The organism is Nocardia sp. NPDC005998 (genome assembly GCF_040614395.1).
Lineage (GTDB): Bacteria > Actinomycetota > Actinomycetes > Mycobacteriales > Mycobacteriaceae > Nocardia.
Genome location: NZ_JBEXUI010000048.1, coordinates 1 through 57,671, shown reverse-complemented (window position 1 = coordinate 57,671; position 57,671 = coordinate 1). Strand labels below are relative to the sequence as shown.

The window sequence follows — 57,671 nt, the reverse complement described above, 5'->3', positions numbered from 1 at the left end:
GCCGACGAGCATCCGCGGCACCACACCCCAGTCCGCGAACGCCTCGACATTGCGCCGCTGGGTCAGCTCGTCACCGGCACCGCCCGCGATATAGGAGTGCAGCGATGCGGGCAGCGCGGCGGCGGCCTTCGCCTCGAGCGTCGCGTAGTCCATCGGGAAATCCGGGGCGTGCCCGCCGAGTGCGGCGAAGTAGATCTCGTTCTGGTAATCGGCGAACGCCACTGTCCTGCCCTTCGGTAGGGGTCGATCGGAGGGGTGGTCTCCGGTTGCCCGAATATTAGACGCTAATGTCCATGATCGAGTCCGGACGAACCGCGAAACATTCGACCACGGCACAGCGAAGGAGTCTGTGCGATGTGCGTCACATGCCGGGGTGGTTCGTACCGGATGACCTGCGCATCGGGTCCGACGGCCGTACCTGCTGTAGCGCGAGCAACCGCTGTAGCGACGGGTAATCCGGAACAATTGACAGATTGCGAGAACCGCGCCGTGAATCTCGACTACCTGCCCAGATCAAGTGACCACGACCTGCTGCTCGCGGATCAGATCATGAGTAGTCCACTAAGCCGCCTCTTACATCTGGCGCTCGGCCTGTCCACGGAGTCCATGGACCTGCTCACGGCACTGACCGACCGACTACGGACCGCCGAGGGCGCGCTACCGGATCCCGCGACCTCCGGTGAGTTCTAGTCCTTCCGTACCTCCGGCACCGCCTCGACAATCGAATACGGCCCGGCCGTCGCCACCACCCGACGCAGCCGGAAGTCGCCGCGCGCGATCAGGTCGCGGTATTCGGCGGCACGTTCCCGGCGCCGATGGACAGCAGCACCTGCAGATCGAGCCAGAGGCTGAAGTGCGCCCGGTTGCCCGGCGGGCCGCGCAGGAGACGACTTATGCTGTCCTGCACCGGAATTCCTGCCAGACGGTGAACACCCTACTGGCCGCTGGCGACCGGATACGCAGGCGCCAACGTAGCCGATGCGGCGGTACTCGCCGTCGACGGTCTGTCGGACCGCAATTTCGTCCGCGCCACAGTCACTGGATAGGCCGTGCGCCAGCGCGCCAGAGCCAGCGCCAGCGCGGCAACTCCGCGATCACCGTGAGCACCGCGAGCACTTGGACGAGCACGGCGATCCAGGTCGGCAAGAGCACCCAGGTGCTCATGACGGCCGCGACCACCTGCAGCACGACCAGGGCGATCGTGACCCACCCCGGCACCGGGACCAGAATCTGGTTCTTGTCCCCCGGCGTGGCGAACACCGTGGGCAGACCGATCAGCACCACCACCGAGAGCACCGCGAGCAACGCCGAATGCCCGGCCAGCGCCCATGGTGTCGCGATCCAGGCGATGAGTTCGACCGCAAAGCGCAGGCCCGACGCGACTCTGCCCTGCCCGGTCCGATTCGGCGATTCCAACATGCATGCAGCGTGCCATGCGATGGATACGGACGCAGAGCGAAGCGAAGCCCCGGACCGAAGGGGATGGTCCGGGGCTTCATGAGATGTATCGCGCGCAGCGGCCGCCGAGTTAACAGCGTGCAATGACGGTCACATGCGGACGATATCGCGGCGACGGTGTGTCCACCAACCGATTCGGTCCGGTATCGGGCTGACGCGTAATGCCGCACTAGTGGCCGTGCGTGGGCGCGACCAAACCGTGTTGGTGTGCGTAGACGACCGCGTGAATGCGATCGCGCACACCGAGCTTCGCGAGTATCCGGGATACATGCGTTTTCACCGTTTCCTCGCCGACCCCGAGGGCCGCCGCAATCTCGGCATTGCTGCGCGCATCGGCCAAGAGCAGCAACACTTCTCGCTCTCGCGCGGTGAGTTGTTCGACCTCCGGCGGGGTGCGCGGCGGTGCGAGGCTGCCAGCGAAGCGCGATATCAGGCGTCGCGTCATCGACGGATCGATCAGGGCGTCGCCGCGGGCCGCGATGCGAATGGCAGTCACCAGTTCTTCCGGCGGCAGACTTTTCAGCAGGAATCCGCTGGCCCCCGCCTGGAGTGCGCGATAGAGGTTGGCCTCGCTGTCGTAGGTGGTGAGCACCAGGACGCGGGTGCCGCCCGCCGCGACAATGGCCGCGGTGGCCGCGAGCCCGTCCAACTTCGGCATCCGCACATCCAGAATTGCGACATCCGGTCGCAGCCGGGCGGTTTCGGCGATCGCATCGCGGCCGTCGCCGACCTCGGCGACACATTCGAGATCGGCCTGACTGTCGACCACGGCGCGCAGTCCGGAGCGAAACATGCTGTGGTCGTCGGCGATCAGCACGCGCACCGGTGCGTTCACGCTCCTCCGATCGGTAGGTAGACCCGGGTATGCCACCGGATTTGGGCCTGGTCCGGGCCGAATTCCAGTTCGCCGCCGAATAATTCGGCGCGCTGACGGATTCCGCCGAGGCCGCGGTGCGCGGTCGCGTCATCGACGTCGGCGGTCGCGGCGAGTGGGTTGACCGTCTCCAGCACCACTCGGTTCGGCTGGTAGTCGACGAGTAGTTCCGCATGTGCGCCGTCGCCGTGGCGCAGGGCGTTGGTGAGCATCTCCTGCACGATGCGGTACAGCGTGAGGTTCAGCGAATCCGGCAGCTCGACCGCGACACCGCGCACGGTGTATTCGACAGCCAACCCGGCCGCACGCACCCGTTCCAGCAGGTCATCGATATCGGCGAGGCCGGGCTGACGCTGACCGTCCTCCTCGCGCCCGTGCAGCAGGTCGAGTTGGCGGCGCAGGTCGACCATGGCCGCGCGGCTGCTCGATTCCACCGCGGTCAGCGAGCGGGTAGCGGCGGCATTGCCGGTGTCGGCCATGGCGATTCGGGCCGCACCGGCATGGATGCCGATGGCGCTGACGTGATGGGAGATCACATCGTGCAGATCCCGGGCAATGGCGGCGCGTTCCTCGGTGAGCGCCCGGGCGAGCGCGGTCCGCTGCTCCTGCTCGCGCAGTTTGGCCTGCTGTTCGAGATCGGCGATGTACGCACCGCGTGCCGCCGTATACCGCCCGACCAACCACGGCACCACACCGGCCGACACCGTCGACGCCAGCAGGAGTCGCCAATCGTGCGAGGTATTGCTACCGACCAGCAGATGTGCGGCCGCACAGCCGGTAGACATGGTGATGACGGTCGCCACCGATTTCGGGCCGGTCATCCACGCTCCGGCCCGATATCCGGCCACCAGAAATCCGACATCGGCGAAGCGGGCGGCGAAACCGTGCCGGTGCAGCAGCACGGCCTCGGCCAGCCGCAGCGCCACCTGGACAATGGCAACCACACCGGCAGTGCGCGGCGGCGCGGCCAGCGCGAGATCCGCCGCGACGATGCCGATCAGCACGGCACTCGCCTGCCACGGTGCCACCGAGAAGATCCCGTTGAGCACCAGCATCGAAGCATCGATGGCCGCGGCCACCACCGCGACCACGAGCGACTGACGCGCCAGCGACCTGCTCACATCCAATAGTTCGCCACCACCTTCGCACCATCCCAGAAGTCCGGTTTCGAGCCATCCGCGGGCGATCCTACCCAGCATTCACCCGACCGCTCCGGACCGACTCTGCCCGCATGCGCGGCCCGGCACATCCCCCGCGCGAGGGACGGCCGATCCCTCGTCAGCGCGATGTTTGCGCAGGCCAGCGGCCGTAACGTGGCGGTGAGCACAGAGCGGAGGAGACATAGTGATCAGTGGGCAGTTATTCATCTACGCCATACCCGCGTTCGCGGTACTCATGTTCGTGGAGTGGATCGGCTATCGCCGCGATCCGGATCGCCCGGCCAATGGCCACTCCGGGCGGGATATGGCCGCCAATATCACCACCTATCTGCTCGGCCGATTCCTGAAGCCGGTGACGCAGTATCTGATTCCGTTCTCGGCGGTGGTGCTGGCCGCCGCGATCACGCCGCTGCATCTTTCGCCGCACAGCTGGTGGGTGTGGGTGCTCGGGCTGGTCGTCACCGATTTCTGCTACTACTGGGCGCATCGCGCCGACCATCGGGTCCGGCTGCTGTGGACCTCGCACAGCGTCCACCATTCCAGCGAGTACTTCAATCTCTCCACCGCCATCCGCCTGCCGTGGGTGCATCCGGTGGCCGCCATTCTGCGCGGATTCGCCTGGGTGCCAGCGGCTTTGATCGGTCTGCCGCCGTGGATGATCTTCCTGCTGCAGACCATCGGGCTGCTCTATCAGTTCCCCATCCACACCCAGCGCATCGATACCCTGCCGCGCCCGATCGAGTTCCTGTTCAATACCCCGGCCCACCACCGGATCCACCACGGTTCGAATCAGCCCTATATCGACAAGAACTACGGCGGCGTCTTCATTATCTGGGACCGCATGTTCGGCAGTTTCGCCGCGCGGAGCGAACCCATTCGCTACGGCCTCACCAAGAACATCGGCACCGATAACCCGCTGAAGATCAACTATCACGAACTCGGCGCACTGATCAGCGATGTGCGGCACGCGAATACGTGGAAGGGCCGTCTCGGCTACATCTTCGGGCCGCCCGGATGGTCCGAGAACACGCAGCCCGACATTGCGCCCGCGCTGCCCACCGAGTCAGCTACCCAGGGATCGTTCGCCGCCTAGCGTCGTGACCAGTAGCGGCCGCAGCAGCTGCGCGCCCTTGCGGGTCAGCCAGGTGCGCAGGCTCATCAGGCCCGCAGCCAGGTAAGACGCGGTCTCAGCCCGAGTGGGTGAAGATGCGGATCGCGGTGATGCGCCGGGTATCGGTGGCGAATTCGACGAAGGCGACGCCGTTGGCCGAATCGAGCCGGACGCTGGCACTCACCGTTCGACCGGCGGCGATCAGCTTGTCCCACTGCATATTTCGGGTGCGGTTGGTGAACTCCTCCAGTGAGATCCTGGTGCCCGCGGGCAGTTCGATGACGGTACGGTCGCTGAGCAGTCGCCGCACCCGCGCGATATCGGTTGCCGCCGCAGCCGAGAACACCTCGGCCGCAGTGCGTTTGCCCGCGCGCCCGACCCCGCGCAACGCCCGCATCATGCCGAGCATGCCGCCGAAGCCCTGGTTGGCGATCAGCTGTGGGCCCAGCTTCAGTGCCGCACCCAGTCCGGGCAGGCCGGTGCGCAGCAACTGCACGATCATCGCGGCCAATTCCCAGTGCGCGGCCAGCCGGACGATCTTCCAGACGCCGTCTTCCTCGATGAGGTCGTAGCGCAGATGCATCGGGACGGCCACGGTGGCGCCGGTCGACATGGTGGTGCGGATCAGCAGGTCGCGAACCACCGTCGACGGGCCGACGAAGTCGTGGTCGATCTGGAATGCGATGGTATTCGGGCCGATGAAGGTGTCGTAGAACCGTTCGATCGCGACACGGCCGATATGCGGGCTCGATCCGACCGGATCGTTGACGGTCGCGTCGGCGGCGAACAGGCCGACCCAGGCCGCCTTATCGTGTGCCGCCACCGCGCGCGGCGACGCCTGGACGGCCGCGAGCAGGTCCTTGGCGGTGGAATCCAGCGGCATGACAGTTCCTCCTAGTTGCTGCGTCACATGGTAGAACATGTTCTAATTTCGGCGCCGCGGGTTCGGCAGAACTGCCCGGCGTCCCGCTCGACAAGGACTCCCATGGACTGGTACACCGGCAATACCGCCTACGACACCGTGCTGACGATCGCCTTCGCCTTCGCCGCATTCGTGCTGATCGGCGGCCTTTTCGCGCAGAGTCCCTATGGCCGCTTCGGCACCACCGAGCTCGGCTTCAACCTCAACCCGAAGCTCGGCTGGTGGTTGATGGAGATTCCGGCGACGGTGGTCTTCGCGGTGTTCTATCTGACCGGCCCGGACCGGTTCGAACCGACCGCACTGGTGCTGGCCGCGATCTGGGTGCTGCACTACGGCAACCGCGGCTGGTTCTTCCCGCTGTCCATCCGCCAGGTCCCCGGCAAGCGCAGCAGCTTCAATGTATCGGTGATCGCCGCGGGCATGTTCGTCACCGCGCTGCACGGCTACCTCAACGGCGCCCTCTTCAGCCACGACTACCTGCACCAGTACGACACCGACTGGCTGACCGATCCGCGCTTCCTGATCGGTCTGGTCGTCTACCTCGGCGGCTTCGCGCTGCTGGTCCGCTCCGAGTCGATCGTGCGCAATCTGCGCGATAAGGACAATCCGGGCGCGACCGAGTACCGGATTCCGCACGGCGCGGGCTTCCGGTTCGTCACCAGCCCGGCCTATCTCGCCGAACTGATCGCCTGGGCCGGATTCGCACTGCTCACCTGGTCGCTGGCGGGTGTGGTCATCTTCTTGATCACCGCGGGCAATCTGGTCCCCCGGGCCTTCGCCACCCACAAGTGGTACCGGGAGAAGTTCCCCGACTATCCCGCCGATCGAAAGGCATTGATCCCCTTCGTCCTGTGAGGAGTCATACAGTGGCGTAATGGCGATCATCGATGCTTGGGCCCAGCATCCGACGGTGCGGCTGCTACAGCACGAAATGCTGGACTCACTGCGCCGCTGGACCGGTGACACCATCCCGACCCAGCCGCCGCCGGTCTCGACGACGCTGGCGGCCATGGACGCGGGCGGCGTCGACACCGCCTTGATCAGCGCCTGGTACGGCCCGGAGGGCGTGCTCATCTCCAATGACGAGGTGGCCGGTTTCGTCGCCGAATCCAACGGCAGACTGGTCGGCGTAGCCTCGGTCGACCTCCGCAAGCCGATGGTCGCGGTCCGCGAACTGCGCCGCGCGGTAACCGAATTGGGTATGAAGGCATTGCGCATCGTGCCATGGCTCTGGGGTCTGCCCCCGAACGACCGCCGCTACTACCCGCTCTACGCCGAATGCGTAGAACTCGGCATCCCGTTCTGCACCCAAGTCGGCCACACCGGCCCGCTACGCACCTCCGAAACCGGCCGCCCCATCCCCTACCTCGACGACGTCGCCCTGGACTTCCCCGAACTGGTCATCGTAGGTGGCCACATCGGCTACCCCTGGACCACCGAAATGATCGCGGTAGCAACAAAATACGAGAACGTCTACATAGACACCTCCGCCTACACGATCCGCAGATACCCACCAGAACTGGTGGCCTACATGAAGTCCCACGGCCGCACCAAGGTCCTCTTCGGCACCAACTACCCCATGATCGCGCCCGAACAGGCACTGGTAGGCCTCGACGACCTCGCCCTGAACGCCGAATGCAGCGACCTGTTCCTCGCCACCAACGCCACCCGCATCTTCAACCTGACCAGTCCCCCGAACAACACCCGTAGCTGAGCCCACCAGAGCGGTCACGGTGGTGCAGGTAAATGTCGAGTGCTGACCGGCACCAGCGCATTTCCGCGGGGTGGGCTTTACTGGGTGCCCCATACGGCGTGGGCGCCGGAGTCGCCGACTCGGTAGGTCTGTACCAGGGCTGCACTGCCTGCGAGGATCGCTAGTGCGGCGACGAGGGCGGTGAGCGTGCGGCCTACCGGTTTTCCGCGTTCGTCGCGCAGGTGGACGATGATCAATAGGGCCGTGACCAGTAGGAGACCGACTGCGAAGTAGATCATCGTGTTGCCGAGGTTTGCGTGCTTATCGATTGCGGGGGAGCCGCCCAGTTTGTGTTGTAGCCACTCGCCGGCGTCGGTTGTGATGGGGGTCAGTGCGACGGTGGTCGCGGCCAGGGCGGTGATCAGCCAGATCAGGCGGCGGCGCGCGGCGGGCCAGAGGGCGGACATGATCAGTAGGACCGCGGTCAGCGGGACGAAGACGACAATGATGTGGACCAGCAGCACATGGGCGGGTAGACCGTTGATCGTCGACATGAGGCGCACTCCTGGAGTTCTCGACCACCTGGGCAGATCCGGCCCAGGTATCTCCCTCACCTCACGGTTTACCGCGCCGACAGGTTCATTTCACGAATGTTCGGCCGCCCTTGGTCGGCCGCACCGGATCGGGCATCGGAATGCGAGCGGTCAGGCGGTGCCGGTATCGCTCAGAGGCAGGTGCAACCGGACCTCCGCGCCGCCCTCGGCCCGGTTGACCGCCTCGGCCCGCCCGTCGTGCAGTGCGACAATCGAGTGCACCAGCGCGAGCCCGAGTCCGTGGCCCTGTCCGTGGCCACGCGCGAAGCGTCGGAAGACGTGCGGCAATACGGCGGGATCGAATCCGGGCCCGTCATCGGTGACCGTCACCACGACCTCCTTGCCGTAGGTCGCGACGCCGACCCGCACATGGGTGGCGCGGGCGATGGCATTGCGCACGACGTTGTCGATGGCCTGGCGCAGCAGAATATCGTCGCCGTCGACGACCGCCGGGCGGGCGTTGGTCAGCTCGACCGCGGCGCCGCCGGCCGCGGCGGTCGCGACGATCTCCTCGGTGAGCAGGTCGACCCGCAGCGGCATCCGGACCGGTTCGACCGTGCCCGCGTCGAGCCGGGCGAGGTCGAGCAGCTGCACGACACTCTCCCCCGCGCGTTCGGTGGCCGCGCGGATTTCGGTCAGCGTGCGCACATACTCCTCGGCTTCGCGCGGCCGGGACAGGGCCTGACTCGCCGTCGCGCGAATGACCGCGATCGGCGTGCGCAGCTCATGGGCGGCATCGGCGAGGAAGTCACGCTGGAACTGCTGGGCGCGCACCGCCGGTGCCAGCATGCGCCCGGCGAGCAGCCAGGTCAGCCCGGTCAGGAGGGCGGTCACGCCGACCGCGACCAGCGCGACATACCAACGCTGCCTGGCGATTTCGGCGTCGGTATCGTCCAGCGGGGTCGCGGTCACCACCACTTGGCCGTCGGGCCGCAGCCGGGCCGCGCCGAAGTAGTGCTCATCGTCGCTCCACAGCTCACGCAATGCCGAACCGGCACCCCAGTCCGGATCGCGCGCCTGCTCGGCCAGATCCTGTACCGGCGCACCGACATAGACGTCGCCGAGCGGGGTGGTCACGCCTGCCGCGTCGACCACCCAGGCATTCTCGCGCAACCAGTCGGGGGCCTTCGCCGGATCGGGCTGGGCCGCGATATCCGCGACCTGTTCGGTCGCAACCACCCGCGCCTCGGCCTGGCTGCGGTCGGCGAGCACAGCCGCCAGATAGACCGCACCGGCACCGACCAGCAACAGCGCCGATAGCGCGGTGGCGAGGGTGAGTCGGATGCGAAATCGCCTGAGATACATCGTCATTCCTCGGCGTACAGGTGGAAGCCGACACCGCGCACGGTATCCAGGCGGGTCCGCGCGGTCGGCAGATCCAGCTTGCGGCGCAGCGTCGAGACGTAGACATCGACCACATTCGAGGTGCCCTCGTAGTGCAGATCCCAGACCTGCTCCAGCAATTCGGTACGGCTGACCGTCTGCCCCGACTGCTGCATCAGATACTGCACTACCGCGAATTCCTTGGCGGTCAATGGAATCAGCACCTCGGCCCGCCATACCCGATGGGTTGCCATATCCAGTTTCAGATCGCCGACCCGCAGTAGCGAACCGCCCTGTGTCACCGGCCTGCGCAGCACCGCGCGCACCCGGGCGGCGAGCTCACCGAAGTCGAAGGGTTTGGTGACATAGTCGTCCGCACCGGTATCCAGACCGGTCACGCGATCGGTGGCACTGCCGCGCGCGGTCAGCACGAGTACCCGGGTGCGGCCGTCGGCCTTGAGCTGGCGGCACAGGCTCAGCCCGTCACCGTCGGGGAGGCCGAGATCGAGGACGACCAGCGCGTAGTCGTTATAGGAGCACAGATCGTCGGCCTCGGCCAGGGTCGGGGCGTGGTCGACCGCATGCCCCTCCTCGCGCAGGCCGCGCACCAGCACCCTGGCCAGCCCCGCGTCATCCTCGACCACCAGCAACCGCACCGACACAGTCGATCACATCACCGGTCGACAATGATGCCGGGGACGGGTTTCGGACGGCCCGGCAGGACCAGTTCGGCCGGGACGGTGAACCAGCCCTCGGCAATGGTCGCGTAGAACTCGGACATATCGACGGTGGCCTTCAGGTTGTCGTCACGATCGAGGGTGCGCAGTGACGGCTGCTCGCCATGGCCACCCGGGCGGACCGGACCGAATAGCAGTGCGGTCGACGCGGCGCCGTGATCGAGGCCGCCGGAGTCGTTATCGGGAACGCGACGGCCGAATTCGCTCAGCGTCGCGATGAGTACGCGAGAGCCTAGGCCGCGGCGGTCCAAATCGGCGCGGAAGGCGCCGATGGCGGCGTCGAATTGCCGCATGATGCTCGCGTATCGGGTCAGGTGGTCGGTGTGGGTGTCGAAGTCGTCGGCCATCGGTACGTGCACGATGCGGATGCCGTGCTGATCGTCGGCGAGAACTCTTGCCGCCAAGGACAATTGGGAACCGAGATGGCTGTCCGGGTAGCCGTCCGTCGCGGCGGGCAGTGCGGCCGCGACAGCACCGAAGCGCAGTGCGGTGCGCGCGCTGTCGCGGGCGGTCGAGAGCAATGCGCCAGCACCCCGATCCGGATGATTCATTGCGTGCTGGGCCGCGAGCCAGGCCGCCGCCAGGGCCGGATCGTCGGGCATCGGAAAGGCGCCACCGGTATCGGGATCCATCGACAGCGTGGTGCACCGTTCGGCGCTCAGCGCGGGCGAGGGCCCGCCGCCGAGCGATACCCCAACGGCGGGCGCGGCCGGATCGCCCACGACATCGCAGAGTCGACCGAGGAAGCCGGTGGTCGGCCGTAGCGTGCCCGCGGGATCCCCGGTCCACCAGCGCTGCAGCATTTCGAAGTGCGAGAGATCGGGCGCGGCGGTGCCGACACCGGCGAGGACCGCAGCGCCACCGAGCGCCACCTGTTCGAGTTCGGGGTGCAGGCCGAGCCGATCGTCGATCCGGTGTACACGCGATGCCTCGATGGCGGTATTGCGGCGCAGCGCGTAGTAGCGGTCGTCGGTGTAGGGAACGACCATCGACAGTCCGTCATTGCCGCCCGCCATTTCGATGATGACGAGCTTGCGCTGGTCGGGTGGGGCGGCCACCGGCGGCGTCGGCGCACGCAGCGGCGTGGGCGCCGGTGCGAATTCCGTGCCGAGCTGCCATGCCGCGTAGCCACCGACGGCGGCGAAAGTACCTGCGGCAGTGAGACCCAGAAACCTGCGGCGGTCGAGGCTGATCATGACAGGGTGAACTCCGGTGACGAGACGACGCAGGCCAGAATTGCCGCGGCGCGGGCGCGCGGGTCGAGGCCGGGGGTGGCGGCCAGGGCCGTCACCGCATCGCGAGTGGTGGGTGTCGGGTCGTAGATGGCCGCGCGTTCGAAGGCTGCGGTGACCGGATCGGCGGCAGCGGCCAGCTGCGCCAGCGGTGGCGCCTCGATCGCCAGCGCCGCACGGGCCATGGTGTGGCTCGGCGACAACCAGCGCGAACCGCTGGGCCATCCCGCCACATTGGGCGGTTCGAACGGCACCTGGCCGAGCCGCTCGACCGCCTCCCGGCGCGCGGCGATGTCATCGAATCCGAAGACCGCGCTGGCAGCGGTCACCCATTCGATCGGATAGCGCGGTCGAGCCGAACGCGAGCCGAGAAATTCTGCACTGTAGAGGATTTCGGTCACCAGCGGCCGAATCTCCAAGCCGCTGTTGACAAAAATGTCCGCCAGCCGACCCAACGTCGCAGGCTCCGGATCCGCGCCGCACAGGAACCGGAACAGCTCGGTCACCAGGAACGGCGCACAGGCAGGCTGATCGCAGACCGCATCGATCACATCATGCGCTCCGAATACCTTCCGGCCGAACAACTCTCGCGGCTCACCATTGACCGCATCAGAATCGATGACCACATCCCCGTCGTCATCGATATCCATGCCCGCCAATGCGATCGCGGCTGCGCGCACATCGCCCTGGGTGTAATTGCCGCGCCCCAGCGCGAACAACTCGAGCAGCTCGCGCCCGAAGTTCTCATTCGGGGCATCCGCGCGCGAGCCTGCGCCGTCGAGATAGACCAGCATGGCCGGATCCCTGGTGATCTCGTGCAGCAACGTCCGGAAATTGCCGAGGGCATGCCTGCGCAGCAGCAGATGCTGGCGCCACAGCAACCGCCACTGCCCGACCTTGTCGTAACTGGTGGTCAGATGCCCGTGCCAGAACCACACCAGCTTCTCGTGCAGCCCCGCTGCCGGGTCGGCCAGCACCGTCAACCAGCGTTCGATGGGCCCATTGCCCGCATCCGCGTCGTCATCGGACAACTCCGGCGTGCCCGGCGCCATCGGCTGTGCGGTGAGCACGGCCTCGACCACCGCGCCGATATCCCGGCCGACCCACTGTTCGGTCTGTCCGGGAAACGGCCCGAAGGTGGTGCGCCGCAGCACATGCGCAATCAGCGCCCGCTCATCGTCCACGACACTGCTTGCCATGCGCCCACGGTCGCACTGGGCGCATTAAGGGATCGTGAAATTCAGTCCGCCTCGACGACCTCCACCGCCTCGGCCACCGGATAGAAGCGGTGCACCGTGAGCGCCGCGGCGAGCAGCCGGGAGCCATTGGGTTCACTCGGATCGATGCCGGTGAGTTCGGCTATGCGCTTGAGCCGGTAGCTGAAGGTATTGGGGTGCACGTGGACCTCGGCGGCGGCCGCCTTGCGATCGGATCCGTGCCGCAGGTGCGCATCCAGGGCCTCGAATAGGTGCTGGCGCAATAGCAGTGGCGCGATGCGGTCGGCCAGGCGATCCCGGGCCGGACCAGGGCGGGTGAGTTGATACTCGAGCAGCAGATCGTCGAGGTCGTACAGCCCGCTCGGCCGGTTGAGCAGCCGGGCAAGTTCGGCCAGATCGGATGCCTCCTGGACCGCATGCGGAAGCAGATCCCGTTCCACCGCGCGGCGTTCGGCGAGGAACACATCGACACCGAACTGTTCGGTGAGGTCGGCGGCCAGCCGCTGGTACTCCGCGGAGTCGGATCCGCTCGGCAGCAGGGCGATTCCGGTCGTGCCGTCGAAGGTGCTCAGTGCCTTGGTTCCGGCGATCCCGTCCAATGCCCGCTGCAGCACCCGGATGCGGCGGCGGGTGAGCAGATCGGCTACCACGATCGGATGGTCGTCCGGGCGGATGTGGATGGCGAGCACCGTATAGCGTTCCGCGAGCACGACATCCGCGCGTGCGGCCAGTTCCTCGGCGGGCTGGCCGCGCAACAGGGCCGAACACAGTGCCCGGCGCGCCTCGCGTTCGGCGTGATAGATCGACTGCTCGACATCGGTATACGCCTCGACCACCGCGACATTGATATCCCGCAGCAGGTCGAGCAGTCGACCACCGAAGGCGATCAGATCGTTCATATCCTCGGGTGCGGCCACCGCCGCCGCCTCCTGGAGGATCGCCTGACCCGAGCCGTGCACCGCATGCATCAGCAGTCCGAGCGGGATGCGGTCCTCGGCATGCCGCTCGGCCACCGGGCCGACGAACTCGACCACCTCGGCCCCGGTGAACGTGCGTTGCTCCTGCAGCGCGCGCAGGAAGGCGCGGCCGCATCCGGCGATCGCGGGCAGCACCTCATCGGTGAAATGCCCGTCCGGCAGATCGGCGGCCGGTGGCGTCGATCCGAGGCCCGCAGCCAGCATGCGTTCGGCGATTTCGGGTAACCGACGGACCAGTCGGGCGATTATCGGGGCGTCTCCGGACAACGGGGGTAGGGCAACGGGCATGACTTGCACGGTACCCAACGATGCCATTTATCAATAAATCTCGTAACCACCGGCCAGTTGTCTTCGAACACAAACTTTCCGCGGATTCTTCTCGCCCGGGTGCAGTGACAACATGGCTCGAATGACCGTGCTCACCAGGGCGTTCCGCGTGCTACCTGGTGACGCCGGTCACCGTCAACACCGTCCACCGGAGAAAAAGACCCGACTCAATTGTGTTTCGGGACAATTAATTTCCGCCACCGCCGTTGCTACCTTGATAACCAGGATTCCGGCGTCATTTCAAATAAACACCGTGCCGGTGTGCCGTTCGAAAGGATGTACAGGAATGACCGTGCCTGCCGACACCGAGATGGGCCCGGCGCGTCCGGTTGTCGAAATATTCCCATCGGAGCGGGCACTGCCGCCGGAACTGGATCGGTTCTATCACCCGCCCGCCGGATTCGCACGCTTCGCCCCCGGCACCGTGCTGCGCACCCGCAGGGTCGAACTGGCACTGTTCGGGCGTGTGCCACAAAAGGTTTCGGCCTGGCAGCTGCTCTACCGGACCAGCAACCTGCACGGCGGTGCGGAGACGGCCGCAACGACGGTCCTGCTGCCGTGGGGCGCCGATCCGCATCAGCCGCGGCCGCTGGTCTCGTTCCAGTGCGCCATCGACGGCGTCAGTTCCAAGTGCCTTCCCTCCTACGCACTGCGCCGCGGCGCACGGGCGCTCGGCTCGATTCCGCAGGTCGAACTGCCGGTCATCGCGTACGCACTGGCTCAGGGCTGGGCGGTATCGGTTCCGGATCACGGCGGGATGGCCGGACATTTCGGGGTGCCGCGCGAACCCGGCTATCGGTCCCTCGACGCGATCCGGGCGAGTCTGACTTTCGCCCCGCTCGGATTGACCGATTCGACTCCCATTGCGCTGTGGGGTTATTCGGGCGGCGGACTCGCCACCGCCTGGACGGCGGAGTTGGCCGCCGAATACGCACCGGAGCTCGATATCGTCGGTGCGGTCGCCGGTTCGCCGGTCGGCGATCTCGGCTCGGCCTTCGCGCGATTGAACGGCACCTTCTTCGCGGCCTTCTCGACGATGGCCGTGGCAGGGCTGCGGCGGGCCTACACCGATCTGGATCGCATCTTGCGCACACATCTCCAATCCGAATTCCTGGAGATACTCGCGGATGCCGAATCGCGCACCACATTGCATTTGCTGTTCCGGTTGATGGGCAAGAACATCGACAACTACAGCCACCGCACGTTCGCCGAACTACTCGCCGAACCCGACCTGCAGCAGATCCTGGACGATATCCGGCCCGGTGTGCAGGCACCCGCCATGCCGCTGCTCGTCATCCAGGGTGTCAATGACGAACTCATCGCGGTCGCCGATGTCGACCAGCACGTGGCCCGATATGCGATCCGCGGTGCGCACGTACGCTACCTGCGCGACCGCCTGAGCCTGCATATGCCGCTGCTGTTCATCGGCGCACCCGCCACCATGAACTGGCTGGCGGATCGATTCGACCAGCGCCCACTGCCCGCGGCGGGCACCGAAACCGTGTGGTCGGTCGCATTCACGAAACGAGAGGCGTTGGGCCACTTACGTTTCGCCGGATTGCTGGCACGCATGCTCACCAGCAGGCCGATCCGGCAGTTCCGCCGCTCCGCCTGAGCCCGGTCGCACAGCACTCAGCGAAGTCGTCGCGGGGCATGACAGTTGTCATGCCCGAACCGTGATGGTTGGCAGATTCGCCGCCCCGCGCCGGTCCGTAGCGTCATTTCTCGTAGTGCACAGCCGAATACACCAGGAGCACCCGAGATGACGACCACCGCACCAGCGGCCGAGCCGACCGATACGGTTCGGACCCCGGCGCCGCGCTTCAGCCCGATTCGCGTGCTCGGCCCGATCGCGCGCGATATCGCGGTGCCCATCGGCGCCTACTTCCTGCTGACCGGCCTCGGTTACAGCGACTTCGCCGGACTGCTCGCCGGAACCCTGTTCTCGGGTGCGGTCCTGATCATCGAGACCGTCCGGTCGCGCCGCCTCGAACCCTTCGCCGCGATCATGCTCGGCGTCTTCGTTTTCGGCTTGGTGGGCTCGCTGATCAGCGGCGACCCCCGGATGATGATCGTCAAGGATTCCGCGGGCACCGCGATCGTCGGCATCGCCTTCCTGATCAGCACGGTGGTCGGCAAACCACTGACCTATCTGTCCGCACGCAAGGCGATCTCGGCCGCTGGACCGGCCAAGCTCGCCGAATTCGAAGAGTCCTACAACGCTGATCCGGCCAAGCGCCGCGGCTTCACCATCCTGGCCGCGGCCTGGGGCTTCGGCCTGCTGTCCGAGGCCATCGTCCGAATACTGCTCGCCTACCAGCTCCCGGTCCACACCATGGCCTGGCTGTCGGCGGTCCTGTCGATCATCTTCTTCGCCCCGCTGATCGCCCTGAGCGTCCGCTTCGTCAAGCGCGCCCGCCGCGTCTGAGCGTCCTATCCGCGCCGCCGGTCCCGATATTCGGGGTCGGCGGCGAGGTCTTCCCAGAACTCGACGTAGGCCTGCTCGTGCAGGATGCCGAGCCGTATGATGCGGGCGCGGGAAACCGCGCGGACCTGATCGGCCGGGTCGATATCGGCTTGCAGTGCTCGATACAGCTCGAGCAGCCGACGGTGTTCCGCGGCTTGACCGTTCGCCAATGCGACCACATCCTCCGGTGCGCCGAGATCGGCGAAGAAGAGTTTCAGCTGTGCCGGATCGCGGGTCTCGGCGCGCGGGTTCCGCGGGTCGGCGAGCCAGCGCCGCAGTTCGGTCCGACCCTTTTCGGTCAGGTGGAAGAGTCTGCGTCGTCGCCCACCCTGTTCGGCCTCCTCGTCGAGCAAACCGCGCTCGGCCAAGCGCACCGGAATCCGATAGAGCTGCGCATGCGGCACCGGCCAGAAGTAGTCGACGCTCTCTTCGAGTCTGGTCTTCAACTCATAGGGCGTGAGCGGCCCGTGCCTGGCGATCAACCCCAGCACGATGTGGTCCTGCGGCCCGAGATCCGGCATGCCTCCTCCATCGCATTGACACCGTCTCACTGAGACTATATGTTAGTGCCATCGAGACCGTATCAATGAGACTATTGAGGAGTGACAATGCGCGATTTCGGCATCACCCTGTTCGATGAGTGGACCGCGATGTGGAACGGCGATCTGACGCTCGCGGAGCGAATCATGGCCCCCGAATTCACCCTCCGCTACGCCCAGCCGAACGCCGGCGCGTACGACGACATCCACGATCCACAGGCCCTCGCCGCCCAGATCGCCGAATTTCGTGAGCAGCGTCCCGGCATCCGATTCGCACCCCAAGGTGAGCCGGTCGTCGAAATGGATGACACCCGAACCGGATTCATCGCACGCCCGTACGGTGCGGAGTCGACCGGTCCCGATGGCGCGGCCATTGCCATCAGCGGCACCGATATTCTGCGCACCGTCGCGGGAGTCATCACCGAGGTCTGGTCGGTTTCCGGTGGCCCCGCCGGACGCAGTTTCTACTGAGCGAGGGTCATCGGGGGCAGGTAGTCGCCGACCAGCGTGCGGTGCCACCACGTTCGCTCGTGGCGCAGTTCGGCGGGAGTCGCGAAGCGGTACAGGTAGATTCGCGCTCGCACGTAGGTCGGTGGTGCGTCGGGGAAGGGACAGCGGCGCAGCAGCCGCAGCGTCGCCGGATCATTGCGCAGCAGCCGCTCGACGAAGCCGAGCAGCCAGCCGCGGGCGTAGGCCGGGGAGATCGCGGCGAACCACATCAACCAGTCGAGCCGCAAATGGTAAGGGGCCCATTGCCGTGGCAGTCGGTGCGGATCCCCCGGCTTACCTTTGAATTCGTACTCCCGCCAGTGTGTTCGCTCGGTGATCTCCGCGTCATCGGTGCCTTCGAACACCACCTCCTCACGGGTCCGGCCGATACTTCCGAACGCACCATAGGTATTGACCAGGTGCAATGGGTTGAAGGACGCGTTCATTCGCTGCTGCCGGGATATCAGATTGCGCACCGGCCAGTAGCTCAGGATCACCACCGCGACGGTGCACGCGATCACCAGGCCCGCGAACCACGGCGGTGCGGCCGCCAACGACGGCGGCTCCGGCACCGGCAAAACCGCGGCGGCCGAGGATCCGTCGATCACGGTGGTGGCCAATAGGATCGTCACCCAGTTCAACCAGGCGAAGTTCCCGGAGAGCACGAGCCAGAGCTGGGTGACGATAATGAGCGACGCGGCCACACTCGCCACCGGCTGCGGCGTGAAGAGCCCCCACGGCACGACCAGTTGGGCAAAGTGGTTGGCCGCCACCTCCACCCGATGCAGCGGTTTCGGCAGGCGGTGGAAGAACCAGCTCAGCGGACCGGGCATCGGCTGGGTCTCGTGGTGGTAGTACAGGCAGGTCAGATCCCGCCAACAGGAGTCCCCGCGCATCTTGATCAACCCGGCGCCGAACTCCACCCGGAACAGCAGCCAGCGCATCAGCCACAACACCAGCACCGGCGGCGCCACCCGATCGTTGCCGAGGAAGATAGCCAGGAATCCGGCCTCCAGCAGCAGCGACTCCCACCCGAACGAGTACCACGCCTGTCCGACATTGACGATCGACAGATACAGCACCCACAGCACCGCCCACATCAGCATCGCCCCCCACAGCGGCACCAGATGCAGCGCCCCGCCCACTATCGCGGCGGACAGCGCCGCGCCGGACCAGGCGACGGCGGCGAAGTAGCGGTCCGAGTAGTGCAACTGGAAGATGCTCGGCGCGCGGCGGAAGGAAACCCGCCGGACGTACTGCGGCACCGGCAACATCCCGCGTGCACCGATGAGTGCTCGAAATTGCCGCGCCGCCGCCGAGAACGCGATCAGATAGATGACCGCGAGGCCGTGCTGAAAAACCAGTCTGCCCAACCAGTACTCGGATTCGGTGAACGCCATGCCCGCTCCTTCGTACCGCTACCTACGGTGTGGTGCCCGCCCATCGGGTAGCTGCGGCTCGGCTCGGTCGGCACTTATCGCTACTTTCCCGAGTTCGGCCAGATCGGTGACGACCACATCCGCCCCGGACCGGCGCAACGCCTCGGCATGCGCGGCATCGCGATCTCGATCGACGCCGACGACGTATCCGAAACCAGCGGCTCGACCAGCCGTCACCCCGGCGACGCCGTCCTCGAACGCCGCCGCCTGTTCCGGCTTCGCGTCCAGGGCTTGCGCGGCCGCGAGAAATGCGTCCGGCGCGGGTGTGCCGCGCAATCCGCGGCGCGCGATCTCCAGCCCGTCGATACAGACATCGATGAACCGGCCCAAATCCGCGGCCGACAACACCGCGGCGGCATTCGCCGATGCGGTCACCACACCCGTCTTCACCCCGGCCGCACGCAGCGCGGACAGATACTTCACCGACCCCGGATAGGTATGGACGCCGTCACGTTCGAGGAACGACAACAGCAGTCGATTCTTTCGATTGCCGAGCCCCGCGACGCTCGGCTCCCCCGGCAACGCATCGGACTCGCCTTCGGGCAGGGTGATCCCCCGCGACTTCAGGAACTCCCGGATACCGTCCGCCCGCGACCGGCCATCGACATAGCCCAGATAGTCCTCATCGGAGAACGGCCAGAACGCGCCATGGCCGCGACCGGCCAGGAATTCGTCGAATACCAACTTCCACGCCCGCCGGTGCACCGCCGCGGTGTCGGTCAGCACGCCGTCGAGATCGAACAGCGTGGCCGAGATCGACTCGGGTAGCCCCAGCCCCCGGAGGTCATGGATGGGCGTCATATCACAGCGGTACCCGGGAGCCGGAGTGGCAAACTCGGCGCTGAGCTGCGGCGACGTTCGAGATGGTGACGGCGGCGATATCGTCGATCGCCGCTGTGGCCATGCGGCTATTCGAACAATTGGTCGTCGAGGATATCGGTATCGGCGCTCACGGATTCCAAGCGCAACCCGACGGCGGTGACCAGCGCGTGCACGAGCCCGGTGAATGCGGTGAGCGAACGCAGCACCGTGACCGAGCCGGTTTCGACGTAGAACGTCAGATCGGCAATGCGGGCCAACGGGGAGGACGGATCGTCGGTGAGCGCGATCGTGGTGGCACCGCGGCGGCGCGCGTACTCGACCGTGCGCACGGTATCGCTGCTGTACCGGCGGATCGACACCGCGATGAGCGCATCGCCTGGCTCGATATCGCGCAATTCATCGGTCAGCAGGCGGGCCGAGGCCCCCAGTTGCCGGACCCGTGGCCGGATCATTCGCAACAGATGGTCGGCCGAATAGGCAACGGCCAGACTGCGCCGCAGACCGATGATGTGGACGGCCGACGCGGTCGCGAGTGTCTCGACCGCCCGGTCCCAGTCGTCGCGATCGATCCGCGCGAAGGTGCGGGTCAGATTGTTCGTATCGTATTCGGTGATCGCATCGAAGAATTCGTCGTTCGAGGAGGGCGGCGGTGCGCCAGCGGGCCTACGCACCAGATACGCTTCCGCGGCCAGTTGCCTGCGGCATAGCTCGACCAGGGCCGGATAACCGGGTAGTCCGAGCATGGTCGCGAACCGCACCAGCGAGGAGCGATGCACGCCCGCGAGTTCGGCGCTGCGGCCGATGCTCCGGAAGGCGGTACCCTCCGGATCGTCCAATACCAGCCTGGCTATGCGCTGTTGGCCGTCGGCTAGTTCGGGCAATCGCTGCTGTAGTAGGGCACGTAGTTCCTGAAAGGTGGTAGGTGCCCTGTCCTGCACAGTGAACCTCACGAACATTCGGGTACTCGAACGATAGGCCCACACAATAACTGACGAGCCGTAAGGTTCTAGTGCCCAACAGCAACCGCCGCCAACCCTCGGGGTTACTGCACACTTCGCCAGCTTCGCTGCGCGAATGGGTCATCCGGTTGGATGTTCAGGTTCCGCATCCGCAGGCCGCCCCACGGATCATTCACCAGGCCATCGGTGAGGCCATCGAACATGTGCGCATGCTCGTGTGCGTCCACGGCGGCGGCGAGATTTTGATCCGTCATGTTGAACGCCCACGTGTTCACGGCCTCGTAGGCGTTGTTCGCGAGATTGAATCCGATTGTTTGCAGCGTCGCCTTGTCCGCGTCTGCCCAACGATCCGGAGCGATGGCCTGGTCGAGCCTCTGGCCCCGCTCGATGGCCGTGTTGACGTCGTCGATAAGGAACTGGTCGACGAGCGTGTCCCGCATGGGCCTTGGGGCGTTGTTGCGGAAGTTATAGACCGCGACATGCGCCTGGCCAGCCAATTCTTCCATGATGCCCGAGCCGGGACGATTCACCGCCGCCTGCAAGGCGGCGTTCGCCTTCGCCCGCGGCGCGAACTCGTACGTGTTCGGCGGCGTGCTCGCCTTCTGAATCGCGTGAACGGACGCGATATTGCCGACCCTCGTCTCGTCGACACCGAGCCGGTTCATCGAGCCCATCTTGCCCTGGTAACTCGCATCCATATCGCCGAGACCATCCCACCCGTGGGCGCGACCCACATAGTGGTCCATGCCACCGTAATCGGCCGCGCGCGATGCGGCCTTGGTGTCGAGGACGTTTCGCGCGGCCAACAGTTCCTCCTGCTGGTGGAGCGTCATACGCGATGCCGCGATCTGCATATTGACCAGCTCGGCTTGCTTGCGCAGTCGCGCGTTGGGATCCAAGGGCCTGTTGGTCCGCATCGCCAGCCAGGCCACCACCGGAGAGGTGTTGGCGGTGTTGATCGCGGCCAGGCCGGACATCAGTCCTGACCCCGACCCACCGCCCCTGGCCTGCATGGTTCCCATCCCCAAAGCCGTGCCGCCGCTGCCACCCCCGGGCGCGCGGCCACCCTGTATCGCCAGCGCGAACCGGTTGGCGATCCAGTCATTGCCCCGATCCAGGCCGCGGCTCAGGCGTTTCAGCTGCGAGACGGCCACGATCTCGGCGGTGCCCGCGATCACGATCACCGCCATGGTCTCGCCCTTGGCCTGCGCGAACAGATTGCCCATGAACAGCACATAGACGCCGAGGAAGATGGTGTAGGCCGTCATCTTGGCGGCCCCGACAATGCTGTCGACGAGATTGCGGACCAGGAAGGTCTGCGTCGGTCCGTATACGAATCCGCCTGCGGCGAAACCGAATATCGACATGAACCCGTGATAGATCGTGTCCAGGGCGGCCTTGATCACCCTGATCCCGAGCACCACCGCGAAGACCAGCAGGATGCCACCGCAGATCAACAGCATCAGGCCGGTGCCGACCTGACCCATGCTCGGATTCTGCGCCTTGGCGTAGGCGGCGGAGTCGCCGCAGGACTGCATGCCCTTGCGGACCCGATCGTCGTCACCGGCGGCCATCCCCGCGGACCATGCCGAACGGCAAGCTGGTTGCTCGTCGACCACATGCCCGAAATTCCACACCTGCACCGGACGGCGCGCGAAGTTGTCCGCTAGATCACGCTGCATGGTGGTGACCAGCTGATTCGGATTCGGATTGTTATTGCCGTTCAAACCGGCGGCGACCGAAATGCCCAAATCCCGGCCCTTGGAGAGCAATCCGTCCGGGGACAGCACATCGGCGAGCGGTTCGGCCAGGAACACCGGGCCCAGGACCGCCACCCCGAGCATTGTCACGATCTGCAGCACCGCCTTGGCGTGATAGCCGCGCATCCAGAACCAGGCGACGCAGAACGCACCGATCGTCGCCGCGGTGATCAGCATCATGGGTGTCGCGATCTGACCGGTCAGCCGGTCCGCGACGCCGGTCAGCGCCGAGCTGAACATATTGAGCCACTGGAAGCTCAAGGCATTCCCGATCAACCAGATCGCGGTCGTCACGATGGCGATGTAGCCGATGAACAGGAAGCCGAGGATGGCCCAGAGGATGGTCGCGCCCGGGTTCAGCACCCCGCCGTGGTCGGTCGCGAACGAATAGTTGGCCAGTGGCACCCCGGACGAGTCCCGGATGTGCATCCAACTGAGCCCGTCGATTTGGGAAACGCCGCTGCCGGTGGCGGCGGCCTGGTACTGCGCACTGGCCACCGCGCCGACGAGGCCGGGAAAGACGAAGAGCACGAAAATGACTGCCAAAAACCACCCGATGCGCCGCCGCCAAGGACTCGCACCGAATCGGCGCAACAATTGAACGGGGCGCGGACAGCACCCCCATGGATCCTCTGATCCCCACCTTGGCCGACTCGGCCGCATCTTCGACCGTGTGGCCATGCTCTCAGCATGACGCAACTATTGTTGCGCGGCAACACTTCTGAGAAACCAATTGTTCACCTAACGTCCACTTCCGTCGATTTCCCATCACCGAGAAGGGATATCGGCGGAAGCGATTGCGCCGCAGTACAATACGGCCGATGATCAGGACGTGAGCGGCAGGCTGAGGTCGTAGACCGTGGTCGTACCGACGGTTATCGCCGTGAAGTTGGCCTTGACCCATGCGGCGATTTCGCTGGCACTGCCCGATCCGCCGCCCGGGCCCATGCCGCCGCCCGGAGCGCCCATGCCGCCCGCGATGAAGTAATGGATCTCGCCATTGGCGACGTACTGCTGGAACTGGGCCAAGGTGGGCGAATTGTCGCCGCCGGTGAAGCCGCCGATGGCCATGACCGAAGTGCCGGTGGACAATTCGAGACTGCCCGCCGATTGGGCGCCCACTGTTGCCGCGACCCAACGATTGTCGGTGTTGTTCAGCAGCTGTTGCAGCGCCGTGTTGTTCGCCGTCGAGCCGCCAGGTCCGCCGCCGTCACCAGGGCGGAACCCGTCGGCATCGCTGCGTCCCGGTGTAGCGGCATCGGAAGTTGTTCCAGCCGTGGCCGATTCGGCTCCCGCGGGCGCCATATCGCCGCCGCCCATGGGGCCGCCCGGTCCGCCACTCATTCCGCGACCGCTATTCGGCCCCGAGGTCGGGATCGAACCGTTGTGCGGTGTCGCCGCGGTCTCGATGGTGTACGCCGCGGTACCGGCCGATCCGAACAGCAGACCGGCAATGGCGACCACCGCGGTCGACCTGCCGAGCTGGTGGGCGCCGACAATCACGATCGCGGCGATCACGATCGATCCGATCAACACGATCCAGCGCAATGCCGGATACCAGTCGGGTGTGCGGTCGAGCAGGAGGAAGTTCCAGACGCCAGTCGTCGCGAGCATGACACCGAGCGCGATGCGCGCCGTCCGGAATCGCCTGCCCCGCCACAGCTCGGTCACCGAGACCGCCACCAGTGCGGCGATCGCGGGCGCCAAGGCCACGGTGTAGTAGGGGTGCATCGTGCCTTGCATGTAGCTGAATACGACGCCGGTCACCAGCAGCCAACCACCCCACAGCAGCAGGGCGGCACGGGTCCGCCCGGTGCGCGGCGTGCGGCGGGTGAACCACAGGCCCGCGATCAGACCGATCAGCGCGGCGGGCAGCAGCCAGGAGATCTCGGTTCCCATCGCATCCCCGAACAGCCGCGTAATGCCGGTGCTGCCACCGAAACCGGTGTTGGCACCACCACCAGGGCCACCACCAGGGCCGGATCCGCCGAGTACCCGGCCGAGGCCGTTGTAGCCCAGCGCGAGTTCGAGCAGGCTGTTGTCGGTTGATCCACCGATATACGGCCGAGAATCACTCGGCCACAAGCTGACCAGTGCGACGAACCAGCCACCCGAGATCACCATGGCCGCGAAAGCGCCGAGCAGCTTGCCGATTCGGCGCCAGCAGGTGATCGGCGCGGCGACGAGGAACACCAGGCCGAGTGCTGGCAGCACCAGGAACGCCTGCATCATTTTGGTGAGAAAGCCGAATCCCACCGCGACACCGGCGAATGCGAGCCATCGTCCGCTGCCGCGCTCGGTGGCACGCACCGTGCAATAGGCCGCGGCGACCAGCAGCAGCACCAGCAATGCGTCCGGATTGTTGAACCGGAACATCAGTGCCGCAACCGGAGTCAGCGCCAGTGTGGCCCCGGCGAGCAATCCTGCGGCCGGACCGTTCCAGCGCCGGACCGCACCGTACACCAGCCCGACCGATGCCACACCCATCAGCGCCTGCGGCAGCAGCATCGAGAAGGAACTGAATCCGAGCAACCGCCCCGACAACCCCATGACCCACAGCGCGGCCGGCGGTTTGTCGACGGTGATGGCATTACCGGCATCGAGCGAACCGAAGAGCAGCGCCTTCCAGTTCTGGGTGCCCGCCTGCACGGCTGCCGCGTAGAACTCATTGGCCCAGCCCGATCGGCTCAGCCCCCACAGATAGAGGACGGCGGTCACTGCCAGCAGTGTCCACCGGCCGGGACGGGCCCAGCGGGGCTGGTCGCGGGAGCCGAAGAGCAGTCGGGTCCATCGGGTTTGCTGCCGTACCGAGCCATCCGGCTCGGCGCGGTCGGCACGCCATACGGGCGCTTCGGTAGCGATAGTCATATTTCCGATCCTGATCTGCGGACGTGGGTCCGATATTTGCGATTGCTGTGCACTGTCTGTGCGGGCTAGGCGCTGTTGCCCGTCAGGTCGTGGACGGTGACGCCATCGATCTGGCGGGCGGTGAAATTCGCCTCGACCCAGGCGATGAAGTAGTGGATCTTGCGTTGCGCCACATACTCTTTGAATGCGGCCGGAGTGGGTGCGGGATCGGTACCATTGAAGCCGCCCACGTCCATCACCGGTGCACGGGTGGCGAGCGAGCTGATAGCCGGCGGCATTATTCGAACCGACCGCGGCGGCGACCCAGATGTAGGTGCTCGCATCGGCACTCGATGCCGCGGTCAGCATCGACAGCGACAGCCGCCGCCACAGCCGGGTGCGGCCGGATGACATTCTTCGCGGCACCGCGGCGATGCCGTCGGGAGGTCCCAGCAAAGTCGTAGTCACATATCGAGCGTGACGACGCGATGTCGTTCCAAGCTCTGCCGCGGCTGTGGATTCGCTGTGAGCCCATCGATCGGAGGTCCGGTACTGATCGCCGCCGGATCCGCCGGCAACCGCACGGTGAATTCGGTGCGGCCGGGCATGCTGTCCACCGTGATCGCACCGCCGTGTGCCTTCACCACCGCGGCCACGATCGCCAGACCGAGTCCGGAACTCCCCGCGCGCCGCGAGCGCGACGTATCGCCGCGGGCGAATCGCTGAAATATCTCCGGCTGCAACGCTTCTGGAATGCCGGGCCCGTCGTCGACGACCCGCAACACCGCACCGCCGTCGCCATCGAAGGCCAGCGCCGTGACGACCGTGGTCCCCGGACCGGTGTGGACCCGGGCATTGGCCAGCAGGTTGGTCAGCACCTGATGCAATCGGGCGGCGTCGCCGACGATTACCACGGGTTCGCCGGGCAGGTCGAGATCCCATTGTTGCTCCGGTCCGGCGATATGTGCGTCGCTCACCGCGTCCACGGTGAGCTGGGTCAGATCGACCGCCTCGTGTTCGAGCGGGCGGCCGGAATCCAGCCGGGCGAGCAACAGCATGTCCTCGACCAGCGCCGACATCCGCCGGGCCTCGGAGTCCACCCGGCCCATTGCATTGGCCACCGCACCGGGTACCTCCGCCCGTTTGCGTTGCGCCAGTTCGGCATAGCCGCGAATGGCGGCGAGCGGAGTGCGCAGTTCATGGCTGGCGTCGGCGAGGAATTGCCGGACCCGGGTCTCACTGGCGTGTCGGGCCGAGAGCGCGCCGGTGATGTGGTCCAGCATTCGGTTGACGGCCGAGCCGAGCTGCCCCACCTCGGTATGCGGATCGGCATCGTCTCGTGGCACCCGCACCGGCAGGGTGACCTCCCCGCGATCCAACTGCAGATCGGCCACGCGCGCGGCGGTGGCCGCGACCCGGTCCAGCGGCGCCAGCGCGCGGCGAATCAGCCAGATACCCACCGTGACCGCGAACACCAGCACGATCACGGTAACGATCGCCAGCACCCACAACACCCGCATGAGCGTCTCGTCCACGGATGCCAATGGCAGCCCGGTGACCACCGTTGTGCCCTGCCAGGTCCGGTCCGCGATCACGCGATAGCGGCCCGCACCGTCGATATCGACGGTGGTCGCCCTGCCGTTGGCCGCCATCGCGGCGAGCTGTCGGCGGGCGGCATCCGATAGCGCGTGCTGTATGCCGTCACTGCCGATCCGGCCCGCGGCGGTGACCGTGCCCCGATCGACGATCGCACCCACGGCATCGGGCTGGATGCCGCGCCGATCGAGGAATTCCGGCCCCGGTCCGGTGCTCTGCGGATGCGGCGGCGGGGGCGGGGGTGCGGACTGGTTACCGGAAGACTCGCCGGGCGGCGGCCCCAGGCTGGGGCCGCCACCGGAATCGCCGAGTGAGCGCTTCTGCGCATCGATCAGCTGGGTATCGAGTTGATGCACCAAGAACTGTTGCAGCGCGAACTCGGTCGCGGCGCCGATGCCGACCACCACGGTCACCAGGAGCAGCGCCTGCCCGACCAGCAGCCTGGCCCGCAGCGACCACCGTCGCGGCGACCGCAGGCGGCGCACCTCAGCCCGCGGGCTTGAGGACATATCCGGCTCCGCGCAGGGTATGGATCATCGGCGCCCGACCGCTATCGATCTTCTTGCGCAGGTACGACACGTAGAGCTCGACGATATTGGACCGGCCGCCGAAGTCGTAACTCCAGACCCGATCCAGAATCTGCGCCTTGCTCAACACCCGCCGCGGGTTGCGCATGAAGAACCGGAGCAGTTCGAATTCGGTGGCCGTCAACACAATCGAGGTACCGGCCCGGGTGACCTCATAGCTGTCCTCGTCGAGGACCAGATCACCGACCACGATCTGGGCGCCGCCGTCCTCGCTCGCCACCCCGGTGCGGCGCAGCAGCGCCCGCAACCGCAGCACCACCTCTTCGATACTGAACGGCTTGGTGACGTAGTCGTCACCGCCCGCGGTGAGCCCCGCGATCCGGTCCTCCACCGAATCCTTCGCGGTCAGCAAGAGCACCGGCAGATGCGGAACCTGCGCGCGCAGCTTGCCGAGCACCTCGAGTCCGGTCATATCGGGCAGCATCACATCGAGCACCGCCACATCCGGCCTGGTCTCGCGCGCCCTGGTCACCGCCGTGCGCCCATCACCGGCCGTGCCGACCTCCCAGCCCTCATACCGCAGCGCCATCGACAACATCTCGGCCAGGACCGGTTCGTCATCGACGACGAGCACATTGATCGGACTGCCGTCGGCGCGCCGCATGGCAGTCCGGTTGGCCGGGCTGTTTGCAGAGGTCATCGTGGACATGGGCCTCATACTCCGGGCGGCGGCTCGGCAGCGGCTATGGCCCGGCTGTGAACTTGCTGTGCGCCGAATCGGACATAGCCGATCCTGACCTCGCCCACAGCTCGCACCTAATTTCGCCGACGACGGTTGACCCCGAACAGGACTACCCGGACCGACGCGCACCGGCCGTCACCGCAGAGGAGCACCCAGCATGACCACCCTCATCCACCAGCCCCCGCCCGACCAGGACCCGACCTGGGGCGCGCCGACTCCCCCATCCTCGACCGGCTGGTCGACCCGAAAGACCCTGGCCGCCGTGGGTATCGCCGGTGTGATCGCCGCGGCGGGCGGCGGCATCATCTATGCGGCGTCGTCCAGTGACAACGGTGGCAATCGCGGCCCCGGCGGACCGGGGATGAGCATGAACGGCCAGTTCGGCGCCGGTCCCGGCGGTGCCACGACCGGCCCGCCGCTGCACGGCCAAGTCGTCGTCTCCGACGGCAGTGGCGGCTACCGCACCGAACTGACCCAAACCGGCACCATCACCGCACTTTCCAGCACATCCGTCACCGCGAAGAGCGCCGACGACTACACCCAGACCTACACCATCACCGCAACCACCACCGGCGCGACCAGCGTGAAAGTCGGTGACACCGTGACCATTCGAGGCACCCAGACCGACGGCACCAATACCGCGACCGCCGTCGGCACAACCACCGGCGCACCGAACGGCATGAACGGTGGCCCCGGCCCACAGGGCGGCGGACCCGGCGGCAGCACCAACGGCCTGAATGGATCCGGTATGGGCAGGCCCATGGACGGTCCGCCCACCCGCCCAGGCAGTTGAGCCGCTGGAAGCCCGCCCGCCGGACTAGGACTGCGCCGCGCCGAGTCGTCGGTCGATAACGGCGAGCGCCAGTTCCGCCCAGCGGATGTTCTCCTGTTCGAAGGACACACCGCGCATCAGCGTGAGATATGGGCCGATATGGTCGGCCTCCAGCAGATATCCCTGTTCGCTGCGGCCGTCGAGCAGCCGCGTCCGAAGTCGTTCGTAGCGGGCCAATTTCGCCGCGGCCCACTGTTTGCGCTCGGCGATCGCGGCGCGCACGGCCGCCCCGTCGCCGACATCCACCGCCTGTACCTTGACCATCAGCTCGTCCCGGATGGCCGTGGGCTTCGGCTCCTCGGCGGTAAAGGCCCTTAAGGCTGCCCACCCCGCCTCGGTGAGCGAGTGCAATCGTTTGTTCGGCCTGCGCTCCTGTTGCACGACCCGCGTTCGGATCAGCCCTTCCTCGGCCATCCGGTCGAGTTCGCGATACAGCTGCTGTGGAGTGGCCATCCAGAAGTTGGCCACCGACGCGTCGAAGCCCTTGGCCAGGTCGTAGCCGGAGGCCTCCCCTTCGATGAGCGCGGCCAGCACCGCATTGCGTAATGCCATCGGGTCAGGTTATCACCTCGGCGATTATTCAAAATATTGTCTACTCGGCTATGGACACTCGTGCCTGTTCCTCGCTAGTCTTTGAGCCACATAGTCAACAAATTGAGTATGAAGGTGAGAGATGCACCCCTTCCGCACGGCCGTCGAGGCCCGCGACGCGGCTGCCATCGAGGCGCTGCTGGCCGACAATGTCGTATTCACCAGCCCGGTCGCATTCAAGCCCTATCCGGGTAAGGCGATCACCGCCGCGATCCTGCGCGGCGTCCTGCGAGTATTCGAGGACTTCCACTACGTGCGCGAGATCGCCGACCCGAACGGGCGCGATCACGCGTTCATCTTCGAGGCGAAGGTCAATGGCAAGCAGCTCACCGGCTGCGACTTCCTGCACTTCGACGCCGACGGCAAGATCGATGACTTCATGGTGATGGTGCGCCCGCTCTCGGCGGCGACTGCACTGGCCGAGGCGATGGGCGCGCAATTCGAGCAGATCCAAACCGAAGCCTACGCCGCCACGCGGCCGAAAGGCGCAGACGCATGAGCGATTTCGACGCCATTGTGATCGGCGCGGGCAATGCCGGTCTGACCGCGGCCGCCACGCTGCAGCGGGCGGGCGCGCGCACGCTGCTGGTGGAGCGCCACAATATCCCGGGCGGCTGCGGTACTTCGTTTCGGCGCGGGCGCTTCGAATTCGAGGTCGCACTGCACCAGCTGTCGGGGGTGGGCGCCGAGGGGCAGCCGGTCTCCTTGCGCGAGGGCCTGTTCCAGCAGCTCGATATTGCCGACAAGCTGGAATTCGTGCAGGAGCACGACCTGTACCGGGCGGTGATTCCCGGGCAGCTCGACCTGACACTGCCCGCGGACTGGGAGGGCGCCATCACCACGATCGAAGAAGCGTTCCCCGGCAATGGTTCTCGGGCTCGTGCTTTCTTCGATCTGGTCAAGGCGGTCGCCTTCTGGCAGATCGCAGCCAGGCGCGGCATGCCCGCCGAGGAGATCGATCCGACGCTGTTCACCTACGGGCTGCGCCCCCTTCGGCAGGTGCTGGATGAGTATTTCGAAGACGAAGCGCTCAAGTGCGCGCTCGGTATCTATTGGACCTACCTCGGCCAGCCGCCGTCGAAGCTGCCCTTCCAGGATCTGGCGCTGACGCTGTTCGCCTATTTCGAATTCAAGCCGTGGCATGTGCGCGGCGGATCCCAGGCCATGTCGACCGCCATTCTGGATTCGTTCCTGCGCGCGGGCGGTGAGGTCCGGTTCAATACCGCCGTCGACGCCATCCTCACCGAGGCGGGCCGGGCCATCGGCGTCCGGCTGGAGGACGGGCAGGAGGTCACCGCGCCCGATATCGTCTCGAATGCTTCGCTGCCGGTCACCTATGCGATGCTCGGCGATATCGTGCCCGCGGCCGTCCGCGATGATCTCGCCAGCCGCCGCATCGGCGTCTCCGGCTTCGTACTGCATATGGGATTGGCGGCCACCCCAGCGGAATTGGGCTTCACCGCCAGCACGAGCTTCATCAATCGCGACGCCGATGACGACCGCACCCAGGCCTCCTGGCACACGCTCGAACCAGCACGCGGGGTCTGCGTCTCCTCCTACGACGTCGCTCCCATCGGCTTCGCCCCATCCGGCGCGACCCACATCAGCCTGATGACCCTGCAGTACGCCGACGCATGGGACAACATCGCGCCGCAGGACTACGCGAGGACCAAATTCGCCTATGCCGAGACCCTGCTAGATGTGGTCGAACACATCACACCCGGCATCCGCGACGCCATCGAAGAGGTCGATGTCGCAACACCTTTGACGATGATGCGCTACCTCGGCCACCCTGGCGGCGCCATCTACGGCTATGACCAGGACGCCACCGAGAGCTGGCTGTTCCGCAACAGCGAGCGCCGGACCCACGTCCCCGGACTCCACCTGGCCGGATCCTGGGCTGGCATCGGCGGCTTCCAGCCCACCCTCGAAGCCGGTGCCCGCGTCGCCCGCCGCCTGCTGCGCACCAAAGCCGCCTGAAGGGAGCATCTTTCGTGACACACCCACTTGCCGACCGCTTCGACGGCACCGCCGAAATCCTCGCCGAGATCGCCGCACGCACACCCGACGCCCGCGACTATCACGGCGAAACCCACCGGACCGTCGATGCACACCACCCCAAGCGGTTGCGGGTGGTGATCACCGATGTGATGGCGGAAACCGCCACCAGCAAGACCTTCCGGATCGCGGCGGCCGATTCGGTTCCACTCCCGCCATTCCTGGCCGGACAGTACGTCAACGTCTTCATCGACGGCACCAGCAGGCCGTTTGCGATTTCCTCCAGCCCGGCCCGACTCGACCACTACGACCTGACCGTGCGCCGGGTACCCGGCGGCCGGATCAGCAATCTACTCATCGACACCGTCGAGGTCGGACACCGCCTCAGCACCACCGGTCCGCTGGGCACCTTCCACCACAATCCGCTCTTCCACGGCGATGACGTGGTGTTCCTGGCGGGTGGATCGGGAGTCGCCCCGGCGCTGAGCATGATTCGCGATATCGTCGACAATGAGCTGGGCCGTGGCTTCCACCTCGTCTACGGCTCACGGTCGGCCGATGACATCATCTTCCGCGACGAACTCGACGCGATCGCCGCCGCGCAGCCGAATATCCGCGTCGATTACGTGATCGCCGAACCGAATCCCGGCTGGCACGGACGGACCGGATTCCTGAGCGCCGAGACGATCACCGCGCTGGTCGGTGAACTGCGCGATCGGATGGTGTACGTATGCGGTCCGCAGGCGCTGTATCCCTATGCGCTGCAACAACTCACGTCGCTGGGACAGCGCCGCCGCCGGATTCGCTTCGAGGCCAATGGCGCGCCCGCCGACCCCACCGCACAACCACACTGGCCCGCCGGACTCGATGCGACCGAAGAAGTGACCGTCACCGTGGGCGCCACCTCGTTCCGCACCCCACGCAACCGACCGTTGCTGGACGCGTTGGAAGATCAGGGCATCCGGCCCGAGGCTGCCTGCCGGTCCGGCGAGTGCAGCCTGTGCCGCGTGCGGATCTGCAAGGGCGAGATCCACAATGCCGAGGAAGCGCGGCTGCGCCTGTCCGACAGCCGGTTCGGCTACACCCATTCCTGCGTCGCCTACCCGCTCACCGACGTCGAAATAGATATCTGACCCACCCCGCCTGGTGCCGCGAGCAACCCGCTGAGCAGTGCGGTAACGGCGGGGTCGAACAGCCGCCGAGCCTGGGGCGCGGATTCCAGACCGATCACCATGGCGATACAAATATCGGCGGCCGCCGCGGGCGACACCTGCTCGACGGTGCCCGCCGTGGTGAACAGTCCGACCAGCAGTTCGTGCAGGTCGGTGGTGAATGCGGTGCAGATATCGCCGAACAGGCGTGCCTTGTGGTCGAGCAGTTCGGTCCCGTGCGCAGAATCGCCCTTCAGTTGCAGCACCAGCTCGAGTTTGGCCGCCAATACCCCGCGAATGCGTTGGGCCGCAGGACTTTCCGTGGTGGCGGCGGTCTCGGCTCGCGCGAGCGCCCGAGTGTGCAGGCGTTCGGCGAGCCGCCGGACGGCGTCGTCCTTACTGCGGACATATTGATAGACCGCCGACCGGGACACCCCCATGCTGGCGGCGATGTCGTCGACCGTGGTGCGCCGCACGCCGTAGCGGGTCAGGCACGCATAGGTCGCGTCGAGCACCTCCGCGAGCCGGTCGGGGGCCATGATCAGGACAGCTTCTTCAGCAGTTCTTCGGCGACACCGGCCGAGGACGCCGGATTCTGGCCCGTGATCAGGTTGCGGTCGACCACCACATTCGGGGTCCACGGATCGGCCTCGCGGAAATCGGCGCCGATCTCGACCAGTCGGTCCTGCAGCAGCCATTTGGCCTTATCGGCGAAACCCGCCTGGGTCTCTTCGGCATTGGTGAATCCGGTCAGGGCGTAACGGGCGACGGCATTGTTGCCGTCGGCCTTGGTCGCGGCGAGCAGCGCGGCGGGCGCGTGGCACACCACGGCCAGCGGCTTACCAGAATCCAGTGTGGCGGTGAGCAATTCGCCAGAGGTGGCATCGACGGCGAGATCTTCCATCGGGCCGTGGCCACCGGGGTAGAACACCGCGTCGTAGTCGGCGAGGTCGGCCTCCGCCAGTTTGATCGGGTTGTTCAGCTCGGTGCTGGTGGCGAGCACGCCCGCCCGCTGGTCGGCGATCTCCTGACCGCCGTTGACCTCGGGTGCGAGGCTGCCCTTGTCCACCGTCGGCACTACGCCGCCGGGGGTGGCCACCACGATCTCGTGACCCGCGGCCTTCAGCGCCTGGAAGGGCACAACGAACTCCTCGGCCCAGAAGCCGGTCGGGTGCTCGGTGCCATCGGCCAGCGTCCAGTAGTCGACGCCGGTCATCACGAAAAGGATCTTCGACATGGGTTGTCTCCGTCGTTCTGAGCCCGGGTAGCGGGCTCGCTCTCCGAGTTGCCGTCGCGCTGGTTCGAGTCCTCCACGCAGTGGACGAGCTGACATTCTGTGCTCGATTCGTCAGCGGCGACATGGTCGAAGGTAGACCCGCCCGATCAAGGTTGACCAATAGAATCGGCAATTCGAGACATCGAAATTCCGATGGCTCGGCACCGGATGTCCACCGGCGGCCGACAATGGGTCCAGACCCGGTATCGCTGGAAGGGCCGAGCGCCCGTCCCAGCTGTCAGCTGCCGGGCACGCGGTCGCCGGATGCCATGGACGGGACAGCCCGCGCCCCCGCCGAACGACCCAGTCGGGCAGGCATGTGCTGGTAACCGCGCAGGGTGGACAGGCCGCGGCGGCTGGGTTCGCCATCGAGGCGCAGGTCGGGGAAGCGTTCGAACAGGGCAGGTAGCGCGTGGGCCGCTTGCAGCCTGGCCAGGCTCGCGCCGATGCACGCGTGGATGCCGGAGCCGAACGAGAGGTGCTCCTTGGCGTTGGTACGGGTGATGTCGAATCGATGCGGGTCGGGGAAGTGCGCGGGATCGCGGTTGGCGCCTGCCAGGGACACGATGATCGACTTTCCTGGCTGAAGGTGAACGCCCGCACCGAGATCCACCGGTTCCAGGACTCGGCGAGCGGCTATCTGCACCGGCGGGTCGAACCGCAGCACCTCCTCGATCGCGCCGGGCCAGCGCTGCGGCTCGGCGCGCAAGAGGTCGAGCTGGTCGGGGTGGGAAAACAGGAGCGGGATCGCGTTGCCGATGACGTTCACCGTGGTCTCGAAGCCAGCGGCCATCAGCAGGTTTGCGTTGGCTATCAGCTCGGTGGTGCTCAGATCGCCCGAGGACACCATGACGCTGAAGATGTTCTCGCGGGGTTCGCGGCGCAATTTCTCGATGTGGGCGGCGAGATAACCATTCATCGCCGCCGTCGCGTCTATCGCGCGTCGGTGCGTCCGCCGGGAGATCCCGACGTCCAGCAGCGGAGTGACCACATCACCCCAGCGCAGGAACAGCTCGCGGTCGGCAGCGGGGAAACCGAGCATCTCGGCGATGATGGCAATGGGGACCTGCGCGGCGAAATCGCCGATCAGGTCGGCCGATCCGCGCGCGGACATGGCGTCGAGTAGTTCGGTGGTGACCGCACGCACCCGGTCGCCCAACCGGGCGACGGCGCGCGGGGTGAACGCGGAGGCGACCGGCTTGCGCATCCGGCTGTGCTCCGGTGGGTCGAGCATCAACATCGATGGCGCCTCGGTCAAGTTGGGCGGCAACACGACTCGCTCGGCATTGCGGCGCAGCGGGCCGGGCACGGCGGGGTCGATCGGAGTGCGCGCGCCGAATCTTCTGTCGCGCAGGATCGCCCGGCACAGCCGGTAATCGAAGGTCGCGTAGCCAACCGGGCCGGTATGCACGCTGCCGGTCCCACGCAGCTGATCGATCAGCGAATACGGATCGCTGCGGCCTTCCGCGCCACTGAGCAGCCGGGCGAACGGGTCGCCCAAGCGGCGCTGCGCGCGCAATGCCAGCCGCGGCACCCCGTGCTCGGCTGCCCACCTGACCGCGTACCGTGCGTTCATCAAAACCCCTGTGTGCAATGGCGAAAACATCACAGTACGTGGCGTTGCGAGAGTTCTGAAATACGCGTGGCTCATAATCATCTTTTTTGTTTTGCTGTGCAAGACTGCATTGGTGGCCGAGACCGCTGAACTAGTTGCCAATGTTTCCGACACCGCCCGCTGGGTGGCCGCCTACCGGGCCGCCGAATCCGCGCGCCCCGATGCCCTCTTCCACGATCCCCTCGCCGACCGGGTCGCCGGAGAGCGGGGCCACGCCATAGCCGCCCGCGCGCCGCGCTTGATGCGCAATGGCTGGAGCCTGGTCGCCCGGACCAAGCTCATCGACGACCTGATCCTGAAGACCGTCGCGCAGGGCTGCGATCTGGTGGTCAATATGGCCGCGGGTATGGATACCCGCCCGTACCGGCTGGAGCTGTCCGCCGAATTCCCTTGGATAGAGGCCGATCTCCCCGAATTGGTCGCCGAGAAGAACAAGCTGCTGGCCGGGGAGTCGCCGCGCTGCGCGCTCACCCGCACGGCGGTGGATCTCGCTGATCCCGAGGCGCGGCAGCAGTTCCTGGACGGGGCCCTCGCGGGTGCACAGCGGGCGCTGGTGCTCACCGAGGGTCTGATCTACTACCTCAGCGACGACGATGTCGTCGGCTTGGCCGCCGCGCTGGCTCGTCCTGAAATCGCTTGGTGGGCACTGGATGTCAATAACCAGGCGGTTGTGAAGCGAATGGGTAAGGCAACCACCGAACTGCTTGCCAACGCCCCCTGGCAGTTCGGTCCGGTCGATCCGCTCGGCTTCTTCGCCGACCTCGGCTGGACGGCCGACGAGGTGGAACATTTGGTCTCGGCGGCACACCGGTTCAACCGGCTGCCCTGGTTCATGAAGCCGATCATGCTCTTCCCACAGCCGGATCCCCGCAAGCCGATCGAAAATTCGTCGAGGCCTTGGAGTGCGGTGGTGCGGCTCGAGCACACACCATCGAGCCTCTAGCTCGCGTAAACGAAAGGCTCTCCACCCTATGGGTAATAGCTGGCTACGTCGCCTGTCCCCCGCGCCAGGGGACGGATCTCATAAACTGGTCTGCTTTCCGCACGCCGGCGGATCGGCCATATCTTTCGGACGATTGGCCGAAGGAGTGGGGTCAGAGTATGAGGTTCTCGCTGTCCAATACCCGGGGCGACAAGATAGAAGACGGGAACCGCTCGTCGGGAATATTTCGGACCTCGTCGATGGCCTGCTGCCCGACCTGGTAGCAGCAGTCGGGGATGTCCAGGATTTCTCCTTGTTCGGGCACAGTATGGGATCTGTCGTGGCTTTCGAGGCATGTCGGCGGCTCGAGCACGAGGTGGGAGCGAGCCCGAAGGTCCTGTTCGCCTCCGGTCGGCGCGCGCCTTCGGCGGCGCCACCTGAGCTGCGAGTGCACCTGCTGGGCGATCGAGAACTCGCTGAGCAACTAGTCCGGTTCGGCGGTACCCCATCGGCGTTACTCGAGGATCCCGAATTTCGAGAGCTGATCCTCTCGATCGTCCGGAACGACTACCGAGCCATCGAGACCTACGAGTGCAGTCCGGACGCGATGGTCAGCAGCCCCATCGTCGCAATTGTCGGCGATCGTGACCCCGATGCCAGTTTCGCGGAAATCGAGGTATGGGGCTCGCACACCTCTGGCAGCTTCCTCGCGAAATCATTTCCGGGCGGCCACTTCTTCATCGATGCGAATTGCCGTCCGATAGGACAGTTGATCCGCGATCATTGCGCTGGAGCGCTGTCGGGCTAGGGCCACCAGGACCGGGTGAGCATGGCGCCCACCCGGTCCTTGTTCCTAGCTCTCGAGCCAGCCCTCGATCGCTTCGGCGACATCCGCCGAGCCGTCCTCCAGGATCGTGAAGTGGTCGGCCGGTACCGAAACAACGGTATGCGTCGAATCCCACGGTTCGGCCTGCCAGTTCACCCGATCCGATGAACTCCCCAGGAAGTTCTGGGCGCACTGGATGAACAACGTCGGCGTGGCGACAGAGCCGGGCACCATCTCCTGTAGGAACTGCACATACCGGCCCATGCCGGTCAGCCGGGCCTGGTCGAAGCGACCGAAGGTAGCCTCCGCCGACACCATGCGTTCAGCCATCGCCCGAAGCAGCCATTCGCCGTCGTAGTGCACGTTGTAAGTGTCCAACAGGACCACGCCGTCGGGCACTGGGCCACCAGCGGCTTCCAGGTGCTCGGTGACGAGGTAGGCCAACGATCCGCCCGAGGAGTATCCGACCAGAACGAACGGATCTCCCTGCGCCGCCTCGAGGACGGAGCGCGTCACGGCTTCCGCGGCCGCCGTCGGCGTCGTCGGCAGTGGCTCCCCTGTCCGACAACCGATCGGCGGCAGTGCCAAAACGTCACGGGCAGTTCGCAAATGCGATGCGATCCGGGCGTACTGATGTGCGCCGCCGGTGGCCAGCGGCGGCGCGAGACAAATGATGCGTGGCAAGGCGGAACCCGCGGCGAGCCGAATGGGCACCGGCACTCGGTCCAGTTCGTGGGCCGAGGAGAACTGCTCGCGCAGCTCCGCCGCCGCCCGCAACAAAGCAAAACCCTTGTCGGCCTGGCCGGACGCTACCGCGCCATGGAACATCCCGTACAACGAGTCGTCCGCACCATCGGGTTCATGGTTGGTCTGTGAGTCTGCGGTGAGCTCCTTCTGCAGGTATCGGGCCAGTGCCGCCGGCGTCTTGTGATCGAAGATCGCGGCGGTCGGCAGCGTGAGGCCGGTGGAAGCGCTGAGGGCGGTGCGCAGCTCCATGGCGGCCAGTGAGTCGAACCCCGATTCGAGGAAGTCCCGCTCGGGGTCGAGTGCCTCAGCGCTCTCGTGTCCCAGCAGTCTCGCCACGTTCTCGAGGACGTGCGTCCGGAGCCACTGTTCCTGTTCGGACTCGGACAGTTGTGCCAGTCGTCTGCGAAGCGCCCCCACATCCTGTGTCCCGGTGCTCTGCCGACGCCCGATCCGCTTGACCAAGTCGCTGAGCAGCGGGGGCACCGCGTCCAGAGCACGCAACGCGGCAAGGTCGATCTCAACCGGTACGTGTACCGGACGGTCCGTGGACAATGCCGCGTCGAATAGCTCGAGCGCCTTGGCGGCAGCCATTGGCGGCACACCGCTGCGGCGCATACGCTGCCGATCGGCCTGGCTGAGCCGCTGAGTCAGTCCGGTTTCGGACTCCCACAGGCCATAGGCGAGCGAGGTGGCCGGCATGCCCTCGGCGTGACGGTGGGCCGCGAGCGCATCGAGGAACATGTTGGCGGCTGCATAGCCGCCCTGCCCCGGGGGCGGTACCAAGCCTGCCACCGAGGAGATCATCACGAAGGCGGACAGCCCGGCCGCACTGGTGAGCTCGTGCAGGTGCCAGGCGGCGTCGGCCTTGGCACCGAGGCAGTAGTCGATCTGCTCCGGCGTCAAGTTGTCGACCAGCCCGTTATGGGTAACCCCCGCCGCGTGGACGATCCCACCCAACGGATGTTCCGCGGGTATCGAGGCAAGCAGGTCCCGCAGCGCTGCACGGTCTCCGACATCGCAGGCGGCTACGCGCACCTCGGCGCCGAGAGCGTTGAGTTCGTCGATGAGATCCGCGGCGGCGGCCGGTCCACGTCGACCGACCAACAGCAGGTGTCGCACACCGTGCTCGCTCACCAGGTGCTCGGCGAGATAGCGGCCGACTCCGCCGGTACCACCGGTGATCAATACAGTCCGCTCGGGATCCCAGGGGGTCGGCCGCTCCGATTCTGGTGACGCGGCGCGGATGAGCCGCGGCACCCGCGTCCCATCCGAATGGACGTTCAGTTCCGGCTCGCCCGTCAGCGCTGCTGCTACCAGGTGATCCGCCGTTGTCGCTGCGGGGGCCTCGATGAGCACGATCCGCCCCGAGTTCTCCGCCTGCGCCGCGCGCACCAGACCCCACACCGCAGCCGCGGCCGGGTCGGCCGTGCTGTCGGTGATCACGGCGAGAGTGCTTGCGGCGTAGCGTTCGTCGCTCGAGAACTCCTGGATGACGCCGAGCGTGCGATGCACAGCTGTGCGCAGCCGGACCGGCACTTCACCGCCGTCGAGGGGAGGCCGGAAGAGGAGGACCGAGGCCGACTCCGCAGCGCCCCACTCGGCCCAGGAGACTCCCGCAACGGAGCGTAGCTCCGGACCGGGCCGCCAAGCGACCTCGAACAGCGCATCATGTGTGGACTGGGATGAGGCCGCGAGCAGTTCGAGGGACAGCGGGCGCACTGCGAGGGACTGCACCGAAAGCATGGGCGCGCCACCGGAATCGGCCATGGTCAGGGTGACTGTCCCTGCCTTCGGAGAGGTCAACCGAACCCGCACCCGCCGGGCGCCGTCGGTGTGCAAACGCACCGACGACCAAGTGAATGGCACGAGGATCGGACGCTCGGCGTCCTCGTCCACGCCCTGCGGATGGCTGAAGGCCAGTGCGTGCATCGCCGCATCGAGCAATGCGGGATGGACGCCATAGCCTTGGGTAGCGGTCTGCTCGGGCAGGGAAACCTCGGCGAAAAGATCCTCGCCGCGGCGCCAGAGGGCTTCCAGACCTTGGAAGGCCGGCCCGTAGTTGTACCCGTTGTCGGCGAGTTCGTCGTAGGCGCCGGCCAGCAGCACCTGCGTGGCACCGACCGGTGGCCACTGCGCGAAGTCGGCCCAGCTTTCCGCTTCGTCGGTCTCCTGGCTCGGGCGCACAGCGCCTTCCGCATGGTGCGTCCACGGGACCGACGGATCGTCATCATCCTTGCGCGAGTAGATGTCGAGCCGTCGGCGACCGGTCTCATCTGCGTCGCCGACGATCACCTGGATCTGTACACCACCGTGCCCCTGGAGCACGAGTGGCGCCAGCAGCGTGAGTTCCTCCAGTTCCGCACAGTCGACCTGGTCTCCGGCGTGGATGGCCAGTTCGACGAATCCGGTGCCGGGCAGCAGCACGGTACCGAGCACGTCATGATCGGCCAGCCAGGGATGGGTGGCCGTGGACAGGCGGCCGGTGAATCGGACGCCCCCGCTCTCCGGCTGCACCACCACCGCGCCCAGCATGGGGTGTTCGGTGGACCGCAGACCGAGTGCGTGTGCCTCCCCGGTGTGCAGTTGGCCCGCGACCCAAAAGCGGCGGCGCTGGAAGCTGTATGTCGGTAGATCTATTTTCACTGCTCCGCTACCGGCGTGGTACGCCGTCCAGTCCACTGTCGTGCCTGCGACGTATAGCCGGGCTAGTCCGGTCAGCAAAGTCGTGGGGTCGGCGTTGTCGCGTCTGGCCAGAGCGATTGCGGTTGCGGTGTCGAGAGTTTGAGCGATCATCGGGGTCAGGACCGCATCGGGGCCGACCTCGGCGAACCGGGTCACACCCATATCCGTCATGGTGGTGACAGCGTCGGCGAATCGCACTGTCCTGCGGATGTTCCCGACCCAATACGACGGGTCGATCATCTCGTGCTCGATCCGGGTACCGGTCACCGTGGATACCAACGCGATGCTCGGACGGGTGAACGTCAAACCCTGTAGCACCGTGGCGAATTCGGCCAGCATCGGCTCCATCAACGCCGAATGGGAGGCATGCGAGATCCGCAACCGATGCGTCCGCCACCCACGCTCGATGCACGCCTGGACAATGGCCAGGACCGCGTCTTCGACACCGGAGAGCACCACCGACGACGGACCATTCACCGCCGCGATCGACACCCGACCTGCCGACACGTCACCCGCTGCCAGCAGCGGCAGCACGTCGGCCTCCGACGCACCCACCGCAACCATCGCCCCACCAGCAGGCAACGCCTGCATCAACCGGCCGCGCGCGGCGACCAGCACACACGCATCCGCCAAGGACATCACTCCGGCTACGTGAGCGGCAGCGACCTCACCGATCGAATGACCCGCCACCACATCCGCACGGACACCCCATGATTCGAGCAGCCGGAACAATGCCACCTCGAACGCGAACAACCCCGCCTGCGCGAACACCGTCCGGTCGACCAGATCCTCGAACGCCAACGCCACACCTAACGAAACAGGCTGCCCCAGCAACGGATCCAACTCGGCAACGATCGCGTCGAAAGCCTCGGCGAACACCGGATACGCATCACGCAGTTCGGTAGCCATGCCAGCCCACTGAGCACCCTGACCGGAAAACACGACACCCGTCGAACCCGGTACCACGCGACCGGTCACCACACCGGGATCCGGCACGCCCTCGGCCAGCGCCCGCACTCCCGCGAGGAGACCGTCGCGATCGTCGCCCAGGACAACAGCGCGATGGTTGAACACAGCACGTGTGCTGGCCAGCGAGAAACCGACATCGATCGGGTCGAGGTCGTGGTCGGCCACATGAGACGCCAGCCGGGCAGCCTGACCGGCAAGAGCCCCAGCACTGCGTGCCGAAACCACCCACGGCAGCACCCCACCCACCGGATCGGTCTTCACCGCCGGTACCGACTCCACGGCCGGGGGCTGCTCCAGGATGACGTGGGCGTTGGTCCCGCTGATACCGAACGAGGACACACCGACACGACGCGGCCGATCAACCACCGGCCACGACACCTCCTCGGTCAACAACCGCACATGCCCCTCGGACCAATCAACCTTCGTCGAGGGCTGATCCACATGCAGCGTTCGCGGCAACACCCCATGGCGCATCGCCATCACCATCTTGATCACACCACCCACACCCGCGGCAGCTTGGGAATGACCGATGTTGGACTTCAACGACCCCAACCACAACGGACGATCCGCCGCACGATCCTGTCCATAGGTAGCAAGCAGCGCCTGCGCCTCGATCGGATCACCCAACGTGGTACCGGTGCCGTGAGCTTCGACCGCATCCACCTCGACCGCGGACACCCCCGCGTTCGCCAACGCCTGCCTGATCACCCGCCGCTGCGACGGACCATTCGGCGCGGTCAAACCATTCGACGCACCATCCTGATTCACCGCCGAACCAGCAACCACCGCCAAAACCTGATGACCATTACGGCGAGCGTCGGACAAACGCTCCAACACCAACACACCCGCACCCTCGGCCCAGCCGACACCATCGGCCGTGTCGGCGAACGACTTACACCGACCGTCCGGCGACAAACCCCGCTGCCTGCTGAACTCCACAAACGTCTCCGGCGTCGCCATCACCGCCACACCACCGGCCAACGCCAGATCACACTCACCCGACCGCAGCGACTGCGCAGCCAGATGCATTGCCACCAGCGATGATGAACAGGCCGTATCCACTGAGACGGCGGGGCCCTCCAACCCCAGCGTGTAGGCGATCCGACCCGACACCAAACTGCCGGTAGCGTTGCCGCCGCTCCCCTGCGCGTAATCGTGGTACATCACACCGGCAAACACCCCGGTCGAACTGCCACGCAATACCGCCGGATCCACACCGGCGCGCTCCAACGCCTCCCACGTCGTTTCCAGGAGTTGCCGCTGTTGCGGATCCATCCCCGTGGCTTCGTTGGGGCTGATCCCGAAGAAGTCCGCATCGAAATCGGCAGCAGTATGCAGGAACCCACCTTCCCGGGTGTAGGACTTGCCCACCCGACCAGGTTCCGGATCATAGATGCCCTCGATATCCCAGCCACGGTCGATCGGGAGCATCGATATCGCATCTCCACCGTTACGGACCAGTTCCCAGAGCTCCTCAGGTGAAGTGACCCCGCCGGGATAACGGCAGGCCATTCCGACCACCACGATCGGGTCGTCGTCAACAGCCCTGCTGGCAGTGACCACGACATCCCGGCTGGTGCCCGCGAACTCATCAGCCAGATACTTCGCCAAAGCCTGCGGTGTCGGATAGTCGAACACCAAGGTCGCGGGGAGGTGCAGGCCCGTCACGGTTTTGAGGGCATTGCGGAACTCAATAGCGGTGATCGAATCGAAGCCCAACTCGTTGAAGGCCTTATCTACCGCAATTGCGTTGACATTCTGGTGTCCCAGAATCGCCGCGACCTGACCGCGAACGATCTCCACGAGCACACCGAAACGTTCACCGTCGGGAGTGTTCGCCAACCGAGCGCGAAGCGCCGTGGCGGCTCCGGAGGCTGCTTTGCGGCGATGCGGGATCAGCGCGGAAAACAGTGCGGGCGCGGCGAACCCGGAGCTGCGCATCGCATCCAGGTCCAGACGAGCAAGCACAGGGGCCGCCGCGTCGATCCCGGTAGCTGCATCGAACAGCGCGAGGCCTTCTTCCTCCGAGAGCGGCAGCATGCCCGAGCGAGACATGCGGTGACGGTCCCGGTCGCTGAGTTCTGCGGCCATACCCCCGCCCATGCTCCACAAACCCCAGGCGAAAGACTGACCGCAAAGCCCGGATGCCCTGCGATGCGCCGCCAGCGCATCCAAACACGCGTTCGCCGCGGCATAGTTGCCCTGACCAGGGTTGCCGAACGCACCAGCCACCGAGCTGAACAGCACAAACGCCTTCAACGGCAGATCCACCGTCAGCTCGTGCAGATGCAGGGCGGCATCGACCTTGGGCCCCAACACCGCATCCAACCGATCCGGCGTCAACGACGCGATCGCACCGTCATCGAGAACACCAGCCAGGTGGAACACACCCGTGAGTGGATGACCAGCAGGCACACCCGCCAACACCTCGGCGAGCGCACCACGATCGGCGACATCACAAGCCACGAACCCGACCTCGGCGCCGAGCCGCTCCAACTCTGCACGCAACTCCGCAGCACCGGAAGCAGATTCACCACGGCGGCTCAACAACAACAGACGCCGCACACCATATGCGTCGACAAGATGCCGGGCGAACAACCCACCCAGATAGCCGCTGGCACCGGTGATCAGAACTGTGTCATCCGGGTCGAAGGCGTCGGTCGCCGGAGCGGTCGCGGCAGTGGAGACGACTCGAGCGAGTCGCGCACTGTATACCTGCCCACCGCGCACGGCCACCTGCGGTTCGGCCGCGGCGACAATCCCACCCAGCAGCCCACCGAGTTCGGCACCGGCACCTTCGGAATCGGAGTCGAACAACACGATCCGGCCAGGACTCTCCGCCTGCGCGGAACGAACGAGACCACCCACAGCCGCACCGGCCAAGTTCGTAATATCTTCCCCGGCAACCGAAACCGCACCACCGGTCCGAACCACCAGCACCGACTCACCGAACCGCTGATCGGCAATCCAGGACTGAAGCACCTGCAGCACAGCATGAGTCGCGGTACGAACGGCGACAGGATCATTACCCGCCGGGCAATCCAACACCACCACCTGCGGAACCTGCTCGCTCTCGTCACCGAGATCCGCCCACGACAGGGCGGTGAGGTCGGCTTCGGACACCGAGATCGGTGTCCAGCTGATGTCGAACACAGCGGTGCGGGCAATGGGTGTACCGGTGGTGAGCTGCGCGGGATCGATCGGCCGGGAAGCCAGTTGCCGCACAGTCGCTACCGGAGCACCCGTCATGTCCGCCAGATCCAAACCGACCGTATGTTCACCGATACGGGTGAGCCGAACGCGCAACGCGTCGGCCCCGGCCGCATGCACGGTGACCCCGGACCACTCGAACGGCAACGCCAGTCCGGTTCCCTCCGCCGAGGTGTCATCGGCAAAACGCAAGGCGTGCAAGGCGGCGTCGAGCAATGCGGGATGCACTCCGAAACGCTCCGCCTCGGTCCGGGCCTGCTCAGGCAATTCGACCTCGGCATAGATCCCATCGGATCCCCGCCACACCGACCGCAACGCCTGGAACACCGGACCATAGTGATAGCCCTGCGCATCAAGGGAATCGTAAACACCATCGATGTCCACGGCGACCGCACCAGCGGGCGGCCACTGCACCAGATCCACAGCCACACTGTCGAATCCGGACGCGAGCACGCCTTCGGCATTCAACGTCCACGACCGCGCCGACACCGTATCGACGTCATCATCGGGCCGAGAGAAGATCCGCACCCCGCGACGGCCGGTCTCGTCCTCGGCGTCGACAACAACGCGCACCGCAACCCCGGTCGACTCCGACAGTGCCAGCGGGGCTCGCAGGACCAACTCCTCGAGGGTCGAGCAGCCGACCTGTTCTCCGGCGTGCAGGGCAAGCTCGACCAAACCGGTACCAGGGAATAGCACAGTGTCCATGACCCGGTGATCGGCCAGCCAGGGATGCGTCTGCACCGACAACCTGCCACTGACGGCGACCACATCGGAATCCGGTTGTGATACGACCGCCGAAGCCAGGGAGTGTCCGGTAGCCACGAAACCCATCGATCGAGCGTCGCCACTACCGGCGGACCCTTCGGCCATCCAATAGCGGCGACGTTGGAAGGCGTAGGTGGGCAAGTCGATTCGCTGGGCTGCGGTGCCGGTGTAGAAACCGGACCAGTCCATCTCGGCGCCGGAGACGAACAACTCGGCCACCCCGGCCAGCACCGTGGACACATCGGTCTGGTTTCGACGCACCAGCGCCACGGCCGTACCTGCCGCGCCCGCCTGCGTGTCATCCACGATCTGAGCGATCATCGGGGTGAGCACGGCGTCGGGTCCGACCTCGGCGAAGCGGGTCACACCCATGGCCGCCATAGCGGCGACCGCATCGGCGAACCTGACGGTGTCGCGGACCTGACCGACCCAATACGCCGGATCCGACATCTCATCGCTGATCCGCGCACCGGTCACCGTCGATACCAACGCGATGCTCGGGCGGGTGAACGCCAAACCCTCGATCGCCGTTGCGAATTCGGTGAGCATCGGCTCCATCGACGCCGAATGGAACGCATGCGAAACCCGCAACCGATGCGTCCGCCAACCACGCTCGGCACACCGATCAGCGACAGCGACGACATCGTCTTCGACACCGGACAACACCACCGAAGCCGGACCGTTGACCGCCGCGATCGACACCTGCACCGCACCGTCCAGCAACGCCAGCACCTCGGCTTCCGAGGCACCGACAGCGACCATCGCGCCACCGGAAGGCAACGCCTGCATCAACCGGCCACGCGCCGCCACCAACACACACGCATCCGACAACGACAACACCCCAGCCACATGCGCAGCAGCAACCTCACCGATCGAATGACCCGCCACCACATCCACACGCACGCCCCAGGATTCGAGCAGCCGGAACAACGCCACCTCGAACGCGAACAACCCCGCCTGCGCGAACACCGTCCGGTCGATCAGGTCATCGCTCACCAAAGCAGCACTCAGCGAAACCGTTTGCCCCAGTAACGGATCCAATTCAGCCACGATCGCGTCGAAATGCTCGGCGAATACCGGATAAGCTCCGCGCAGCTCAGTAGCCATACCCGCGCACTGCGCACCCTGCCCCGAGAACACCACACCCGTCGAACCCGACACCACACGACCGGACACCACACCAGGAGCCGGCACACCGGCAGCCAACGCCCGCACACCCGTGAGCAGACCATCACGTCGGTCGGCCAACACCACAGCGCGATGCTCGAAAACACCACGCGTCGATGCCAGCGAGAAACCGACATCCACCGGATCCAGATCGGGATCGTCCACATGAGACGCCAGGCGGGCAGCCTGACCGGCAAGAGCCTCGTCGCTGCGGGCCGAAACCACCCACGGCAGCAACCCACCAGCCGGAATGCGCTCAACCACTGGCAGCGAAGCCTGCCCCGCCACCGCAGCCGGTGCCCGCTCGATGATGACATGTGCGTTGGTGCCGCTGATACCGAACGAGGACACACCAGCACGGCGCGGCCGATCCGCCGTCGGCCACTCGACCGCCTCGGTCAACAACCGCACATGCCCCTCGGACCAATCAACCTTGGTGGAGGGCTGATCCACATGCAGCGTTCGCGGCAACACCCCATGGCGCATCGCCATCACCATCTTGATCACACCACCCACACCCGCGGCAGCTTGGGAATGACCGATGTTGGACTTCAACGACCCCAACCACAACGGACGATCCTGGTGCCGGTCCTGTCCATAGGTAGCAAGCAGCGCCTGCGCCTCGATCGGATCACCCAACGTGGTACCCGTACCGTGGGCCTCCACCACATCCACTTCGACCGGCGACACCCGAGCGTTCGCCAACGCCTGACGGATCACCCGCCGCTGCGACGGACCATTCGGCGCGGTCAAACCATTCGACGCACCATCCTGATTCACCGCCGAACCAGCAACCACCGCCAAAACCTGATGACCATTACGGCGAGCGTCGGACAACCGCTCCAACACCAACACACCCGCACCCTCGGCCCAGCCGACACCATCGGCCGTGTCGGCGAACGACTTACACCGCCCATCCGGCGACAACCCCCGCTGACGACTGAACTCCACGAAAGTCGCCGGGGTCGCCATCACCGCGACACCACCGGCCAACGCCAGATCACATTCACCCGACCGCAATGACGCCGCAGCCAGATGCATTGCCACCAGCGATGATGAACAGGCTGTATCCACTGAGACGGCGGGGCCTTCCAACCCGAGGGTGTAGGCGATCCGACCCGACACCAAACTGCCGGTTGCGTTGCCACCAGTGCCCTGCGCGTAGTCGTGGTACATCACACCGGTGAACACCCCGGTCGAACTGCCGCGCAATACCGCCGGATCCACACCGGCGCGCTCCAACGCCTCCCACGACACCTCCAGCAGCACCCGCTGCTGGGGATCCATCCCGGTGGCTTCGTTGGGGCTGATCCCGAAGAAGTCCGCATCGAAATCGGCCGCGGAGTACAGGAATCCACCCTGACGGGTGTAGGTCTTACCGGCCTTGCCGGGCTCTGGATCGTAGATACCGTCGATGTCCCAGCCACGATCCACCGGCAACTCACCGGTGCTATCGACGCCCGACATGACCAGCCGCCACAGGTCTTCGGGCGAGGCGACACCACCCGGATAACGACAAGCCATCGCCACCACGGCGATCGGCTCGTCGTCAACAGCCCTGCTGGCAGTAATTACGACATCCCGGCTGGTGCCCGCGAACTCATCAGCCAGATACTTCGCCAAAGCCTGCGGTGTCGGATAGTCGAACACCAGAGTCGCAGGCAACCGCAGACCCGTCACGGTCTTGAGAGCATTGCGGAACTCGATAGCAGCGAGCGAGTCGAAACCCAACTCGTTGAAGGCCTTATCCGCCGCAATCGCATTCGCGTCCTGATGACCCAGAATCGCCGCGACCTGACCACGAACGATCTCGACGAGCACACCGAAACGTTCGCTCTCGGGAGTGTTCGCCAACCGGGCGCGAAGCGCCGTGGCGGCTCCGGAGGCTGCCTTGCGGCGATGCGGGATCAGCCCGGAAAACAGTGCGGGCGCAGCGAATCCCGTACTGCGCATCGCATCCAGGTCCAGACGAGCAAGCACAGGGGCCGCCGCGTCGATCCCGGTAGCCGCATCGAACAGCGCGAGGCCCTGCTCCTCCGACAGCGGCAGCATGCCCGTACGAGACATGCGGTGACGGTCCCGATCGCTGAGTTCTGCGGCCATACCGCCGACCATGCCCCACAGACCCCACGCGAAAGACTGACCGCAAAGCCCGGATGCCCTGCGATGCGCCGCCAGCGCATCCAAACACGCGTTCGCCGCGGCATAGTTGCCCTGACCGGCGTTGCCGAACGCACCAGCCACCGAACTGAACAGCACAAACGCCTTCAACGGCAGATCTGCGGTCAGCTCATGCAGATGCAGGGCGGCATCAACCTTGGGCCCCAACACCGCATCCAACCGATCCGCGGTCAACGACGCGATCGCACCGTCATCGAGCACACCAGCCATATGGAACACGCCGGCCAACGGGTGACCAGCAGGCACCTCGGCCAACACCTGCGCAAGCGCACCACGATCGGCAACATCACAAGCCACGAACCCGACCTCGGCACCAAGACCCTGCAGCTCCGCCCGCAACTCCGCAGCACCGGAAGCAGATTCACCACGGCGGCTCAACAACAAAAGTCGGCGCACACCACGTGCATTGACCAGGTGCCGAGCGAACAACCCACCCAGATAGCCGCTGGCACCGGTGACCAGAACAGTGTCATCCGGATCGAAGGACGAACCCACAGCCGAAGCGGCCGCGGAGAAACCTCCGGCTGAAGCGGTCGTCGGAGCGGAGATTCGGCCGAGGCGCGCAATGTGAACTTGCCCATCGCGCACCGCCACCTGCGGTTCGGCCGCGGCGACAATCCCGCCCAGCAGCCCGTCGAGTTCGGAATCGGTGTCGATCAACACGATCCGGCCAGGATTTTCCGCCTGCGCGGAACGCACCAGACCACACACGGCCGCACCGGCCAAGTTCGTAACGTCTTCCCCGGCAACCGAGACAGCACCACCGGTCCGGACGACGAGCACCGATTCGGCGAACCGGTTGCCCGCAATCCAGGACTGCAATACCTCGAGAACCTCATGAGTCGCAGCATGGACAGTGGCGGGATCATTACCCGTCGGGCACTCCAACACCACCACCTGCGGAACCTGATCACCGAGGTCCGGCCACGCTACCGCGGTGACTTCAGCTGCACGCACCGCGACCGGTGTCCAGCCGATCTGCAACAGCGCATTACCGACGACGGATGCGCCGGTGGTGAGCTGTGCGGGATCGATCGGCCGGGAAGCCAAATGCCGCACCGTAGCCACCGCAGCACCGGTCGAGTCCGCCAGATCCAGAGCAACACCATGCTCACCGACACGAGCGAGCCGAACACGCAACGCATCGGCACCCGCCGCATGCACCGTGACACCAGACCACTCGAACGGCAACACCAGTCCCGTTCCCTCCACCGAGGCGTCACCGGCAAAACGCAAAGCATGCAACGCCGCATCCAGCAACGCCGGATGCACACCGAAACGCTCCGCCTCGGACCGAGCCTGCTCAGGCAATTCGACTTCGGCATAGAGCAGCCCGTCGGATCCCCGCCACACCGACCGCAGCGCCTGGAACACCGGGCCATAGTGATAGCCCTGCGCATCGAGAGAGTCGTAAACACCATCGATGTCCACGGCGACCGCACCAGCGGGCGGCCACTGCACCAAATCCACAGCCGCGCTATCGAATCCGGACGCGAGCACCCCCTCGGCGTTCAACATCCACGACGGCACCGAATCGACATCATCATCGGGGCGCGAGAAGATCCGCACCCCGCGACGGCCGGTCTCCTCCTCGGCACCGACCACAACGCGCACCGCGAGTCCGGCAGACTCCGACAGCGCCAGTGGGGCTTGTAGGACCAGTTCCTCGAGGGTCGAGCAGCCGACCTGTTCTCCGGCGTACAAGGCGAGTTCGACCAAACCGGTACCGGGGAACAGCACGGTGTCCACAACCGTGTGGTCGGCCAGCCATGGGTGCGTCTGCACCGATAGGCGACCGGTGAGAGTTACCGCGTCGGAGTCCGGTTGCGAGACGACCGCCGAGACCAGAGGGTGTCCGGTAGCGACGAGACCCATCGCCCGGGCATTGCCAGCGGCGGCAGGGCCTTCGGTCATCCAATAGCGTCGACGCTGGAAGGCGTAGGTGGGCAAGTCGATGCGCTCAGCTCCGGTACCGGCATACAGGCCAGCCCAGTCCACCTCGGCGCCGGACACGAACAATCCGGCCAGCCCGCCCAACACCGTGGACGGATCGGCATGGTCTCGACGCGCCAACGCCAGCACCGCAGGAGCCGCGACCGCAGCACTCGCGCTCGCCCGCCCGTCGTCGAGAGTCTGGGCGATCATCGGAGTCAGCGCGGCGTCGGGCCCGACCTCGGCGAACCTGGATACACCCATGGCAGCCATCGCGGTGACCGCATCGGCGAACCGCACCGTGTCCCGGACCTGACCGACCCAATACGACGGATCCGACATCTCGTGCTCGACCCTGGCACCGGTCACCGTCGACACCAACGGAAGGCTCGGCCGACCGAACGCCAAACCCTCTATCGCCGAAGCGAACTCGGCCAGCATCGGCTCCATCAACGCCGAATGGAACGCATGCGAAACCCGCAACCTGTGCGTGCGCCAACCACGCTCGACACACGCATCGGCGACAGCCACGACATCGTTCTCGACACCGGACAACACCACCGACGACGGACCATTCACCGCCGCAATCGACACCCCACCTGCCGACACGTCACCAGCTGCCAGCAGCGGCAGCACGTCGGCCTCGGACGCACCCACCGCAACCATCGCCCCACCAGCAGGCAACGCCTGCATCAACCGGCCACGCGCCGCCACCAACACACACGCATCCACCAAGGACAACACCCCCGCCACATGCGCAGCAGCAACCTCACCGATCGAATGACCCGCCACCACATCCGCACGCACACCCCACGATTCGAGCAGCCGGAACAACGCCACCTCGAACGCGAACAACCCCGCCTGCGCGAACACCGTCCGGTCGATCAGGTCATCGCTCACCAAACCAGCGCTCAGCGAAACCGATTGCCCCAGTCGCGGATCCAGTTCAGCCACGATCGCATCGAAAGCCTCGGCGAACACCGGATACACACCGCGCAGCTCAGCAGCCATACCCGCCCACTGCGCACCCTGCCCCGAAAACACCACACCCGTGGAACCCGACACCACACGACCCGACACCACACCCGGAATCGTTTCGCCGCGACCCAACGCTTGAATACCGGCCCACAAACCGTCGCGCTCGGGTGACAGCACCACGGCCCGATGCTCGAAAACACCGCGCGTGGACGCCAGCGAGAAGCCCACAGCCACCGGATCCAGGTCGTGATCGCCCGCATACGACGCCAGACGCCCGGCCTGACCGGCCAGAGCCGCAGCACTGCGCGCCGAAACCACCCACGGCAACACAGCCGGAACGGACTCGACCACCGGCGCCGACTCCACTGGTGCCGGTTCCACGACCGGAGCCTGCTCCAGGATGAGGTGTGCGTTGGTGCCGCTGATACCGAATGAGGACACACCGGCACGACGCGGCCGATCCGCCACCGGCCACGCCACCGACTCGGTCAGCAATCGGATATGGCCTTGGGTCCAGTCGACCTTGGTGGAGGGCTGATCGACATGCAGGGTCTGGGGCAGCACACCGTGCTGCATCGCCATCACCATCTTGATCACACCACCCACACCCGCAGCAGCTTGGGAATGACCGATGTTCGACTTCAACGACCCCAACCACAACGGACGATCCCCCGCACGATCCTGCCCATAAGTAGCAAGCAGCGCCTGGGCTTCGATCGGATCACCCAAAGTGGTTCCCGTGCCGTGAGCTTCGACCGCATCGACCTCGACCGGCGACACCCCCGCGTTCGCCAACGCCTGACGAATCACCCGCCGCTGCGACGGACCATTCGGCGCAGTCAAACCATTCGACGCACCATCCTGATTCACCGCCGAACCAGCAACCACCGCCAAAACCTGATGCCCATTACGGCGAGCGTCGGACAACCGCTCCAATACAAGAACACCGGCACCTTCGGACCAGCCCACCCCATCGGCGGAATCGGCGAACGACTTACACCGCCCATCCGGGGCCAGCCCCCGCTGCCGACTGAACTCCACAAAGATCTCCGGTGTCGCCATCACCGCCACACCACCGGCCAACGCCAGATCACATTCACCCGACCGCAGCGACTGCGCGGCCAGATGCATTGCCACCAGCGATGATGAACAGGCCGTATCCACGGTGACCGACGGCCCTTCCAGACCGAACACATACGACACTCGCCCGGACACCAAACTCCCGGCAGCGCTGTTACCGGTTCCCTGGGCGTAGTCGTGATACATCATGCCGGTGAAGACCCCGGTCGAACTGCCACGCAGCGCAGCCGGATCCACACCGGCGCGCTCCAGCGCCTCCCATGAGGTCTCCAGCAGCAACCGCTGCTGCGGATCCATGGCCACAGCTTCGTTGGGGCTGATCTCGAAGAAGTCCGCATCGAAATCGGCCGCCGAATAAAGGAATCCACCCTGACGGGTGTAGGTCTTACCGGCCTTGCCGGGCTCTGGATCGTAGATACCGTCGATGTCCCAGCCACGATCCACCGGCAACTCACCGGTGCTATCAATGCCCGAAATGACCAGCCGCCACAAGTCTTCCGGCGAGGCGACACCACCGGGATAACGACAGGCCATCGCCACCACGGCGATCGGCTCGTCGTCAACAGCTGTGCTGGCAGTGACCTCGATGTCCTGCCCCGTGCCGGTGAGCTCGTCGGCCAGATATTCGGCCAAAGCCTGCGGTGTCGGGTAATCGAACACCAAGGTCGCGGGGAGATGCAGGCCCGTCACGGTTTTGAGGGCATTGCGGAACTCAATAGCGGTGATCGAATCGAAGCCCAACTCGTTGAAGGCCTTGTCTGCCGCAATTGCGTTGACATTCTGGTGTCCCAGAATCGCCGCGACCTGTCCACGGACGATCTCCACGAGTACACCGAAACGTTCACTCTCGGGAGTGTTCGCCAACCGAGCGCGCAGCGCCGTGGCTGCGCCCGAGGCCGCTTTACGGCGCTGCGGGATCAGCCCGGAAAACAGTGCGGGCGCAGCGAATCCCGTACTGCGCATCGCGTCCAGGTCGAAACGGGCGAGGACGAGGGCGGCTATATCCATTCCTGTCGCGGCATCGAACAGCGCGAGACCCTGCTCCTCCGAGAGCGGCAGCATGCCCGTACGAGACATGCGGTGACGGTCGACGTCGCTGAGTTCTGCGGCCATACCCCCGTCCATGCTCCACAAACCCCAGGCGAAAGACTTGCCGTGGCGCCCGGATGCCCTGCGATGCGCCGCCAGGGCGTCCAGACACGCGTTCGCCGCGGCATAGTTGCCCTGACCGGCGTTGCCGAACGCACCAGCCACCGAGCTGAACAGCACAAACGCCTTCAACGGCAGATCCGCGGTCAGCTCGTGCAGATGCAGGGCAGCATCGACCTTGGGCCCCAACACCGCATCCAACCGATCCGCGGTCAACGACGCGATGGCACCGTCATCGAGCACACCAGCCATATGGAACACACCGGTCAACGGGTGACCAGCAGGCACGCCCGCCAACACCTCGGCGAGCGCGCCGCGGTCGGCGATATCGCAGGCGACGAACTCGGCCTCGGCGCCGAGACGCTGCAACTCCGCGCGTAGCTCGGTGGTGCCGGGAGCCGACTCACCGCGCCGACTCAACAGCAACAGACGCCGCACACCATATGCGTTCACCAGGTGGCCCGCGAACAACCCACCGAGGTAACCGCTTGCACCGGTGATCAGAACAGTGTCATCCGGGTCGAAGGCGTCGGTCGCCGGAGCGGTCGCGGCAGTGGAGACGGCCCGGGCGAGTCGCGCACTGTATACCTGCCCACCACGCACGGCCACCTGAGTTTCCTCCGAAGCCAGAATCCCAGCCAGCAACCCACCCAATTCGGCACCGGCATCTTCGGAATCGGAGTCGAGCAACACGATCCGGCCAGGACTCTCCGCCTGCGCGGAACGAACGAGACCACCCACAGCCGCACCGGCCAAGTTCGTAATGTCTTCCCCGGCAACCGAAACCGCACCACCGGTCCGAACCACCAGCACCGACTCACCGAACCGCTGATCAACAATCCAGGACTGAAGCACCTGCAGCACAGCATGAGTCGCGGTACGAACGGCGACAGGATCATTACCCGCCGGGCAATCCAATATCACCGCGGCCGGAACCTCGTCACCGAGATCCGCCCATGCAACCGCGGCGACTTCACCTTCGAACACCGAGATCGGTGTCCAGCTGACATCGAACACAGCGGTGCGGGCAATGGGTGTACCGGTGGTGAGCTGTACGGGATCGATCGGCCGGGAAGCCAAATGCCGCACCGTAGCCACCGCAGCACCGGTCGAGTCCGCCAGATCCAGAGCCACACCATGCTCACCGACACGAGCGAGCCGAACACGCACTGCATCGGCACCCGCCGCATGCACCGTGACACCAGACCACTCGAACGGCAACGCCAGCCCGACTCCCTCCACCGAGGCATCATCGGCAAAACGCAAGGCATGCAACGCCGCATCCAGCAACGCCGGATGCACACCGAAACGCTCCGCCTCGGACCTGGCCTGCTCAGGCAATTCGACCTCGGCATAGAGCACCCCATCGGATCCCCGCCACACCGACCGCAACGCCTGGAACACCGGACCATAGTGATAACCCTGCGCATCGAGAGAGTCATAAACACCATCGATGTCCACGGCGACCGCACCAGCGGGCGGCCACTGCACCAGATCCACAGCCGCGCTATCGAATCCGGACGCGAGCACCCCCTCGGCATTCAACATCCACGACGGCACCGAATCGACGTCATCATCGGGCCGAGAGAAGATCCGCACCCCGCGACGCCCCGCGCTGTCCTCGCCACCGACCACGACACGCACCGCAACGCCCGCCGACTCCGGCAACACCAGGGGAGCGCGCAGAATCAGCTCATCCAGGCTCGAACAGCCCACTCGCTCTCCGGCGTGCAGAGCAAGCTCGACCAAACCGGTACCAGGGAACAACACGGTGTCCATGACCCGGTGATCGGCCAGCCAGGGATGCGTCCGAAGCGACAACCTGCCACTGACTGCGACCACATCGGAATCCGGTTGCGACACCACCGCAGAGACCAAGGGATGTCCGGTAGCCACCAGACCCATCGATCGAGCGTCACCACTACCGGCGGACCCTTCGGGTATCCAATAACGCCGACGCTGGAAAGCGTAGGTGGGCAAGTCGATTCGCTCAGCTCCAGTACCGGCATATAGACCAGCCCAGTCCACCTCGGCGCCGGAGACGAACAACCCGGCCAGCCCGCCCAACACCGTGGATGGATCGGCATGGTTTCGACGCGCCAAGGCCACCACAGTAGAAGCCGAATCAGCCCGCTCGTCGAGAGTCTGGGCGATCATCGGGGTAAGCACGGCGTCGGGCCCGACCTCGGCGAACCTGGCGACACCCAGGCCCGCCATCGCGGTGACCGCATCGGCGAACCGCACCGAGTCACGAACCTGACCGACCCAATACGACGGATCCGACATCTCATCGGTCACCTGGGCACCGGTAACCGTGGACACCAATGGGATGCTGGGACGAGCGAACGCCAAACCCTCGATCGCCGAAGCGAATTCGGTCAGCATCGGCTCCATCAACGCCGAATGGAACGCATGCGAAACCCGCAACCTGTGCGTGCGCCAACCACGCTCGGCACACGCATCGGCGAAAGCCACGACATCGTTCTCGACACCGGACAACACCACCGACGACGGACCATTGACCGCCGCGATCGACACCCGACTTGCCGACACGTCACCAGCTGCCAGCAGCGACAGCACGTCGGCTTCCGACGCACCCACCGCAACCATCGCCCCACCGGCGGGGAGTGCCTGCATCAACCGGCCACGCGCGGCGACCAGCACACACGCATCCGCCAAGGACATCACTCCGGCCACATGCGCGGCAGCGACCTCACCGATCGAATGACCGGCCACCACATCCGCACGGACACCCCATGATTCGAGCAGCCGGAACAACGCCACCTCGAACGCGAACAACCCCGCCTGCGCGAACACCGTCCGGTCGACCACATCCTCGGACGCCAGAGCCACACCCAACGAAACCTGCTGCCCCAGTAGCGGATCCAACTCAGCGACAATCGCGTCGAAGGCCTCAGCGAACACCGGGAACGCCGCATGCAGCTCGGCGGCCATACCCGCCCACTGCGCACCCTGACCCGAAAACACCACACCCGTCGAACCCGGCGCAACACGACCCGACACCACACCCCGAATCGTTTCGCCGCGACCCAACGCTTGAATACCGGCCCGCAGGCCATCGCCTTCGGGTGACAGCACCACTGCCCGGTGGTCGAACAACACTCTCGAAGTCACGAGTGAGAAGCCGATGTCGATCGAGTCGTGGTCGTCGTCGATATGCGATGCCAAGCGCCTGGCCTGCTCAGCAATCGCCTCGCCACTACGCGCCGAGACCACCCATGGCAGCACGCCACCGGATGGGATGGTCTTGACCACCGGCACGGGAGCCGGGTCCGCTGCTGGTGCCTGTTCGACAATGAGGTGAGCGTTGGTGCCGCTGAGGCCGAATGAGGACACACCAGCACGACGCGGCCTATCCACCTCCGGCCACGCCACCGACTCGGTCAACAACCGGATATGGCCCTCGGACCAATCAACCTTCGTCGAGGGCTGATCCACATGCAGGGTCTGCGGCAGCACACCGTGCCGCATCGCCATCACCATCTTGATCACACCACCCACACCCGCAGCAGCCTGAGCATGACCGATGTTGGACTTCAACGACCCCAACCACAACGGACGATCCGCCGCACGATCCTGCCCATAAGTAGCAAGCAGCGCCTGGGCTTCGATCGGATCACCCAACGTGGTACCCGTACCGTGAGCTTCGACCACATCCACCTCGACCGGAGACACCCCCGCGTTCGCCAACGCCTGCCTGATCACCCGCCGCTGCGACGGACCATTCGGCGCGGTCAAACCATTCGACGCACCATCCTGATTCAC

At 65.9% G+C, this 57,671-nt stretch carries 38 protein-coding genes and 1 pseudogene (1 of these 39 running past the window's edge); 13 read left to right on the top strand and 26 right to left on the bottom strand.

Annotated elements, in window-relative coordinates:
- Positions 1-222 carry the 5' portion of an alpha-hydroxy-acid oxidizing protein gene (locus ABZ293_RS37350; protein WP_355188636.1) on the bottom strand. 927 nt of this gene lie to the left of the window's left edge, so the window shows 222 of its 1,149 coding nt (coding positions 1-222); its start codon is at positions 220-222; the stop codon falls past the left edge of the window.
- A 327-nt stretch (positions 223-549) separates the two neighbouring features.
- Between ABZ293_RS37350 and ABZ293_RS37345 the strand changes: the two genes are divergently transcribed.
- Complete coding sequence (locus tag ABZ293_RS37345; protein WP_355188634.1) at positions 550-690, top strand: hypothetical protein; 141 nt, start codon at positions 550-552, stop codon at positions 688-690.
- An 88-nt stretch (positions 691-778) separates the two neighbouring features.
- Here the strand turns inward: ABZ293_RS37345 and ABZ293_RS37340 are convergent, their stop codons facing one another.
- The 4 genes from ABZ293_RS37340 to ABZ293_RS37325 form a co-directional block, all read right to left on the bottom strand.
- A complete protein-coding gene (locus ABZ293_RS37340; protein ID WP_355188632.1) occupies positions 779-907 on the bottom strand; it encodes a hypothetical protein in 129 nt (42 codons plus the stop codon).
- A gap of 128 nt (positions 908-1,035) precedes the next feature.
- The gene (locus ABZ293_RS37335; protein ID WP_355188630.1) at positions 1,036-1,419 is read right to left on the bottom strand and encodes a hypothetical protein; all 384 of its coding nucleotides are present in this window, start codon (positions 1,417-1,419) and stop codon (positions 1,036-1,038) included.
- 208 nt (positions 1,420-1,627) lie between these two features.
- Positions 1,628-2,293, bottom strand: coding sequence for a response regulator transcription factor (locus ABZ293_RS37330; RefSeq protein ID WP_355188628.1), 666 nt, complete (start codon positions 2,291-2,293; stop codon positions 1,628-1,630).
- Positions 2,290-3,453 (bottom strand): histidine kinase, encoded by a 1,164-nt coding sequence (locus ABZ293_RS37325; RefSeq protein ID WP_355188626.1) that lies wholly within the window; start codon positions 3,451-3,453, stop codon positions 2,290-2,292. Before ABZ293_RS37325 ends, ABZ293_RS37330 begins: the two co-directional genes overlap by 4 nt.
- 223 nt (positions 3,454-3,676) lie before the next feature.
- On the opposite strand from ABZ293_RS37325, the gene ABZ293_RS37320 reads away from it, so the two are divergent.
- A complete protein-coding gene (locus tag ABZ293_RS37320) occupies positions 3,677-4,585 on the top strand; it encodes a sterol desaturase family protein (protein ID WP_355188624.1) in 909 nt (302 codons plus the stop codon).
- Between the two features lie 94 nt (positions 4,586-4,679).
- Here ABZ293_RS37320 and ABZ293_RS37315 read toward each other — a convergent pair whose 3' ends face one another.
- Complete coding sequence (locus ABZ293_RS37315; protein WP_355188622.1) at positions 4,680-5,486, bottom strand: nuclear transport factor 2 family protein; 807 nt, start codon at positions 5,484-5,486, stop codon at positions 4,680-4,682.
- Between the two features lie 102 nt (positions 5,487-5,588).
- On the opposite strand from ABZ293_RS37315, the gene ABZ293_RS37310 reads away from it, so the two are divergent.
- Both ABZ293_RS37310 and ABZ293_RS37305 read left to right on the top strand, forming a co-directional pair.
- Positions 5,589-6,380, top strand: a complete 792-nt coding sequence (locus ABZ293_RS37310; protein ID WP_355188620.1) for a 3-oxo-5-alpha-steroid 4-dehydrogenase — start codon at positions 5,589-5,591, stop codon at positions 6,378-6,380.
- Between the two features lie 19 nt (positions 6,381-6,399).
- Positions 6,400-7,239, top strand: a complete 840-nt coding sequence (locus ABZ293_RS37305) for an amidohydrolase family protein (protein ID WP_355188618.1) — start codon at positions 6,400-6,402, stop codon at positions 7,237-7,239.
- Positions 7,240-7,316: 77 nt separating this feature from the next.
- Here ABZ293_RS37305 and ABZ293_RS37300 read toward each other — a convergent pair whose 3' ends face one another.
- From ABZ293_RS37300 to ABZ293_RS37275, 6 genes are all read right to left on the bottom strand, one after another.
- Positions 7,317-7,772: a DUF2231 domain-containing protein gene (locus ABZ293_RS37300; protein ID WP_355188616.1), complete on the bottom strand. Its 456-nt coding sequence runs from the start codon at positions 7,770-7,772 to the stop codon at positions 7,317-7,319.
- A gap of 150 nt (positions 7,773-7,922) precedes the next feature.
- Complete coding sequence (locus ABZ293_RS37295; protein ID WP_355188614.1) at positions 7,923-9,116, bottom strand: HAMP domain-containing sensor histidine kinase; 1,194 nt, start codon at positions 9,114-9,116, stop codon at positions 7,923-7,925.
- Between the two features lie 2 nt (positions 9,117-9,118).
- The gene (locus ABZ293_RS37290; protein WP_355188612.1) at positions 9,119-9,796 is read right to left on the bottom strand and encodes a response regulator transcription factor; all 678 of its coding nucleotides are present in this window, start codon (positions 9,794-9,796) and stop codon (positions 9,119-9,121) included.
- An 11-nt stretch (positions 9,797-9,807) separates the two neighbouring features.
- Entirely contained in the window at positions 9,808-11,067 is a 1,260-nt protein-coding gene (locus tag ABZ293_RS37285) for a DUF1501 domain-containing protein (protein ID WP_355188610.1), read from the bottom strand.
- Positions 11,064-12,302: a DUF1800 family protein gene (locus tag ABZ293_RS37280; RefSeq protein WP_355188608.1), complete on the bottom strand. Its 1,239-nt coding sequence runs from the start codon at positions 12,300-12,302 to the stop codon at positions 11,064-11,066. The genes ABZ293_RS37285 and ABZ293_RS37280 overlap by 4 nt, the downstream gene beginning before the upstream one ends.
- Positions 12,303-12,343: 41 nt before the next feature.
- Positions 12,344-13,585, bottom strand: a complete 1,242-nt coding sequence (locus ABZ293_RS37275) for a helix-turn-helix domain-containing protein (RefSeq protein ID WP_355188606.1) — start codon at positions 13,583-13,585, stop codon at positions 12,344-12,346.
- Between the two features lie 325 nt (positions 13,586-13,910).
- Here ABZ293_RS37275 and ABZ293_RS37270 point away from each other — a divergent pair, with 325 nt between their 5' ends.
- Positions 13,911-15,239, top strand: coding sequence for a lipase family protein (locus ABZ293_RS37270; RefSeq protein ID WP_355188604.1), 1,329 nt, complete (start codon positions 13,911-13,913; stop codon positions 15,237-15,239).
- Positions 15,240-15,386: 147 nt separating this feature from the next.
- Positions 15,387-16,052, top strand: coding sequence for a VC0807 family protein (locus tag ABZ293_RS37265; protein WP_355188603.1), 666 nt, complete (start codon positions 15,387-15,389; stop codon positions 16,050-16,052).
- Positions 16,053-16,057: 5 nt separating this feature from the next.
- Here the strand turns inward: ABZ293_RS37265 and ABZ293_RS37260 are convergent, their stop codons facing one another.
- Entirely contained in the window at positions 16,058-16,612 is a 555-nt protein-coding gene (locus ABZ293_RS37260; protein ID WP_355188601.1) for a PadR family transcriptional regulator, read from the bottom strand.
- Positions 16,613-16,699: 87 nt separating this feature from the next.
- Between ABZ293_RS37260 and ABZ293_RS37255 the strand changes: the two genes are divergently transcribed.
- A complete protein-coding gene (locus tag ABZ293_RS37255) occupies positions 16,700-17,101 on the top strand; it encodes a nuclear transport factor 2 family protein (RefSeq protein ID WP_355188599.1) in 402 nt (133 codons plus the stop codon).
- On the opposite strand, the gene ABZ293_RS37250 is transcribed toward ABZ293_RS37255, so the two are convergent.
- The 8 genes and pseudogenes from ABZ293_RS37250 to ABZ293_RS37215 form a co-directional block, all read right to left on the bottom strand.
- Complete coding sequence (locus tag ABZ293_RS37250; RefSeq protein ID WP_355188597.1) at positions 17,095-18,519, bottom strand: lipase maturation factor family protein; 1,425 nt, start codon at positions 18,517-18,519, stop codon at positions 17,095-17,097. The genes ABZ293_RS37255 and ABZ293_RS37250 overlap by 7 nt on opposite strands.
- A gap of 18 nt (positions 18,520-18,537) precedes the next feature.
- Entirely contained in the window at positions 18,538-19,359 is an 822-nt protein-coding gene (locus ABZ293_RS37245) for a beta-phosphoglucomutase family hydrolase (protein ID WP_355188595.1), read from the bottom strand.
- A 107-nt stretch (positions 19,360-19,466) separates the two neighbouring features.
- Complete coding sequence (locus ABZ293_RS37240; protein ID WP_355188593.1) at positions 19,467-20,330, bottom strand: MurR/RpiR family transcriptional regulator; 864 nt, start codon at positions 20,328-20,330, stop codon at positions 19,467-19,469.
- Positions 20,331-20,422: 92 nt separating this feature from the next.
- Positions 20,423-22,645, bottom strand: coding sequence for a hypothetical protein (locus ABZ293_RS37235; RefSeq protein WP_355188591.1), 2,223 nt, complete (start codon positions 22,643-22,645; stop codon positions 20,423-20,425).
- A gap of 279 nt (positions 22,646-22,924) precedes the next feature.
- On the bottom strand, positions 22,925-24,967 hold the full coding sequence (locus ABZ293_RS37230) for a glycosyltransferase family 39 protein (protein ID WP_355188589.1): 2,043 nt from the start codon (positions 24,965-24,967) through the stop codon (positions 22,925-22,927).
- A gap of 65 nt (positions 24,968-25,032) precedes the next feature.
- Positions 25,033-25,291: pseudogene (locus ABZ293_RS37225) on the bottom strand (glycosyl transferase); the annotation flags it as partial.
- Between the two features lie 119 nt (positions 25,292-25,410).
- A complete protein-coding gene (locus ABZ293_RS37220) occupies positions 25,411-27,051 on the bottom strand; it encodes a HAMP domain-containing sensor histidine kinase (protein WP_355188587.1) in 1,641 nt (546 codons plus the stop codon).
- Positions 27,029-27,733: a response regulator transcription factor gene (locus ABZ293_RS37215; protein WP_355188644.1), complete on the bottom strand. Its 705-nt coding sequence runs from the start codon at positions 27,731-27,733 to the stop codon at positions 27,029-27,031. Before ABZ293_RS37215 ends, ABZ293_RS37220 begins: the two co-directional genes overlap by 23 nt.
- Before the next feature lie 235 nt (positions 27,734-27,968).
- On the opposite strand from ABZ293_RS37215, the gene ABZ293_RS37210 reads away from it, so the two are divergent.
- On the top strand, positions 27,969-28,604 hold the full coding sequence (locus ABZ293_RS37210; protein WP_355188586.1) for a hypothetical protein: 636 nt from the start codon (positions 27,969-27,971) through the stop codon (positions 28,602-28,604).
- Positions 28,605-28,628: 24 nt separating this feature from the next.
- Here the strand turns inward: ABZ293_RS37210 and ABZ293_RS37205 are convergent, their stop codons facing one another.
- Positions 28,629-29,195 carry a PadR family transcriptional regulator gene (locus ABZ293_RS37205; protein ID WP_355188584.1) on the bottom strand — a complete coding sequence of 189 codons (567 nt, stop codon included), beginning with the start codon at positions 29,193-29,195 and terminating at the stop codon, positions 28,629-28,631.
- Between the two features lie 121 nt (positions 29,196-29,316).
- On the opposite strand from ABZ293_RS37205, the gene ABZ293_RS37200 reads away from it, so the two are divergent.
- The 3 genes from ABZ293_RS37200 to ABZ293_RS37190 are packed head-to-tail and all read left to right on the top strand — an operon-like array spanning position 29,317 to position 32,365.
- A complete protein-coding gene (locus tag ABZ293_RS37200; RefSeq protein ID WP_354957392.1) occupies positions 29,317-29,733 on the top strand; it encodes a nuclear transport factor 2 family protein in 417 nt (138 codons plus the stop codon).
- Positions 29,730-31,214: an NAD(P)/FAD-dependent oxidoreductase gene (locus tag ABZ293_RS37195; RefSeq protein ID WP_355188582.1), complete on the top strand. Its 1,485-nt coding sequence runs from the start codon at positions 29,730-29,732 to the stop codon at positions 31,212-31,214. The genes ABZ293_RS37200 and ABZ293_RS37195 overlap by 4 nt, the downstream gene beginning before the upstream one ends.
- Before the next feature lie 14 nt (positions 31,215-31,228).
- Entirely contained in the window at positions 31,229-32,365 is a 1,137-nt protein-coding gene (locus tag ABZ293_RS37190; protein WP_355188580.1) for a 2Fe-2S iron-sulfur cluster-binding protein, read from the top strand.
- Here the strand turns inward: ABZ293_RS37190 and ABZ293_RS37185 are convergent.
- The 3 genes from ABZ293_RS37185 to ABZ293_RS37175 form a co-directional block, all read right to left on the bottom strand.
- Complete coding sequence (locus tag ABZ293_RS37185; protein WP_355188578.1) at positions 32,332-32,922, bottom strand: TetR/AcrR family transcriptional regulator; 591 nt, start codon at positions 32,920-32,922, stop codon at positions 32,332-32,334. The genes ABZ293_RS37190 and ABZ293_RS37185 overlap by 34 nt on opposite strands.
- 2 nt (positions 32,923-32,924) lie before the next feature.
- Entirely contained in the window at positions 32,925-33,620 is a 696-nt protein-coding gene (locus ABZ293_RS37180) for a type 1 glutamine amidotransferase domain-containing protein (protein ID WP_355188576.1), read from the bottom strand.
- A gap of 277 nt (positions 33,621-33,897) precedes the next feature.
- Complete coding sequence (locus ABZ293_RS37175; protein WP_355188574.1) at positions 33,898-35,235, bottom strand: cytochrome P450; 1,338 nt, start codon at positions 35,233-35,235, stop codon at positions 33,898-33,900.
- A 112-nt stretch (positions 35,236-35,347) separates the two neighbouring features.
- On the opposite strand from ABZ293_RS37175, the gene ABZ293_RS37170 reads away from it, so the two are divergent.
- Both ABZ293_RS37170 and ABZ293_RS37165 read left to right on the top strand, forming a co-directional pair.
- Positions 35,348-36,217, top strand: coding sequence for an SAM-dependent methyltransferase (locus tag ABZ293_RS37170; protein WP_355188572.1), 870 nt, complete (start codon positions 35,348-35,350; stop codon positions 36,215-36,217).
- 28 nt (positions 36,218-36,245) lie between these two features.
- Complete coding sequence (locus ABZ293_RS37165) at positions 36,246-37,004, top strand: alpha/beta fold hydrolase (protein ID WP_355188570.1); 759 nt, start codon at positions 36,246-36,248, stop codon at positions 37,002-37,004.
- Positions 37,005-37,049: 45 nt separating this feature from the next.
- Here the strand turns inward: ABZ293_RS37165 and ABZ293_RS37160 are convergent, their stop codons facing one another.
- Complete coding sequence (locus ABZ293_RS37160) at positions 37,050-57,671, bottom strand: SDR family NAD(P)-dependent oxidoreductase (protein WP_355188568.1); 20,622 nt, start codon at positions 57,669-57,671, stop codon at positions 37,050-37,052.

What these genes read in the sequence shown, in the direction of transcription:
- ABZ293_RS37345 (WP_355188634.1), top strand. Translation starts at nt 550, where the DNA reads ATGAGTAGTCCACTAAGCCGCCTCTTACATCTGGCGCTCGGCCTGTCC.
- ABZ293_RS37335 (WP_355188630.1), bottom strand. Translation starts at nt 1,419, where the DNA reads ATGTTGGAATCGCCGAATCGGACCGGGCAGGGCAGAGTCGCGTCGGGC.
- ABZ293_RS37315 (WP_355188622.1), bottom strand. Translation starts at nt 5,486, where the DNA reads ATGCCGCTGGATTCCACCGCCAAGGACCTGCTCGCGGCCGTCCAGGCG.
- ABZ293_RS37310 (WP_355188620.1), top strand. Translation starts at nt 5,589, where the DNA reads ATGGACTGGTACACCGGCAATACCGCCTACGACACCGTGCTGACGATC.
- ABZ293_RS37305 (WP_355188618.1), top strand. Translation starts at nt 6,400, where the DNA reads ATGGCGATCATCGATGCTTGGGCCCAGCATCCGACGGTGCGGCTGCTA.
- ABZ293_RS37300 (WP_355188616.1), bottom strand. Translation starts at nt 7,772, where the DNA reads ATGTCGACGATCAACGGTCTACCCGCCCATGTGCTGCTGGTCCACATC.
- ABZ293_RS37295 (WP_355188614.1), bottom strand. Translation starts at nt 9,116, where the DNA reads ATGTATCTCAGGCGATTTCGCATCCGACTCACCCTCGCCACCGCGCTA.
- ABZ293_RS37285 (WP_355188610.1), bottom strand. Translation starts at nt 11,067, where the DNA reads ATGATCAGCCTCGACCGCCGCAGGTTTCTGGGTCTCACTGCCGCAGGT.
- ABZ293_RS37280 (WP_355188608.1), bottom strand. Translation starts at nt 12,302, where the DNA reads ATGGCAAGCAGTGTCGTGGACGATGAGCGGGCGCTGATTGCGCATGTG.
- ABZ293_RS37275 (WP_355188606.1), bottom strand. Translation starts at nt 13,585, where the DNA reads ATGCCCGTTGCCCTACCCCCGTTGTCCGGAGACGCCCCGATAATCGCC.
- ABZ293_RS37270 (WP_355188604.1), top strand. Translation starts at nt 13,911, where the DNA reads ATGACCGTGCCTGCCGACACCGAGATGGGCCCGGCGCGTCCGGTTGTC.
- ABZ293_RS37265 (WP_355188603.1), top strand. Translation starts at nt 15,387, where the DNA reads ATGACGACCACCGCACCAGCGGCCGAGCCGACCGATACGGTTCGGACC.
- ABZ293_RS37260 (WP_355188601.1), bottom strand. Translation starts at nt 16,612, where the DNA reads ATGCCGGATCTCGGGCCGCAGGACCACATCGTGCTGGGGTTGATCGCC.
- ABZ293_RS37255 (WP_355188599.1), top strand. Translation starts at nt 16,700, where the DNA reads ATGCGCGATTTCGGCATCACCCTGTTCGATGAGTGGACCGCGATGTGG.
- ABZ293_RS37250 (WP_355188597.1), bottom strand. Translation starts at nt 18,519, where the DNA reads ATGGCGTTCACCGAATCCGAGTACTGGTTGGGCAGACTGGTTTTTCAG.
- ABZ293_RS37245 (WP_355188595.1), bottom strand. Translation starts at nt 19,359, where the DNA reads ATGACGCCCATCCATGACCTCCGGGGGCTGGGGCTACCCGAGTCGATC.
- ABZ293_RS37230 (WP_355188589.1), bottom strand. Translation starts at nt 24,967, where the DNA reads ATGACTATCGCTACCGAAGCGCCCGTATGGCGTGCCGACCGCGCCGAG.
- ABZ293_RS37220 (WP_355188587.1), bottom strand. Translation starts at nt 27,051, where the DNA reads ATGTCCTCAAGCCCGCGGGCTGAGGTGCGCCGCCTGCGGTCGCCGCGA.
- ABZ293_RS37215 (WP_355188644.1), bottom strand. Translation starts at nt 27,733, where the DNA reads ATGCGGCGCGCCGACGGCAGTCCGATCAATGTGCTCGTCGTCGATGAC.
- ABZ293_RS37210 (WP_355188586.1), top strand. Translation starts at nt 27,969, where the DNA reads ATGACCACCCTCATCCACCAGCCCCCGCCCGACCAGGACCCGACCTGG.
- ABZ293_RS37205 (WP_355188584.1), bottom strand. Translation starts at nt 29,195, where the DNA reads ATGGCATTACGCAATGCGGTGCTGGCCGCGCTCATCGAAGGGGAGGCC.
- ABZ293_RS37200 (WP_354957392.1), top strand. Translation starts at nt 29,317, where the DNA reads ATGCACCCCTTCCGCACGGCCGTCGAGGCCCGCGACGCGGCTGCCATC.
- ABZ293_RS37195 (WP_355188582.1), top strand. Translation starts at nt 29,730, where the DNA reads ATGAGCGATTTCGACGCCATTGTGATCGGCGCGGGCAATGCCGGTCTG.
- ABZ293_RS37185 (WP_355188578.1), bottom strand. Translation starts at nt 32,922, where the DNA reads ATGGCCCCCGACCGGCTCGCGGAGGTGCTCGACGCGACCTATGCGTGC.
- ABZ293_RS37180 (WP_355188576.1), bottom strand. Translation starts at nt 33,620, where the DNA reads ATGTCGAAGATCCTTTTCGTGATGACCGGCGTCGACTACTGGACGCTG.
- ABZ293_RS37175 (WP_355188574.1), bottom strand. Translation starts at nt 35,235, where the DNA reads ATGAACGCACGGTACGCGGTCAGGTGGGCAGCCGAGCACGGGGTGCCG.
- ABZ293_RS37165 (WP_355188570.1), top strand. Translation starts at nt 36,246, where the DNA reads ATGGGTAATAGCTGGCTACGTCGCCTGTCCCCCGCGCCAGGGGACGGA.